The sequence below is a fragment of the Dietzia sp. 2505 genome, assembly GCF_040546785.1.
Taxonomy (GTDB): Bacteria; Actinomycetota; Actinomycetes; order Mycobacteriales; family Mycobacteriaceae; genus Dietzia.
The window spans coordinates 223,904-270,771 of record NZ_JBEPON010000006.1; the positions used below are offsets into that span (position 1 = coordinate 223,904).

Below are 46,868 nucleotides of genomic sequence, written 5' to 3' on the forward strand. Positions count from 1 at the left end.
AAGAAGAGCAGTAGCCGGTCCGGGGTGCGGGCAGCCCCGATGAGAAAGCCCCAGACGCAGAACGCGAGCGACTGCGTCGCGACCGTCGCCCAGGTCGGCCAGCGTTCGGCCAGAAACCCGAAGAGATAACCACGGAAAATGAGCTCCTCCGGGATCGCCTCGTAGAGGAGAACCAACACCAGCACGGTGAGGAGCTGGCCGGCCGCCGCCGGCACCCCGTGGGAGAGGTCGACCCGCGCAAGGCCGAGGGCGAGGATCACTGCCCCGATCCCCGCCATGGGCACCACGTACGCGGCAGCCCCCGCGAGCACGTGCCGCAGGCTGCGGCGGTCTGGGATGAGCCCGTAGCGTCGGGCGGCCGGATGGTGGCGAACCAGAACGGCCAGCGCGAGGAGTACCAGCACGAAGATGCTGACCGCGCGAACGGCGTGGGCCAGCTGGTGTCCGTAACCGGAACCGAAAACCACGTAGGAGAGCTTGAGGACGCTCCACCAGAGTCCTGCTGCGACGAGGAGCAGGGTCAGCGGGAAAAGCCACTCGCGCCGTCGGAAAGGCCTACGTGGATCGGTCATGAGGGTCCTCTGTCGGCAGACGCCGAGGCCGGGCTCAGTCCTTGGAGGTGGTCGCGGACCACGGTCAGGGCGGCGTCGGGGCTGATCAGATGCGGGCCGTGCAACAGGTGTACGGCCAGGCCGTCCAGGAGAGCGTGGAACACCTGAGTCTCCCGCTCCAACCAGGGTGGCGGTGGCAGTTCGGGGCCTGCGGCGAACTCGATCATCTGCCGGCATGCCAGCCGCACCGCGAGGTCTGCCTCGTCCCGGACTCGTCGCAGTTGTTGCTGGGTGAAGGCCAGCGTGACCAGTGAGAGCTGGACCTGCAGTTCGGCCGCGCGGGTGGAGTCCAGGGGGAGGAGCTCTGCGGCGATCCGCAGTGCTCTGTCCAGCCCGGTGACCGAGTTCGGGATCACGAGCACACGCTCGCGAACATTCTCCTGGACGAGTTCGAGCGCGACCTCGAGCAATTCGGCCTGCGTGGGGAAGACGTGGCGGAGCGATCCCGCGGACAACCCGGCTTCCGCTGCGACGGTTCGTACCGACACCGCCGCTACACCGTCGCGCAATACGACCCGCCATACCGCCTCGGAGAGTTCACGCTCACGTCGCGCACGATCAATTAGTTTGGGCACGCCGCTATGGTAGTACAGTCGTGTTAGTAAAGCCGGACTGGTCGAGAGTCGACCGGCGAGGGCGGCCGTGACGCGTAGGGTCGCCGCCATGACGACAGTCGTGTTCCTGCCCGGCCTCCATGGCGACGCGAAAACATGGGAGCCGACCGTGCGTGCCCTGCCTGACGACCTGCCCGCCACTGCCCTGGACCTGCCGGCCGAGCCAGACCTCGACACGCTCGTCGACGAGGTGGCCCGGCAGATCGCGACGGGCAGCGTCGTCGTCGGACATTCCCTCGGCGGCGTGGTGGCCATGCACCTCGCCGAGCGTCACCCGTCACTGTTGGCCGGACTCGTCCTGGTCACCGCGCCCGTGGGCACCGAGGACCCGGAGGCAGCCGCGGCGCGCGCCGCCCGAGCGGCGGACCTGGGTCCAGAGGAGTACGAGGAGATTGCCCTCGACGGCATGGAGGCGGTGTACTTCGGCGATCGCGGCCACGACCCGCAGGTGCGGGCCGAGCGACTGCGCGCGGCGCGCGGGTACGGGCCGGCGCGGTTCGCGGCCCACTCTGTGGCATTGGGTGCGCGACCGGACCGCAGTGCCTTCCCCGCGCAGGCGCCCTGCCCGGTCCTGATCGTGGGAGCGTCCCATGACCAGGTGGTGCCCACCGGGGAACAGCGCAGGTGGGCTGAGGGAAACGGTGCCGGGGGCGACAGCTCGGACGCCCAGCGAGTGACCTACGTGGAGATCCCCGAGACAGGGCACATGCTGCCGGTGGAGACCCCTGAGGAGTTGGCCACCGCGATCAGCGACTGGTGGCGTCGCACCGCGGCCTGATCCGGGTGACGCCCGGGTCGTCGGGCCCGAGTCCCTCGCCGCACTCGCCCGGACGGTCTAGAGTTTGTCCCCAGAAGGCGGGGTGGTCGCCAATGACTTCTCGGAATCGACCGTTGTCCCACAGGTCCGTCGCGCCCGGGGACAGAGCGAATCGCGCGTTGAGGGAACTCGACGACCAGGTCTTCTCGGACGTGGTCCTGAGGGAAGTGCATCGTCGCAGCGCGTTCGGCCGGGTCGCCGGGCAGATCGACAGGGCCGTGAAGTCCGTCCGGGCTCCGGATGCCGACCTGGTTCGGGGCCCCGCGGCACCACGTCCCGCAGGCAGCGCCCCTGCCGCTCGTCGCGCCCGTGCCGGTGCGGTCTCACTCCCGCGGGGTGCCGCGATGCAGGTGCCTCTGATGTGCTCGGTCGAAGCGGCTGAGGCCCTCGCGCGACGCGGGGTGTTGTCCGACTCCACCGCCGCCGACGCACTGCGGGCGTTTGCGCGGGACGGACGCCTGATCGCGCTCCGGGGCGACCGGAGATGGGTGTACCCGCGATTCCAGCTGGACCACTTCGATCCGCGCGACCCGGACAACATCATCTGCGCGATCAACCGGGTGCTGGACGCCGGTCGCCATCCGGACGCTGCGACCGCCTGGTGGACCCTGGCGTCGGTCGGCCTGCCCGGCCAGCGCCCGCCCGTCGACCTCCTGGGAGAGGATCACGACGCACTGCTGCAGTTGGCGTCGGAGTACGCATCCGGAGCTGCTCGGTGACCGGTGCGCGGCCGGTTCAGCGGGGGAGCTGCCCGTCGTCGATCTTGATGACGGTCCCGGTGACCGCCTCCGACGCGTCGGAGACGAGGTAGAGCAGCGTGGAATCGAGCTGTTCGGGGACGCCGAGCCTCCTGCGCGGGAACCCGGGCGCGATGTCGCCGACCCGCGCGAGCATCCCGTCGGTCATCTCCGACTCGAAGACCCCCGGCGCGATGGCGTTGACGTTGATGAGATCGCGCGCCCACTCCACGGCCAGGGCTTCGGTCATCCGACTGAGCGCCGCCTTGGTGGTGGCGTAGAGCGCGGCCCCGTTGCCCGCGTAGTGGTACGCGGCCATGGAGGAGATGTTGACGATCCGGCCCGGCAATTCTGCCGTGATCAAACGGCGGGCCACCCCGGTCGCCATGAGCCACGGTCCACGGATGTTGGTGTCGAGTACCGCGTCCACGAGTTCGAGGGGCATCTTGTGCGCGCGCTGCGCATCGGGGATGCCGGCGTTGTTGACCAGGATCCCGGGAACGCCGAACCGCTCGGTCACCTCGGTGAGACAGGACTCGACGGAGGCCGGATCGGCCACGTCGAGCCGAACGCCGTGCGCAGTGCCTCCGCGTCGGCCGATCTCCTCCACGACCTCCGCGATCCTCTCGGTGCGGCGCCCGGTCACGACGACCGTCGCGCCCGCGTCCGCCAACACGTGAGCGAATCGGGCGCCGAGGCCGGAGGTCGATCCGGTGACGATCGCGACGCGACCGGTGAGGTCGACAGAGGTCATGGGGAGTCCGATCCGTGGTGGGGTGGTGGGGTGATCAGGTGAAGAGGTCGGGCAGGCCGTCCGAGACCCGGTCCGGGAAGACCGGCTCCTCCTTGGCGAGGAACGCGGAGACGCCGGCGCGGACGTCGGCGGAACCGCCGCGGGTGTAGATGCCGATCGACTCAGCGCGGTGGGCCATCTCGGGGTCGGGAGCACCGAGCATCCGCCACATGAGCTGACGCGTCAGTGCCGCCGACACCGGGGCGGTGCCGCGGGTCATCTCGCGGGCGATCTCGATGGCGCGGGGGAGGACCTCGGCGGCCGGCAGCAGCTCACGCACCAGGCTGCGCTCCAGGGCCTCGTCGGCGAGGACGGTCCTACCGCCGACGGTCCACTCGACGCCGGTGGAGATGCCCACCACCCGGGGCAGGAACCACGACGAACACGCCTCCGGCACCAGCCCACGTCGCGTGAACACGAATCCGAACTTCGCGTGGTCCGCCGCGATGCGCACGTCCGTGGGCAGGGTCATGGTCACCCCGACGCCCGCGGCCGAGCCGTTGATCGCCGAGATGATCGGCTTGGTCATCCGGAAGATGCGCAGCGAGACCAGGCCCCCCGTGTCCGGCGGGGCGTGACCGGTGTCCCGGCCCGGATCGACGGCGAACGTGTCGCCCCCGCCGGAGAGGTCGGCCCCTGCGCAGAACGCCCGCCCGGTGCCGGTGAGGACCACGGCACGGATGTCGTCGTCGGCGTCGCAGGCGTCGAGGGCGACGACGAGATCGATGAGGTTCTGCTTTGTCGCCGCGTTGAGCCGATCCGGGCTGTTGAGCCGGATCACGGCGACCTCGTCGTGGCGCTCGAGGACGACTTCGCGCTGGTCGGGTGACGTCTCGGCTGCGGGGTCCGGCGAGGGCTGCATGGTGTCGGACGCTACCCCGGTCCGCACAGGACCGGGCCATCCGAGACGACGTCTCCAGCGAATACGAACATAAGCGGCCGGAGTCGCATGTTGCTGCGCGTTACACCAGTGCGCACGGGTTGCGGAGGCAAAATCCGTGATAATTTCTTCACACACACGCCCGGGGGTTCCAATGTTCCGACCGATACGAGCCAGATGCGGCAGGCTTGCGCCTCCTCTCCAGCCACCAGACACCCGCGCCGAGCAGACGCCCTTCGACCGCGCGTGGGCCGACTACGTGGAGTGGTCGGGTCTGGACGAGGGCGGGTTGCCGGATGCCCTCCGAGGAAACGACCCTCGGTAGCCGGTAGCCGGTAGCCGGGCGCGACTGTTCGCGGGAGAGCGCCGCTGATCAGCGATTCGGGTTGGTGGCCGCCCCGTCGAGCCAGAGCATGTCGGTCGCATCGGCGTGGGAGCCGGTCGAGTCGACGTGCTTCGAGCTGATTTGAGGTCCCTTGGTGATCACGTGGACCAGCGCCATACCGTGTCCGCGGCCGAGGCCGTAGTCGGTCTTCAACCACTCCAGGATCGGTCCGGCCTTGGTCCCGGGGCCGAAGCCGCGGTCGGTGGCCTGGTCGACGAGCTGCCGCGGCGTGAGGCCGGTCTTGGTCTCGATGGTGTCGAGGTACGCCTGGAAGGACATCGGATTCTTCTCTGATCAAAGGGGGCGGGGTGATGAGTCGCGGGTGACGGTCGTGTGGGTCGTGGGGGTCGTGTCAGGCGGCCGTGCTGCCGGGGCGCAGGGCGTAGGTCGCGATGATGTTCCCCGCCCGGGTCTGGATCGAGTTCAGCAAATCCATGCGCGTCGTGGGGACGGAGTCGTCGAAGAGCCTGCGGCCCTCCCCGGTGATCACCGGGTGGATGGTCAGCGTGAGCTCGTCCACCAGGCCGGCCAGCACCAGCCTCCGAGTGGTCTCCACCCCGCCCGCGATCGCGATGTCGCCGCCCGGCTTCTGCCGAAGCCGCTCGAGGTAGCCGGCCGCATCACCGGTGATGATGACGCTGTTCCACGCCAGCTCGCCCGTCAGGGTGGAGGTGAGCACGTGCTTGCGGACCGGGTTGACCCAGTCCGCGAACGGGTCCTGCGCGCCGGGCCAGTATCCGGACCACTCCTGCCAGAGCGTGCGGCCCAGCACCAGGTCCGTGGTCGCGGCCGTCATCTCGGCCATGCCCTGCATCTCGTCGGGGCCGAAGGAGTCGAACTGCCAGCGGTCCGGGTGCTCCACCACACCGTTGAGCGTGGAGAACATGTGTGCCGTGATCTTGCGGGTCATGAGGGTCCCTCCTGCGGGGGCTAGGGGGGCCCGGTCGAGCGGGTGCCCGGGGCCTGAAGGAACGTCCTTCACAGAGGTAGACGGTCCGAGCCGACGAAACTGGTCGGTCCGGCGGGGGAATCTGTGTGCGGCAGGTGTGCGGGCAGCCCGAACTCGGCGAAGTGGCCCGCACCGATGAAGTGGGTGAGGGACGAGATGCGGCCGTCGCGGGACTCCAGGACGTGGATCGCGAACGGCTCCCAGCGGGCCGCGCCGGCCTCGTGGTAGACCGCGACGGCCGGACGCCCGTTGGCGGAGGTGACGATGGTTCGCGAGTTGCGGCACACCTGGCCGGGGCCGCGCCACCAGTGCTCAATCTGCGCGGGGCCGCGGAGCCAGAGGTCGAACGGCGGCATGGTGAACTCCGCGTCCTCGGTGAGCAGGGTGACCAGACGATCCACGTCGTAGGCCTCGAAGGCGTCGACGTACTGCTCGAGTAACCGGGTGTCGTAGACCGGGGTGTCGCTCGTGGTGCCGCTCGTGGTGTCGGTCGGCGGCGTGTCGGTCGGGAGCGTGGCCCCGTGCCGGGCCAAGGTCCTGCGGGCCCGGGCGAGCGCGGAATTGACCGACGCCACGGACATGTCGAGCAGGTCCGCGCACTCGGCCGCCGAGAGGACCAGCACGTCGCGGAGGATCAGCACGACCCGTTGGCGGGGTGGCAGGAACTGCAGCGCGGCCACAAAGGCGAGCCGGACCGATTCGCGGGTCAGGGCGGTGGCGGCCGGGTCGATGCCCGGGTGGGCGTCGCTCGCCGGGCCGATCCACACCTGCTCGGGCCTGGTGGACAACGTGGTGGGGTCCTCGGGCACGCTCCCGGGTGCGCTGAGGTCGGTCGGGAGGCTGCGCCGCTGCGGCGCGCGCGTCATGTCCAGGCAGACGTTGGTGGCGATGGAGTACAGCCACGTCCGCAGCGAGGAGCGTCCATCAAACGCGGCGCCGTCGCGGGCCTTCCAGGCGCGCAGCACCGTCTCCTGCGTCGCGTCCTCGGCCTCCGCGATGCACCCGAAATAGCGGTAGCAGTAGCCGAGGATCTCGCGGCGGTAGGTCTCGGCCTCGATCGTGGTCACGCCGCTATTGTCCGCCCGTGGGCCCGATCCGCAGTGGGCTTCGATGGTCGGATCCGCGAGGCTCGTCGTCGTCATCGATCTGTTCTGCTCAGGGCGTGACCCGTCCCGCCTCTCCCGTCCGGCCCCTCCCGTCCCGCCTCACCCGTCCGACCGCAGCCGCTCGACCTCGGCCCGGGCCGTCTCGACCTCCTGACCGGCGGCGATCGCGGCCGCGAGGTCCCGCACCGCCGCGAGCAGGTGCCTGGCCCGCCGCCGCCCGTTCGGGGTACTGCGCAGGTATCCCCGCCGGGCTCCGCGATCACCGGCCACCGCGGCGACCTCGGCCCCGGTCACCACACCCTGCTCGACCTCGGGGGCCAGCACGTCCCGCAGCCATCCGCGCGGCACGCGCGAGGCCCGGCGGGCGACCACGCGCACCAGCACCAGCGCCACGACGATCACCACCCCCATCACGAGCGCGGCGAAGGCGGTGCTGCCGAACACCGAGTTGCCGATGGCATCGGCGGCGTCCCAGAGGAAGTGGAAGACCATCGCCGTGAGCATCAGCCCCGCCCCGAGCGCGCGATTGCGCTCAGCACGGGGCCGGCCGAGGAACCAGACGAGGCCCGCGCAGAACAGCGCCGAGAACAGGGTGTGGGACACCACGCCCAGCGCGCCGCGGAGCAGGATCGTCTCGATCGCCGAATGGAGCTGCTCGGAGCCGAAGTTCACCGCCGAGGTCTGCGCGGTGTAGAGCATGTCCTCGGCCACCTGGAACCCCAGGCCTGCGAAGGCACCGATTACGAACCCGTCGTAGGGGCTGCGCACCAGGTGCGCGGCCAACCCGATGAGAAGCACCAGCGCGGTGGCCTTGGCGAACTCCTCGATGACAGGCGCGGCGAACGCGGCGCCCCAGGCCGAGGACCACGCGGTGCCGAAGAGCTTGCCGTACAGCGAGAGCAGGGCGTCGTTGGCGTGGACGGCCATCCAGAACGTGCCCGCGGTGCCGCCCCAGACGAACGCCGTGGCCACCAGCGTCACGGGCCGGGGGACGGCACCGTCGTGGAGGCGGAGGAACACCCACCACACCACCCCGTAGAGCGTGAAGGCGAGGACACCGGCCGCGACCGCCACCGGGTAGAGCGCGACGGCCTGCGAGGCGATCTGCGCGGCGGTGGCCACCCCGGCGATCACGCCCAGGAGGAACACCCAGAACGACGGGTTCCGCGGCTGGACCAGACGGAAGTCCCGGCCCCAGCCGGATTCCGCGAGCGCGCGCTCCCGGGCGGCGACCAGGGACGGATCGGGAGCCGTGTCGCTGCCCGGTTGGACTGTGGTGGTGCTCATCGCGGGCCTCCAGAGGTGAGGCTGAGCAGGGCGGCCTCGACATCGGCGGCGTCGGCGGTGAACTGGCCGGCCTGGGAACGGGCGGTGAAGGTGACAGCGGTCGGGGTCGAGGCGGCGGCGTGGTCCGAGCGACCGTCTGCGGGCTTCTCGGCGGCGGGCGGGAGGACGAACGCGGCCAGGACACCGTCCCCCGAGGGCGAGGTGAACGGCTCGCTGGTGCCGACCAGGCCGCTGTCGGTGGTCACGGACTGCCGGGCACCGAACACCCGTACACCCCTCTCGTGGACCGAGAGGTTCTTCTCGGCCTCCGTCAGCAGTGCGTCGACGTCCCCGGCGAACACCCCCTGGGTGGCGGAGATGGTGGTGCCCCCGTCGGTGACGGTGGCCGTGGTCCCCGATCCCGGCGGGCCGCTGGCCGGTTCGTCCCCGACCCTGACCCCCTTGGTGAGGTCCCATCCGACGGGCGGGGTGAAGCGCACGCCCTCGCCCAGGTCGACGATGTCGCCTGCCGCGATCGGGTCGTCCCAGGAGACGGACCTGTCGAGCCAGGGCAGGCCCACGCTCCACACCAGACCGATGGACAGGACGACGGCAGCGGGGAGCAATTGCCGCCGGTCGACGCCCAGCACTCGTTGCTCCACGGGGACATGAGGGGTGGCCGTCCCGCGGCCGGGAGGGGAGGTTGTGTTCACCCGTGAACATTTACTCCCGCGGGCTTTCCCGCGGCGGAAATCGCGACGAACTCGCGAGCCGGCGGGCGCGGATCGGGTCACCGGGAAGGAGTAGGCGCCGTGCATCAGGCGACGTCCGAGTCCCTGCTGACGGACGCTCGGCTGAGGCAACCTATCGGGGTAAACATCGGGTAGGGTCCGGCCCCATGCGAATCCTCGCGGCGTTGGCTCCTGTCCTGTTGACCACAGCGGCATGCATGAACGCAGGCGGCGCCGGAGACGAGGCGGAGTCCACGAGCGCGCCCGGCTCCTCGGAGACGCCCGGGGCCGCGTTGGAGATGGCGGTCTTCGAGACCTGCCCGCGGGACTGGGACTCGCAGTGTGTGTCGATCCACGGCGAGAACGTCCTGGTCGATCCGTCAGGTTTCGACCACGTGGGCGTCGAGGCGGTCGATCAGGACGCGGCCGGCGCGATCGGGGTGACCCTGGACAGCGACGGAGCCGCAGTGGTGCGGAGGCTGACGGCCGACGCCTCCCACGCGGGCGAGAACGCGCGGCTGGTGACCAGGGTCGACACCGAGCTGCTCTCCGCCGTCCGGGTCCGGGGCGAACTCCACGGAGCCCACCTGCTGATCACGGTCCCCCCGGACATCGACGCCGTCGCCGTGGCCGAGAAGCTCGAAGGGGGTGCCGCGTAGGGCACGCGCGCCCCCGCCGGCTCGTGGTGGTCAATGACGTCCACCCCTGTCGCGAGAACCCTGTCGAGAACCCGGATCCGGCTTCGTCCTCCTAGTGCAGCGACCACACTGGGTCGCACAGTACGAGGAGGACCACCATGGCCAAGTACCTGTTGCTCAAGCACTACCGGGGCGCACCGGAACCGCCCAACAATGTGCCCATGACCGAGTGGACGCCCGAGGAGGTCTCCGCCCACATCCAGTACATGAACGACTTCGCCGCCCGGTTGGAGGAGTCCGGCGAGTTCGTCGACGCCAACGCACTGTCGGAGTCGGGGACGTGGGTGCGGTACGACGGCGAGGGTCGCCCGCCGCTGACCGACGGCCCGTTCCCCGAGACCAAGGACCTCATCGCCGGCTGGATGATCATCGAGACCGCCACCTACGAGCGGGCCCTCGAGCTCGCGGGCGAGCTGTCCGCGGCCCCGGGGGCGGGCGGCGAACCGATCCACGAATGGTTGGAGCTGCGGCCGTTCCTGGAGGCGCCGCCGCAGTTCGAGGGCTGAGCGGCGCCGGGCGCCCGGGCGGTGGTCCGGCCCCCGCTCCGGGCGCCACGGCGGTGGTCCGGTCCCCACTCCGGGCGTACCGTGCGGGGATGACCACCCCCCAGCAGGACCCGACCCCCGACACCTCCGAGGAAACCCTCGGCGCACCCGTTCCCGAGACCCCGGGATCCGGTGACACCTCGGTGCAGCGGGACCCCGAGGACTGGGTGACCGGCGACGAACCCATGACGGCCGCGCAGAAGAGCTACCTCGACACCCTCGCGCGAGAGGCCGGCGAGGAGCTCAGCGCGAACCTGACCAAGGCCGAGGCCTCGGAGCACATCGACCGCCTGCAGAAGGGCAACCCGCGGACCACCTGACCAGTCCCTTCAGACGGCCACCGGGTTCTGGTCCGCCTTCTTGAACTCGATGACCGGCTCGGTGTGGTTGTGCTCATACGGCTGCTCGGCTGCACCCTGCGCGCGGGCGGCCTTGATGTCGGCGTACTGCTCGAGCGGGGTGCGCGGATCACCGTAGCGTTCGCGGGCCCACGACGGAGAGTGCGTCCGCGGGCTGTCGGCCGGGATGCCGCGGACCGCGGGCTCGATGTAGCGGACGGCCCGCGGGCAGATCCGCTCGACGATCGACATCATCACATCGGGCTTGCCGTGCGTGGCCTTGTAGAACGCCCGCCACAGGGCGATCGACGCGCTGTCCACCGCCCGGGACTGCTTCACGCCGAGCATCGGGCGCATCCACTGCGGGTAGGTGGCGATGATGCTCGCGCGCAGGAGCGGCCGCCCGGCCTTCTTGACGAACGCCGGCAGATTCGGCTCGATGGTCTCGAAGCCGTTGAGGATGTGGTCGACGTTGGAGATCGCCGCCTCCGACGCCGCAAGCCTGTCCCGCCAGTCGTCGAAGTACTTCTGCACCTCACCCCGGGTGCGGGGCACGTCCTCCTGCCGGATCGGCTGGACCTCGGCGGCGATCGCGCACTGGCGCCAGTACTGGTTCTCCTCGTCGCGGCTGAGCCTGCCGGGCCCGAACACCTCGTAGCAGTAGAGGATCGAGTGCCACGCGGTCATGTGGATCCACAGCTGCGAGTCCGGGTTGTTGGAGTCGTACTCGTTGCCGGTGACCTTGTTGATCCCGTAGGCGCGCGAGTGGACCTTCATGAGGATGTCCGACATCTTGATGACCGTCGGGGTGTCCGCGAAGAGCACGGCGGAGAAGTACTCCATCGTGCGGTCGTAGCGCAGTGGGGTCCGCTGGATCACCTGGCCGGTCTCGTCGACCGCGGCCGTGAGGTCCGGATCCAGGTGCTCGATCGTCACGGCCCGCGCGAAACCCTGCAGCGCGGACGCCGGGAACGTCCAGACCTTCCACGCCACGGAACCCGGGCCGAACAGTCCCTCGTCGATGCGGTTCTTCTCGGTGGTTGCCACGTCGCCCCCTCGTCGGTGCTCTCCATTGAGCGCTCTGCGTGAATCAGCTCACGTCAGCTGCCGGAGAGTATTAGACATATGCTCCTCGTTTGTAAAGTCATTGCGGGTAAATGCAGTTCATCGCCACCGACCGCGCGCCCGGCGTAGGAGGATCGATCCCACCATGGTCGGTCCGGAACTGCGCGAGCTGACCCCGCAGGTGATCGGCGTGCTCGTCCGCCGCGGGGCGGACTTCGCGGCGGCCGAGGACGCGGTGCAGGACGCGCTCCTCGAGGCCGTACGCACCTGGCCGGACGACCCGCCCCGCAACCCCCGCGGCTGGCTGATCGCCGTGGCGTGGCGCAGGTTCCTGGACGCCGCGCGCTCGGAGGCCGCCCGTCGGCGTCGCGAGGAACTGGCGGCGGCCGAGCAGGTGGTGAGCTCGTCGTCGTCGCTCTCCTCCGCTGGTTCGGGCGCCGACCCCGCGGCAGGGGAGGGACCGGGGGGCGAGGTCGACGACACCCTCTGGTTGTACTTCCTGTGCGCCCACCCGTCGCTGCCCATCGCGTCGGCGGTGGCGCTGACGCTGCGCGCGGTGGGTGGACTGACCACGCGGCAGATCGCGCGGGCGTTCCTGGTCCCCGAGGCCACGATGGCGCAGCGCATCAGTCGCGCCAAACGCACGATCGCCGGCGAGCGGCTGGACCGGCCCGGGGACGTGGCCACCGTGCTGCGGGTCCTGTACCTGGTGTTCAACGAGGGCTACACCGGCGAGGTGGACCTGGCCGAGGAGGCCCTTCGGCTGACCCGGCAACTGTCGGCGTCGATCGACCATCCCGAGGTGCGGGGGTTGCTCGCGTTGATGCTGCTGCACCACGCCCGCCGGGCCGCCCGGAGGGACGACGACGGCGAGCTGATCCCGCTGGCCCGGCAGGACCGCAGCCGATGGGATACCCGCGCGATCGCGGAGGGCGTGGAGATCCTGCAGGCGGCGCTGGCCCGCGACCAGCTGGGGGAGTACCAGGCGCAGGCCGCGATCGCCGCCCTCCACGCCGACGCGCCGTCCGCCGCCGGGACCGACTGGGCGCAGGTGGTCGAGTGGTATGACGAGCTGCTCGCGCTGGACGACAGCCCGGTCGCCCGGCTGAACCGCGCGGTGGCGGTGGGGCACGCCGAGGGGCCGCGCGAGGGGTTGGCCGCGCTCGAGCAGGTGCCGCGGTCGCTGCCCCGGCGCACCGCGGCCGAGGCCTACCTGCACCAATTGGCGGGGGACCGGGCCGTGGCCGCCGAGCTCTACGGCCTGGCGGCGCAGGAGGCGACGTCGCTGCCCGAGCGCCGCTACCTGGGCCGGAGGGCGGCAGCCCTCAGGGGACCTGACTGACCACCGAGGTGGGGGCGTTCCGGTCCGCGCCCTGGGAGGACTGGGTGGATTCACTCGACACCGCGAAGAGCGTCACCCCGAGAACCGCCACCGCGGCGAGCGCTGCGCCGACCCCCAACTCGAGGGTCGTCAACTGCATCCGCTGCCCCAGTACCTGGGGCGGCATGGTGGAGGTGGCCATGGAACTCCTCTTCCGGCTCGACTGCATGTCCGCGGTGCTCGACCGCGTTTCCACTGAGGATGCGGATCCGTGGTGGACGCGGATGACCATAGTCCCCGGACGCCCTCGGTGGTAGGGGGGCCACCTGGTTCGCTCATCGCACGGTCACGTCGCCGCGCGGTTCGCGCTCGCGGTCGGGGTCGGGGTCGAGCGCCCCCATCCGTGTGGTGCAGGTCTCCGAATCAGGGGCAGACGCTGAAAGGAGAACGCACATGAGTTCTCTCCCCGGACCGCGCACCTGCCCCGGCCCCGGCCGCAGGCTCAGGCTCGCGGGCATCGCGGTACTCGCCACCGGCGCGGTCTCCGTCGCCCTGGCGCCCGGCATGGTCCCGCTCGGTGCGTCCACGGGCGGAGTCGTGGCGTCAGCGGAGATGGCGGCCGGTGCGGTGCTCCAGGCGCGCAGTGGCTGGATGGCGCCCGCAGTGTTCACCGTGACGGTGTTCGCCCTCATCGTGGCGGTGACCGCCGTGCTCCTGCGGGCCCCGGTGTCGCTGTCCTCTGGCCGCCTTTCCCGACCCGGCCACCGTGCACGCAGTGGCCGCCGCGTCCGGACCGGTCGACAGGGCCGCACGGAGTTCGGATTGAGACAGCCCGAGCGGGCCCTGCGCGTGCGGATCGATCGTCTGCCCGGGATCACGGACTAGAGCCGCGACGGCTCGGCCGCAAACATCGGCCGACCGGCTCATCCACGCAGGCTCGTCCACCCGGCTCTCGGCGCCCGCGACCAGCGCATCTCCCGCCTGATCGGGGGCCGGAAAAAAAAGTTCGGGATCTCTCGTGACGATCCGGCGGCCCGTGACGTCTTAGTTGTGTAGTTGTTCATCGAAGGCCCGGCCCGGTGCCGGACCTTCCCGCGAGGAGGAATCATGTCGAACGCCATTCCCAAGACCGGCCGTGAGCAGACGCGCGAGCAGCAGGCCGCCGAGGCCGCGCAGGCCGCGCAGGCGGAAGCGCAGGACAAGGCCGTCGAGAAGCAGCCCGCGCGCGGACCGCTCCAGACGTCCCGCGGGGTGACCACCCTCGACGACACCGTGGTGGCCAAGATCGCCGGCATGGCCGCGCGTGAGGTCCCGGGCGTCTACGACATGGGCAACGCCGCCCGCCGGGCGTTCTCCGTGGTGACCGATCGCATCCCCAACGCCCAGACCAACGTCACCGGCGGGATCAGCGTCGAGAAGGGTGAGACGCAGACCGCGGTCGACGTCACCGTCGTCGTGGACTACGGCGCCTCGATCGTCGACGTGGGCAACGCCATCCGCCGCAACATCATCGAACAGGTGGAAGCCACCACCGGCCTCGAGGTCGTCGAGGTCAACGTCAACGTCACCGACGTCCACCTGCCCCAGGATGACGACGGCGACGACGTCCGCACCAGCTCCGACAGCGGACGCAGCAGCGAACTGCGCTGATCCACCACCCCATCGACCACTGCTGCACCGCGGGGGCGGGTCTCCCGGCCCGCCCCCGCACACCCTGAGCGAGGAGTTCTCATGAAGACCACCCATCTCACACTTCTGGTGGGGTTGTTCCTCGGCGCCGTCGCCGCGTTCGGCTCGATCGGCCAGTTCCTCATAGTGCTGATCTTCGGCGTGATCGGTGTGGCCGTGGGTCTGGCCATGGAGGGGCGCGTCGAGATCAAGGGCCTCACCGACCGCCGGAGGCGGTGAGCCGTGACCACCGCGCAGACTGACCTCGCCGATCGCGGAGCCGCCGCCGATCCGGTCGAGCAGCGGGGACTCACCACGATCCCCGCCTCCGTCGTGGAACGCATCGCCGAACAGGTCGCCTCCGAGTACACCCACGTGGGCGGCGCCGCCGGAGGGCTGTTGGGGGTGGGTGCCCGCCGGGACTTCGGCTCGCGCCCGTCGGCGACCTGCGACCTCTACGGAACCGTCGCCGCGCTCCGGCTCGACGTGGGCGTCGCGTTCCCGGTCGACCTCGCCGACACCTGCCGCGGCCTTCGCGCGTACGTCCGCGAGCGGGTCGGCGAGCTCACCGGACTCCAGGTGGGCCGGTTGGACATCGAGATCTCGTGGCTCAACCCCGGGATCGCGACGAGAGGAGCACTGCGATGAGTGCACGCAGCGGACTGATCAGACGACCTGCGCGCGCCGTCCCGGTGGGACTGCTCGCCGTGGGACTCCTGGCCTTAGGTGGCCTGGGGACCTGGCTGCTGGTGACCTATCTGGTCGACGGCACCTGGCCCTCGGCGGCGTCCGGGACGGTGGAGACGATCGCGGGGACGGGCATGGAATCGACCACCATGCGCATCGCCGCCGCCGTGGTGGCCGCGGTGGGGCTCGCCCTGCTGCTGCCGGCGCTGGTCCCGGGGCGCCCGTCGCGCGTCCTGGTCCTCGGGGACGACGTCCCCGGTGAGACCGCCATCTCCCGCCGCGACCTCGCCCGCCGCCTCCAGCGGCGCACCGAGAACGTCGACGGTGTGCACAGTGCGAGCGTCGCCGTCCGTGGGCGCCGGGTCGACGTGGCCGTGGAGACCGTGGTCGACGACCCCGCCCCGGTGACCCGTGGCGCGACCGCCGCCGTGGAGCAGGCGCTCGCCGAACTCCGCCCCACCGGCCCGTCACGCCCCCGAGTGCGCACCCATCGCAGAAGCTGAGAGGACGAGACATCATGCGTAGCCTTTCCGGAACCCGCAATCGCATCGCGTTGACGGTGGCGGGTCTGCTGATCCTGGCCGTCGCGGCGTGGCTGGTCGCGGTCTCCTTCGCCCTCATCCCCGCGGGCTCGCCGCTCGCCGGCCTGATGGCGCCGACCGACTCGACGGTGTCCACTCTGGCGCAGGAGCACCGTGGGTGGGCACTGCCGGCCGCCACCGTCGCATCCGTCCTCGCGGTGCTCGCCGGACTGGGGCTGCTGCTCGCTCAGATCCCCAGTGCCCCGGCACACACGACACTGCGACTCCACGACGCCGACGGCACGGTCCTGGCCTCTCTCGAGCCGCAGGTCCTGGAGCGGGCACTCGCCGAGAGGGTGGAGAGCGTCCCCGGCGTCGAGGAGGCGGCCGTACGGGTGTTCGGCTCCACGACCTCCCTGCGGGTCCTGGCCGAGGTGACGGTCTCCGAGGAGGCCCAGGTCGAGTGGGCCGTGGAGGAGGCCCGCCGGGTGCTCGCCACCGACCCGGAGACGGCGCTGGGAACCGCACCGCGGTCGGTCGACCTGCTGGTGCGCGTGAACACCCCGAGGTCGTCGTCCCGATCCGACCGCGTGGCCGTGCGCCAGCAGGGCGCGGGCGGGGAACTGGTCTCCGAGGCGGCATGAACCCCCCGCCCTCCCCGCCGGGGGAGTACCCCGACCGCACCCTGGTGCTCCGCGCCCAGGACGGCGACCCGGACGCCTTCGACGTGCTGATCGACCGCCATCAGGGTCGCCTGTTCCGCATCGCCTACCTGGTCCTGGGGGACCGGCAGGACAGCGAGGACGTGGTCCAGGAGACCCTGCTGACGGCGTGGAAGCGGCTGCACCTCCTGGACGACCCGGACGCGGTGCGAAGCTGGCTGTCCCAGATCTGTTCCCGGCGGGCCACGGACATCGCCCGCCGCCGGGCCCGGCGCTCGACCGACGCCCAGCCGCCCGAGGTCCTGCAGATCCATCGCGACGACGGCCCCCGGTCCGACCCCGCCCGGACCACAGAGGTCAACGCGCAGATGCAGGCGCTGGCCCGGGTGCTCGGCACGATGGACCCGGATCTGCGGTCCTGCTGGACACTGCGCGAGATCGACGGCATGTCCTATCGGGAGGTCGCGGCCGCGCTCGACATCACCGAGTCCACCGCGCGGGGCCGCCTCGCGCGTGCCCGCACGCACGTGATCGAATATATGAAGGAATGGCGGTGAACACCATGGACGGACCCTCCCGACCCGGTGGACCCGACGACGACGTGGCCACCAGGCTGTATCTCGATCAGATCAGCGCCCTCCACCGGGACTGGGACGAGCTCGAGAGCCGGGGCGACGACTCCGTACAGCTGTCCCGACGGGCCAGGTCGGCCCTGGCGGAGGCGGTCAGGGCCGATGCCCGACACGGCGCGCGGGTGCAGATGCCTCCCACTGACATCGGTCCCTACACCCTGACCGAGCTCGCGCTGCGCACCCTGATCCGCGACACCGTGGACGATGTCCCCGGAGTGGTGAGTCTGCGGACCACCGTCGACCACGAACCGGGCGAAGGGTGGGGTACCCGCGGTGCACCCCGCCGCATCGCCTGCCGCGTCTCGCTCGCGATCACGACGCCGGACCTGCCCGCTCGGGCCGACGTCGTCCGAGAGGCGGTACGTGGCGCATGCGCCCGAGAATTCGACATCGTCGACCTGGCGGTCGACATCCACATCGAGGATCTCCATGAGAACTGAGCCGACAGCAGCGGAGTTGATCGACCTGGTGGTGGCCGTGCCCGGGGTCAACGGGATCGAACCCGGGATCGGCACCTCACTCAGGGCGCTCGACGCCCGGATCCGGCGGGCCGACGCCGGGACGAGTCACTTCGGTCTCCACGTCGACCGCGACGGGAGCAGGGTCACCGTGGAGGTGAGCCTGGACCGGTCACGTCCGGTGCGGCAGTGCGTGCGCGATATCCAGTCGATCCTGCGGGACGCGCTGGGTGCCACGGTGCCGGTCGGCACCGAGCTCGAGGTGCGGGTCCAGTCACTCCACCGGTGTTGAGCCGGCGCCGCGTGCGTCCGGCGCGGACACCGTTGGCGATCACCAGGATCTCCGCGAGCTCGTGCACCAGCACGACCGCGGCCAACCCCAGGACGCCGGCCAGAGCCAACGGCACCAGCCCGATGATGATCGCCAGCGAGAGCCCGATGTTCTGCAGCATGATCCGGCGGGAGCGGCGGGCGTGCTGCAGCGCCCGGGGTAGGTGCCGCAGGTCCTCGCCCAGGAGGGCCACGTCGGCTGTCTCGATCGCGACGTCGTTGCCCATCGCCCCCATCGCGATTCCCAGGTCTGCGGTCGCCAGGGCAGGGGCGTCGTTGACGCCGTCGCCGACCATCGCCGTCGGCCTCTCCGCGCGGAGCCGGGCGATGATGCGGGCCTTGTCCTCCGGCCGCAGGTCCGCGTGGACGTCGTCGATCCCCACCTCGGCCGCCAGCGCGCGGGCGGTGCGGCCGTTGTCCCCGGTGAGCATCGCCACCCGGTAGCCGTCGCCGCGCAACGCGGCGACCACCTCAGCGGCCTCGGGCCGCGGTTCGTCGCGGACCGCGATCGCCCCCAGCACCACGCCCTCGCGCTCGACCAGCACGGCCGTCGCGCCGGCGTGCTGCATCCGTTCGACGTCCGACGCCAGGGGGCTGGGCTTGATCCACCCGGGCCGACCCAACCGGACGGTCCGCCCGTCGAGCAGTCCGGTCAGGCCGGCGCCGGTGACGGCGGTGACGTCCCGGGCCGCGGGGACGTCGTGTCCGGCCGCGTCCAGAATCGCCGCGGCCAGCGGGTGTTCGCTGCGGGCCTCCAGCGCGGCCGCCACCGCCAGGACCTCCGCCCCGGAGACCCCGTCCGCGGCCGCGATCTCGACGACGGTCGGACTGTTGCGGGTCAGGGTGCCGGTCTTGTCCAGGGCGATTCCGCGGATGCGGCCGAGGGCCTCCAGAGCGGCGCCCCCCTTGACCAGCACGCCGAACCGGCTGGCCGCACCCACGGCGGCGTACACGGTGACGGGCACAGAGATCGCCAGAGCGCACGGAGAGGCCGCCACCAGGACGACCAGGGCCCGTTCGATCCACACCTGCGGGTCGCCGAGCAGGCCGCCCACCACGGCGATCAGCGCGGCGGCCACGAGGATGCCCGGGACCAGGGGCCTGGCGACGGTGTCGGCCAGCCGCTGGGCCTCGCCCTTGCGGGACTGTTCGGCCTCCACGATCCGGACGATTCTGGCCAGCGAGTTGTCCCGCGCCTCCGCGGTGACCGTGACCTCCAGGGCGCCGCTGCCGTTGATCGACCCCGCGTACACCTCGTCCCCCGGACCGGCCTCGACCGGTACCGACTCGCCGGTGATCGCAGAGTTGTCCAAGGCGGTGCGGCCGGCGCGGATGGTGCCGTCGGTGGCGATCCGCTCGCCCGGTCGGACGATCATCACCTCGTCCAGACGGAGGTCGTCGGGCTCGACGCGGTGCTCGCGCCCGCCGCGTACGACGGTGGCGGTCGACGGCACCAGCGACAACAGAGAGCGCAGGCCGCGGCGGGTGCGCGCGACCGAATACTCCTCGAGTCCCTCACTGATCGCGAAGAGGAACGCCAGCATGGCGGCCTCCTCGACCTGCCCGAGGATCACCGCACCGGCGGCCGCGATGGTCATGAGGGTGCCCACGCCGATCCTGCCGCGCACGAGCCGCCTCAGGGTCGAAGGGACGAAGGTGTAACCGGCCACCAGCAGTGCGAGCACGTACAGCGCGAGCCCGGCCGCGTGAGGGCCGGCCGTCCAGCCGAGGATCAGTCCCGCCAGCAGCAGGAGGCCGGCGATGGCCGCGGCGCGGATCTCGGTGACCTGCCACAGCTTCTCCGGACCGCGGTCCTCGTGCTCCCCGGGTAGCGGTTCATCGGGGCCGCACCCGCACGCGTCGCTCATGAGAAGTGGTTGGGGCACAGCGCGACCGCTGACCCGGTCGCGGCGAGGAGCGTCTCGGCCGAGGCCAGCAGGTCCATCAGCTCTGGACGGGTGAGCGAATAGAACACCTGCCGGCCCTGCGGTCGCCCCTCCACGAGCCCGCAGTCCCGCAGGCAGGCGACGTGGGCGGACACCGTGGACTGAGCCAGCCCGAGCTCGGCCACCAGATCGGCCACGCGGGTCTCACCGCGGGCGAGCCGGCGGATGATGGCCAGCCGGGTTCCGTCGGACAGGCTGTGGAACAGGGCGGCAGCGGCATCGAGCCCGGGTCCCGAGCCGGGGGTCGTTTCTGGCTCCGCCTCTGACCCGCACCCGGTTGTCCCTGCGCGCGCGACTCCGGCATTGATCGTCATTCGGCGATGATAACCGTGTCGGGCGATGTATGACAGCCGGGCTGACCGCCCAGAGCGACGCCTAGGAATTGGCTATCGCGAGCACCGCCCACACCGGGAGCCACAGGCCGAACGTGAGGATGGTCAGGATCAGGTGCAGCACGTGGTTGACGCGCCTGCCGCCGCCGTTGGCGACGAACACGGTCTGCTGCATCGGGTACGGCTGCATCGGGTAAGGCTGCGGCATGAGGTGCTGGGGCAGGTACGGCCGGTACTGCCCGGGACCGTAGGGGCCGTTGCCGAAGGCCGGGGGCGCGGCCAGATGCTGGGGGACGAAGTCCTGCTCCGGGCGGTACGGCGCGGCGGGCGTGGTGCCGTAGGGCAGACCGCCCTCGTGCGCCAGTGGTTCGACGGGCCCGGCGGCCGGGCGGGTGGGGAGCTGCTCGGTGGGGAACCTCTCGGTCGGGAACTGCTCAGGGGGGAACCGCTGGATGGGGGCGAACTGGTCCGTGGGCGCCGGAGGTCGGTCCCGTCCGGCGTCCGAGGACTTGTCGGGCCGGTAGGGGAACTGCTCGTTCATGGCGTCTCAATTCACGGTGTGCGGGCGAGGCGACTCGACTGACGTCGGGGTCAACCTAGCCGCGGCCGTGCGCCAGGCACACGGGGCTGAGCGGAAATCCGGGGAAAGATCGGGGTACCCGTGCAGCGCGCCCGTCCGGGTCGTCAGGGTCTTCCCCTACGCACGACCGCTCTCCCGGCGTCTGTGGACGAGGAACCAGAGGAGCAGCGCCGCGAGGAGGCTCACGAGTGCCACACCGGCCCCCAGGGGGCGGACAGTCGCGGAGGCGGCGCTGGTCGACTCGTCCGAGGCGGCTCCGTTGTCAGGCGGGGAGATAGCGATGTCCTGCGCTCGCGTCTGCTTCTCGGCACCGCTCGCCAGAGCGACGGTCGCATTCCACACACCGGCGGGGACCGGCAGGTCCGCCGACAGCGGGAATCGGACCTCGGCCGTCTCCCCGGGAGCGATCGTGACGGGCTCAGCTGCGATCGGAGGGGACGACAACCCGCCGGGCCCGCCGGTGAGGTCGAGGGTTCCGGCGACGTCCACTGCCCGTTGTCCCGTGTTGGACACGGTCGCGAGGACGGCGGCCACTCCGAGCGCGGTCCAGGCAGGCCGGAGATCGGCGATCTCGAAACCCGACCCGGGGGCGTCCCCCGCGCCGGTGGAGAGGTAGACGCGGACCCCGACGCGGGAGATCTTGTCGAGACCGACCTCGTGCGAGCCCGAACCGCCACCGGAGGACCCGGCCGAGCCGAGCGACCCGACCGCCGAGCCCACCGAGCCCACCGACCCGGCCGAGCCCACCGAACCAGTACCCGGCCCGGTCGCGCTCCCGCCCGGGGCCGCGGAGGTGTGGGACGCCCAGATCACCCCGTACTGCTCGGCATCCGGGGCCTCGGCGGGCACGGAGATCGTGGCGATCACCTCGGCCGACGCCCCGGGCTGCAGGTGCAGGACCGGTCGGTCGACGCGGATCCACCGGGTCAGGGCACTCGTGTGCCCGGGCGCTGCGGGGAGGAAGCTCCCGCCCTGCAGCGCGGCCGGGCCGGGATAGACCTCGATCCGCTGCGGGGAGTCGGTGTTGTTGCTGACCTCGAGACGTCGGGTGGTCGTGGCGCCCGCCCGCAGGTGATCCACGATGTACCGCCGGGCCCTCGGATCGTCTCCAGGCTCCGTCGGTGCTCCCCGCAGGCCTATCGCGATCGTGCCCGGGCTCTCACCGGGTGTCGTCCACGACTGCGCGACCGCGGGCGCGGGCAGGACGGTGACGAGGAACGCGGCGATGAGGGCCATGACCGCGGCGCGACACGTGCTGATGGTCCTCATCGTCGATGCGTCACAACGCCGAGGTGACCAACGCGCTGCGGATCGCGGAGGTCGGACCGATCGACCCGACGCCACCGACCGCACGATCCACCCTGAGGTGTGGCGTCCAGCTCCACGCGGCGGAAGGGCGGCTGATCGCGCCGACCACCACGGCGTCCCGAGGGCCCCTCACCGTCGTCCAGTCGGGCATCCGGTTGGTCACCGTGCCGGTGCCGGGATCGGTGGGGGCGACGACCTTGTAGGAGAGGGTCACCGCGTCGTCGAGACCGGTGGCGGCGACGGACGCGGCCCAGTCGCGGGATCCACCACCCCTGCTGTCGATGACCGCGGCATCGGCCAGTACCGCGTCGGTGGCGCCCCCACCGAGCGGGAGGACCAGGCCCCCGTCCGGGGCCACGGCGATGTGCAGGTCGCCGCTCATCGCGCCGACCACCTCGAAGGACAGGGTGGTGGTGTCCGCCGGGGCGGCGGTCGATGTGACCCCCTGTCCGACGACGACGACGAGGGCCGCCGCCGCGAGAGGCGCCGCAGCGAACGACAGCGCGGCGGGCGGACGGTGTCGAACGGGCAGACCGTGTCGCACGGGCACCTCCTCGACCATCAGTGCTTCTCGACGGGCTGCACGCGGTCCTCCGGGGAGCGGCGGCGGAGGAACACCAGCGCCAGCAGGAGCGCCGCGAGCAGCCCCGCGCCCAGCGCGCCCCACAGAGCGGGCGACCACCCGTCATCGCCGCCGTGCGTCTCACCTACGCCTTGATCGGGGAACGTGATCTCTGAGCTGAAGGAGTGCTGCGACCATCCGCTCTGGAGGTCTGCGGTGGCCTGCCATGGGCCTGCGGGGAACTCGGCGCTGGACGGGATCATGAACAGCACTTCTCCGTCGTCACCGGGGGAGACGGTGAGGGTGCTGGCGGACACCGCCTGCGCTGTCAGGCCCCCCGGCCCGTCGCCGAGTGCGAGGGTGCCCGAGATGTCGACGGCCCGCCCGCCGACGTTCTGCACCCTCACCGCCACGGCGGCGTTCCCCTCTGCGTCGCGCTGCGGGGTGAGCCCGTCGATCCGGAAGTCCGACGGGGGACCGTTGCCCTCGCCGACCGACACGTAGAGCCGCACCCCGACCCGCGACACCTGTTGGATCTGTTGCTCGGCGTCGGCCGCAGCCGGCTTGGTCGACACCCATATCGCTCCGTACTGCTCGACCTCGGGGGCGTCGTCGGGGACCGTGATGGTCACGAGCACCTCGGCGGACTGACCGTTCTCCAGGGTCACCTCGTCCGCGCTCAGCCCCACCCACGAGGTGAGAGGACTGGTCTCACCCCGTGGGGTGGGGACGAAGTTGCCGTCCCGGATCTCGGCCGGTCCCGCGTAGACGTCCAACGTCGCGGGGGCGCCGGTGTCGTTGGTCACCTGCACCCGCCGCGCGATCGACTCCCCCGGGGGGATGTTGTCGACGATGTAGGAGTTCGCCCGCGGGTCATCAACCCGGTCCGCGGGGATGTCCAACAGGGAGATCCTGATGGACCCCGAGGGTTCGCCCGGACCGTCCTGCGGCTGGGCGTGGGCCCACTGGTCGGGCATCGCGATCATGCCGAGCGGAACGCAGAGCAACAGGGCCAGCAACAGCCGTGTAAGAGAACGCATCGTGGTCGGCTCAGAGAGCCGACAGGGTGAGCGTCGCCTTGTACTGGCCGATCGCCACTCCGTCCGAGAGGTCGACCGTCATCGCGTTGAGGTTCGGGATCGTGGCGATCTCGAGCGGCGCCGCGAGCGTCCGCTGGGTGCGGGTCATGAAGAGAGTGTCGTCGTTCTTCAACGGGATGTCCGCGGCCACACGGTTGGCCGTTCCCCCGAAGACCAACCCGGTGGCAGAGGACGGGGGACGGTAGGTCGCCTTGGTGGCCGGGATGATCGCGGTCGCGTCCTGGGTGTGGACGAAGTCGGTGAGCCCCAGGTAGGCGTTCCACCCGTTGGTGGTGCCGCGTGTGTCCGTGATGCTGAAGACCGTCAGCGTGCCCGAGGCCGTCCCGCCGTCCGATGCCAGGCCGAGGGTGCTCACCGGGCCGCCGGTATTCACCGAGAGTCCGCCGTTCTGGGCGGCCGTGACGGTGAAATTCAGCTCCTGCTCATCGGCCTGCGCCGAGGCGGCTCCGGCAGCGGGGAGGGCGACGATCATGGCAGCGCTCAGCGCGACCAGCACAGAATTACGCATGGGTATCCTTCGGCCAGGGGAGTGAATCGAGGGTTCAGCGAGTGTCCTCGATCACACTTATGAAGACCTTTTTAAAACTAGACATATGCGCGCTATTCCGTCAAATCCTGCGGCGTGTCGCGTGTGTGAACCGGATCGCGGGTCGCCTCATGGGGCAGCTGAGTCGGTGTGACGGGCGCGCCGGCTACGCCACCCGCATCGTGGTCAGACAGGTCAGGTCGTCGTCGCCGGTGGAGACGGGCGAGGTCGTCGAGTCGCCGTCGTGCGCGATCGTCAGGGTGCCGGTGAGGTCGCGCGGGAGCCACAGGCCCACGAAGCCGTTGTCGTAGGTCGTGCGGGTCTCGTCGAGCACGGTCTGCCCTGTCGCCTCGTCCGTCACGGTCACCTGGACGGTCTCACCACCGAGCTCACCGAGGCACGTGGTGAGGCTGTGGAAGAAGCAGTCGTGCGTGAAGGTCCGGTACGGGGCCACGGAGAGGTAGAACTCGTCGGCCGGCATCGGCAGCGCCGTCTCATCGAGGTCACCGGTGGGGTCGCTCAGTATCAGCTGGTCCGGTTCGACGGAGGCCCACAGGTCGTCGGGCCGCTCGGCCACGGGCATGGTGTCGAGCCGCTCGATGACCTGCCGGGCGTCCAACCCCTCCAGGTCGTGCTGCTCGACGAGGGTGGCCGCGGCCCGGCCGGGCGTGTCCGGCTCCGGCTCGGCCGAGGTGCAGGCGGCCAGCGCCAACGACCCCGCGGCCACGGCCGCGAGCAGGGCGCGACGGGGCGCGGGCAGGCGGGGAACAGTCGTCAGCGCAGTCGTCACGGTCACAGGCCGGCGAGCATCTCGCGCATCTGATCGATCTCCCGCTGCTGGGTGTCGATGATGGTCTGGGCCAGCTCGACCGCCTGCGGGTGGGTGCCGCCGGCCACCTGGTCCTCGGCCATGTCGATCGCGCCCTCGTGGTGAACGATCATCTGCTCCAGGAACAACCGCGCGGCGTCAGTGCCCTCGGCGTCGGCCAACTCCTGCATCTCCTCCGGCGAGAGCATCCCGTCCATCATGCGCATCTCGTCGGCATCACCCATGTGGTCGCCCATGTGGTCACCCGTGCCCGTGCCGCCGTGGTCGCCATGATCCCCGTGGCCCGTGCCGGGCTCGCCCCACTCCTCGAGCCAGTCGTTCAACTGCTCGATCTCCGGGCCCTGAGCGGCCTTGATCTCCTCGGCCAGCTCGCGGACGTCGTCGGGGACGTCGTCCTTGGCCAGGACGAGGTCGCTCATCTCGACGGCCTGCTCGTGGTGCGGGATCATCATCCGCGCGAACCGCACGTCGGCTGCGGAGTGCTCGGAGTCGGCGCCCTCCTGGGCCGTGGCGGGGGCGCCGTTCTCGGTGGTGGCTGTGGCCGGCGGCGGGGCGGCCGTGGTGTCGTCGCCGTCGTTTGCGCAAGCGGAGAGCGTGAGGACGGCCACGGCTGCGGCGGCGAGGAAGATCCTGCTGGTCATCGTCGAGGTCCTTTCGAACGTTGCGGCCGAGCGTCCGGATTGCTGGGTTCCATCCTGCCCGCCGGGTCCGGGGGCCGGATGGAGGTCGTGTGAAGGTTTGGTCAAGGCTGTCGCGGGGGCGGCGGATACCCCGGCGGGGCGCGATGATGGGACCCATGACCTCCAGCCCCGGCGACCACGGACAGGCCGGTGCCCCCGGTTCCGGGCCGCGACCACCCACGGGGTTGCGCGCGATGGTCGTCGACGACGAGCAGTCGCTCGCGGACCTGGTCGCCTCGTATCTCCGTCGAGACGGATTCGAGGTCACCGTCACCGGCGACGGGGCGGAGGCGGTCACGCTCGCCCGCTCGGTGGACCCCGATGTGATCGTCCTGGATCTGGGGTTGCCGGGCCTGGACGGGGTCGAGGTGTGTCGGCGGGTCCGGGTTCACTCCGACGCGTACGTGGTGATGCTCACCGCCCGGACCGACGAGGTCGACACGCTGATCGGGTTGTCCGTCGGCGCGGACGATTACATGACCAAGCCGTTCAGCCCCCGTGAGCTCATGGCCAGGATCCAGGCGATGTTGCGCAGACCGCGGGGGCCCGGGACCGGGTACGACGACGAGGTGGCGGCCGCCGGGTCCGCGGGCGGCGGCGTGGTGGAGGCGCGTCTGCGGAGGATCGGGGGCTTGACCATCGACGTGGCGGGTCGCGAGGTGAGCGTCGACGGGGAGGCCGTCGCCCTGACCCGAACCGAGTTCGACGTGCTTGCCGCCCTGTCCCGCGACCCGGGTGTCGTGTTCACCCGATCCCAGTTGATCGAGAGGGTGTGGGGCCCGAACTGGGTGGGCGACGACCACCTGGTGGACGTCCACGTCGCGCACCTGCGCCGCAAGCTCGGTGACGAGGCCGCGCGGGGTCGCTACGTCCGCACCGTCCGCGGCGTGGGCTACCGGATGGGGGCCGGGCGGTGACCGGCGCTGTCGGCGAGGTGCGGCGCGGTCGGCTCGCCGGGGCGAGTTTCGGGACGCGTCTGCTGGTGGTCATGGCCGGGGTGGTGGTGGGCTGCGCGGGGAGCGCGTGGCTCGTCGCCTCGGTGCTGGCGCCCGAGATCTTCCACGACCACCTCGGGCAGGCCGGGATCGAGCACGACTCCACGGAGGCCGCCCACGTCGAGGAGGCGTTCACCGATTCGATCGTCCTGGCCTGGGGCCTGGCGGTGGGAGTCGCGGTGCTCCTGTCGCTGCTGGCGAGTTGGTACCTCACCCGCAGGGTCCAGCGTTCGGTCGCAGTGGTGACGGCGTCGACGGCCGAGATCGCCGGCGGACGCTACGACACGCGGGTCGCGAGCCCCGAGCTGGGGCGGGAGTTCGACGACCTGGCGACGAGCGTCAACGAACTCGCCCGGCGACTCGACGCCACCGACACCTCGCGACGCCGGATGCTCGCCGACCTCGGTCACGAGATGCGCACCCCGCTGGCCACGATCGACTCCTACCTCGAGGCCGTCGACGATGGTGTGAGGGACTACGACGACGACACCAGGGAGGTGCTGTGGACGGCCACCCGAAGGCTCGAACGCCTGGCGGCGGACATCGTGGCCGTCTCCGCCGTCGAGGAGCACCTGACCCGCCTCCATCCGGTCCCCACCACCATCGCCGAGTTGGTGGGGACCGCCCTCGACGCCGCCCGGGAGCGGTTCGCGGACAAGGGGGTGGAGCTCGCCGCCCGTGACCTCGTCGACGCCGAGGTCACCGTGGACATCGACCGCATGGGCCAGGTGCTGGGGAACCTGCTGGACAACGCGCTGCGGCACACGCCTGCCGGTGGCTCCGTCACCGTCAGCACCAGCCTCCTCACCACGGACACCTCCGGGGCCGAGGCGGGGGCACCGGGACGGGTGTCCGTCACAGTCACCGACACCGGCGAGGGCGTCGCCGCGCACCACCTGGATCACCTCTTCGACCGCTTCTACCGCGTGGACACCGCCCGCGGCCGACACGGCGGGGGCAGCGGCATCGGGCTGGCGATCACCCGGGCACTCGTGGAGGCCCACGGCGGTCGCGTCAGCGCGGCCAGCGACGGCCCCGGGCACGGCGCACGCTTCAGCGTCACGATCCCCCGAACAGCCCGGTGGCCCTGATCACCCGATCGCGCTGAGCAACTCCGCGCACGCCGTCTCGCAGCGTCGGCAGGCCTCGGCGCAGATCGCGCAGTGGGCGTGGAGGTCCGCGTGGGCCCCGCAGTCGTCGGCGCACGTCGCGCACGCGACGCGGCACGCGTTGAGCACCTCCTTGACCGCCGCGGAGATCGTCCCGGTCCGGCGACTCAACACCGACGCGGTGGCCGCGCACACGTCCGCGCAGTCGAGATCGGTGCGGATGCAGTCGCGCATCTGCGCGACCGACTCCTCGGCCAGGCACGCGTCCGCGCAGGCGGTGCAGATGACGGCGCACGCGGACGCCGCGTCGATCGCCTCCGCCAGCAACTCCACGGGCAGACCGCCGGTCGGGTGGGGATGGGACGTGATCATGTCGATGGTGCTCATGGTTCCTCCTGAGACGCGTTCCGATGATGTCGAGGCGGGGGTCAGCGGGTGGCCAGGACAATCCGCTGCAGGTCGTGGCCCACGATCACATCCCCGCCGTAGCCTGCCTGGGCCCAGTCGTGCCACTGCCGCACGTCCACGACGCCGGAGTAGTCGCCCAGGTGCGTGAGGACCAGCCGCCGGGCACCGGCGCGTTCGGCGACCTGCCCCACCACCTGGACCTCGACGTGGGACTCCAGGTTGTGCTCGATCATGGCCGGCGGCAGGTTCCCGCCACGCACGTTGATCGCCTCGTGCACGAGGGTGTCGGTGCCGAGCGCCAGACGGTCCAGGTTCTCGCTGAGGCTGGTGTCCCCGGAGAACGTCACCGATCCGTGCGCGGTGTCGAAGCGGAAGGCGAATGCGGGGAAGACCGGCCCGTGCGGGACCAGGGTGGCGGTGACCCGGACGTTCTCGTCCTCCATGACGAAGAACGGCTCCATCGGCGGGGAGGTGTCGGTGTAGCTGGCGCCGACGTCCGGGATCACGATCTCGTGGACGTCGAACAGCGTGCGCGGGTCGGGCGGTCCACCGGAGGGGCCGTTGTCCCGGAGGAAAATGTTCGACGTGTAGGCGTAGGCCTCGTCCAGCCGCTGCGTCATCTCCGCGGTGCCCGGGGTCGGGCTCTGTGGGGCGACCACCGGGAAGTTCGGGTAGTCGACGTTGGGCGGTCGCAGCCCGCCCGCGGACCCCGGGCCGTAGACGCCGACGGGGGCCGTGAGCTTGTCCCCGGCGGCGTTGGCGACCACCCCGCCGATGAGTGCGAAGTTGTAGTAGTCCGCGATGTGGTCGGCGTGCAGGTGGGTGAGGAAGATGTCGCTGATCGCGGCCAGTTCCAGGCCCGTCAGCCCGTACTGCGTGACCGCGGACCGGCCGCAGTCGATCACGTAGGCGGCCCCGTTGACCACGAGGACGGACGCGATCCCCACCCGCGTCCTCTCGACCATCGGGCCGGCGAGTGTCCCCAGGAGCAGCAGTTCGAGTGGTTCACGCTGCGCCGAGGGGATCCCGTCCGGCGGGGTGCCGCCCGAGGATCCGAGGGAGCCGGAACCCAGCGACCCCGTGAGGCTCTGGGCTCCGGCGGAGCCGGTCCCGAGGCCCACGAAGCCGGTCGCCGCGACCGCCCCGCCGAGGGCGGACAGGACCGAGCGGCGACTGACGCGGGCCGCGGTCGGGTGCGGTGGGCGTGGATCCGACGTGGGTCGGGGTTCTGACGGGGGCATGGCGGCGTCCTTCTTCCGGGGTCGAGTGAAAGGCGGCGACGGCCGGAGAAGTGCGCGCTACCAGCGCGTTGTGCCCGGAATGTAATCTACCTCACACTCGTTCGGATAAGGGCGCATCCACGATCCGGGTCAGAAGGGCACCTGGGTCCGGAGCAACCCCTCGGCCGGGGCCCGGCCGCTGAGTGCGCGGCAGAACTCGAACGCGTCCATGGTGAGGTTCTCGCCCGCGCCCGAGTGTCCGCCGTGCTGCCAGTGTCCGCCCGCGGGGCCGGTGAGCTCCAGGTCGTAGGCCTGCCCGTGCCGGCCGGCCCACTCGGTCACCACGTCGTCGACGATCACCCCCTCGTGTTGCGCGGTCGCCGTCATGGTTACTCCCGTCGCGGAGGCGATGTCGATGCGGTGCATGAACGGATCGCGGGTCAGGATCACGTCGAAGAGGTAGCCCATGGACCACCACTCGCCGTTGTCCTCCATGGCCTGCTTCCTCATCACGCCCGGCGCGCGCCGCCTGTTCCTGGCGGCCCTGGGGGCCAGTCGGCGCACTTCGGCGATCAGTTCCTCTGTCGTCAGGCCGGCGTTCTTCTCCACCTGCAGTGCGGTCATCGCGTCGATCGCGGGGCAGCCCTCGCGCTTGGCGCGCCTGCCGGACGCCACCTGCTGTCGGACCATCTCCGGCCAGCTGGCGAGCATCTGGATCATGCCCAGCATGTGCCCGGCCATCGCGCGCACGTCCCACTCGGTGCAGTCGGTCTGGGTGCCCCACTGCTCGGTGGTGAGGCGGTCGAGCATGTCGGCCACCCGCTCGTACTCGGTCTCGGCCAGGCGGGCGGCGGTGTCCCGGTCCAGCCGGGGCGGTCGCGGGTCGTTCTTCGAGCGGTGGTGCCCGGTTGTCGTTGTCATGGCGGCGTGCCTTCCTGTGTGGTGGTGACCGGGACGTCGGTCGGGATGCCGACGTCGTGCAGGTACATGTCGACCGCGCGGTCGACCAGGCGGGCCCAGCGATCGCCGCCGGGGTCGTTGGCGAGTTGGGCGTCCGCCATGCCGCCGACCACCGCCACGTAGAGGTCGATGTCCTCCCGGTCGGTGATCCCGATCGCCGCGAACCGCTGACGCAGCCCGTCGAGCACGAGCACCGCGGGCGCGTAGGCCTCGGGGCTGGGGTCGAAGCCGGGGATGGTGCGCTGGTTCATCAGCTGGAACCGGGCGAGGTCGCTCACGCAGAAGTCGAAGTACGCCCGCGCGTACATCCGGACCGTCCCCCGGGCATCGGACGGGCGTCGCTCGTCCAGGGCCAGCATGATGTCGAGGCACTCGGTCCAGGCCTGGGCGAACATCGCGTCGTAGATGGCGTTCTTGGAATCCACGTGGGAGTACAGCGAGGGCGCCTTCATGCCGACGCGGGCCGCGACGTCGCGGAGGGTGAGTTGGGCCAGGCCCTGTTCGCGGGCCACCTCCCACGCGGCGTCGATGATCTCCCGACGCGTCGCCTCACGGCGTTCGGCTGACCTATCGCGATTCGGAGTGCCTAACATGGTTAGGATTGTGCGCCGGTGGCCTGCTGTTGTCCAGAGTCGGTCTGGTTGCGTTCGGGTCTCGGTGCCGTCACGGCACGTGGGCCCCGAGTGTCACCACCTCATCGGCCCAGCGCTCGGCCAGTCGGAGATCGTGGGTGATCGCCAGGACACCCAGGCCTCCCTCGGCCCGCCGGCGGAGTGTGCGGGCGATCGCGGCCGTGCTCAGAGGGTCCAGGTGGGCGGTGGCCTCGTCGGCGATCAGGTACCGGGGTCCCTGTGCCAGCGCGCGGGCCAGGCAGGCGCGCTGGAGCTGTCCGCCGGAGACCTCCGCGGGGCGGCGGTCCAGCAGCGCCGGGTCCAGGCCGACCTCGACCGCCAGGGCGACCGGGTCCACGGGGACGCCGCGCACCGACGCCGACAGGGTGAGGGCGCGGCGCAGCGTCAGGTGCGGGTCGGAGGCGGACACCGGATCCTGATCCAGCAGGGCCGTGTGGCCGGGCAGCCGACCCCGACGTCGGCGCACCCCCACGCCCTCCGCGGTCACCGAACCGGAGCCGGGGACGAGCAGGCCCGCGAGCAGGTGGGCCACCGTGGTCTTGCCACACCCGGAGGGCCCGACGAGCGCGGTGATGAGCCCTGGTCGAACGGTCAGGTCGGTCGGCGGAAGGACGAATCCGCCGTCCGGACGGCGGTAGGTGACCCGGTCGGCGACGAGGGTCATGACGACGACGACCCCACCACCGCGCCGAGTACCGCCGCAGACCCGGGGTGCAGCGCGGCGGCCAGGAGCTCGCGGGTGTACGGGGTGTCGGGTGCGACGAGCACCCGCGAGGCCGGGCCCAGGTCGCAGAGGCGCCCGGCCCGGAGCACGGCGACCTCGTCGGCGGCGTCCGCGGCGGCCAGCGTGGCCAGGTCGTGGGTGATCACCACGACGCCGATGCCGCGCTCGTCGGCCAGGCGGCGTAGCAGCCGCACGGTCGCCAGGGCGGGCCCGGCGTCGAGGCCCGCGGTCGGCTCGTCCGCCACGAGCACCACGGGAGCGGTGGCCAGCGCGGCCGCGATCGCCGCGCGGCGGAGTTGCCCCCCGGACAACTGGTGTGGGTAGCGGTCAGCCAGCGCGGGGTCGAGACCCACCTCGAGGCACACCTCGGCGACCGAGCGGGGGCCTTCCCGCCACCGCCCGGCCACGGCGAGCGCTTCCTCGAGCTGCCCGCGCACGTGCCGGGTGGGCGTGAACGCGGCGGCCGCCGACTGCGGCACGTGGCCCACCTGACGATCGGGACCTGAGCTCCCGAGCACCGTGATGCGCCCCCGCACGTGGGCCTGTTCCGGGAGCAGCCCGCAGCACGCGTCGGCGAGCGTCGACTTGCCGGCGCCCGACTCGCCCACCACGGCCAGGACCCGCGCCGGTGGAACACGCAGCGTGACGTCGTCGAGGATGCGGACAGGGTGGCCCTCCGGGCCGGGCAGCGACACCGTGAGCCCGGCGATGTCCAGCGCGGGGGTCGAGGGCACAGGTGTCGAAGGAACAGGTGTCGAGGGAACAGGTGTCGGCGGCATCGGCTCGCCGGAGGAACCGGCCCCGTTGTCGTCGTCGTCACGGTGGATCGCGGGCGACGCCCCCCGACGTGCCCGGCGACGCCCGGCGGGGGCGAGCAGCGCCACCGCCACGGTCACCACGATCAGCGCGGCGGCGGGGAAGGCCAGGGCCCACCATCTGCCCAGCAGCAGATCCGCCCGGGACAGGGCGATGAGCGTGCCGAGGCTCGCCTGCTCGGGCGGCAGTCCGATGCCCAGGAACGACAGCGTGGACTCGTGCCAGACGGCGTGGGGGAGCATCACCACCACCGCCAACCCCGCCTGCCCGGCGACGGCCGGGAGCACGTGGTGGCGCACCAGCCCGGCGGGCGAGGCCCCGGCCACCCGCGAGGCGGCGACGTACCCGGAGGCCATGACCTTCTGCGTCTCGGCGCGCACGATCCGCGCCACCGGGGGCCAGTGGGTCAGCGCGAGGGCCAGGACCAGGGCGGTGATCGACCCTCGGAACATCGCCACCACCACGACCGTCGCCAGCAGGTGCGGCACCGCGGCCACGGCGTCGGTCAGGCGCATGAGCAGCGCATCGACCCGCGCCCCACCCGCGGAGGCGGCGGCGCCCACCGCCACCCCGATCGCCGTGGCCGCCACGGCCGACCCGGCGGCCACCGCCAGGGAGACCTGCAGCGCCTGCGCCACTCGCACGGAGGTGTCGTGGCCCAGGGTGTCGGTGCCCATGAGGTGCGGCCAACCCGGTGCCAGCCCGGCGCGCAGATAGTCGGTGTCCGCCCACGACGGCGGGGCGAGCAGCGGCCAGGCGACCGCGTACGCGACGACGAGGGCCAGGAGCAGTGTCGAGGCGACTCGCCGGGTGGCTTGACGTCGGGGGGCCTGTCGCCGGGTGGACTGTCGCTGTGGGGCCGGGTGGTCACGCATCGATCCGCACCCGCGGGTCGGCCAGCAGGAGCAGGCAGTCGGCGAGCCAGGTGCCCGCCAGGACGGTCGCCGAGGCGCCCAGGGTGACGGCGGCCAGCAGCGCGAAGTCGGCCTCCAGGGCGGCGTCCACGGTTGCGGCGGCGAGGCCGGGCCAGGCGAAGACGCTCTCCACCACCAGCGACCCTGCGATGAGTTCAGGCAGCCTCGCGCCGAGCAGCGCGATGAGCGGAGTCCACGAGACGGCCGCGATGTGCCCGGTGAGCACCGTGCGCTCGTCCAGCCCCCGGGCGCGGGCCTCGGCCACCGGGGCGGACGACTCGGCGTCGAGGACCGCGCGGCGCAGGGCCAGCAGCATCCACGGGACCTGCCCCGCGGCCAGCGCCACCGCGGGCAACACCAGGTGGCGGGCGACCGTCGCGACCGAGGGGTCCTGCCCGGGCGGGGCCGCCCCGGTGACGGGCAGCCACCCCAGTGCGACCGCGAACACCGCCACCGAGCCCATCGCCAGCACGAACGGGGGCACCGCGCTGAGCGACACGGCCGTCGCCGCCAGGGCCCGGTCGAGGGCGCCGTGCGGGCGGCGGGCGGCGGCGACCCCGGCCAGCAGTGTCACCGCCAGCGCCAGGGCGAGCGCGGTGGCGGAGAGCAGGATCGTCCACGGCAGCCGCTCTGTCAGAACCTCGAGCACCGGCTGCCGGTAGGCATGCGAAAACCCGGCGTCGCCGGTGGCCAGACCGGCCACCCAGCTCCACCACGCCTGCCACCACGACAGGTCCGTACCCAGTGCGTCGGCGGCTGCGGACCGGTCGGCCTCGGTGGTGCGCTCGTACCCGGCGCCGAAGTGGGCGGCCAACGGGTTCAGCGGAGACGCCGCCGCCAGCACGAACGCGCCGAGGGTCACGGCCAGCAGGACCAGAGGCGCCGCGGCGGCGCGGCGGGCCGTGAGGTGGACCAGGTCGGCGCGGCGTTCGCGCAGGCGGCGGGTCAGACCGCGGGTGGGGGAGCTCACTCGCGGGCCCAGGAGGCCAGCGACCACCACGGGCCCCAGGTCACCCCGTGCGCGTGCGGCTCGAGGATCGGGGCGGGCCGGGCGTGGCCGGTGTCGCGCAGGACGTAGGTGTGGTCGAGCGTGGCCAGGAAGACGTGGCCGGGCGCGTCTGCATAAGCCCGCTGCGCCTGGCGGTAGTACCCGGTCCGCTCCCGGGGGTCGGCGGTGGTGCGGGCCGCGTCCAGGGCGGCGTCCACCCGGGGATCGCGGTAGTCACCGGGGTTGTCCAGCGGGCCGGACGCCGAGGTGCGCGAGTGCAGGGTCCGGTACGCCTGGGTGTCCACCGTGTAGGGGTTGTCGCCACCGCCCAACAGGATCGCCACCTCGCCGATGCGCTGCTCGATCTGGTCCCAGCTGCCGCCCCACACGGTCACCGCCACGCCGAGCCCGCGCAGCTGGTCGGCGAACGCCGAGGCCAGCTCGCGGCGGACCGGATCGGCGGCCGGGTAGGCCAGGGTGAACTCGGCGCGCGCACCGTCCCGGGCCAGGACGCCGTCCTCGCCGGGCCGCCACCCCGCCTCGCGCAGCAGTTCGGTGGCCTCGGCGATCCGCTCCTCGGCGGCGCGGGCCTCGGTGAACGGTGAGGGCTCGTACTCCGGGTAGGCGTCGCTGATCGGCGAGGCCACCGGCCGGCCGTGCCCGGACAGGACGCGCTCGACCAGGCCGTCGCGGTCCACGGCCAGGTTCAGCGCCCGCCGGGCCGCGGGATCGCCGGCGAAGGGATGTGACATGGGCAGCGCCACCGCGCGCCAGTCGGCCGACGCCACCGAGACAAGCTCGAGGCCGCCCCGTCCGGCCAGGCCCTCCGCTAGCCGGGGAGGCAGCGCGGCGCCGTCGACCTCCCCGGCCATCAGCATCTGGGCCCGGGCGTCGGCGTCCGGCACCGACCGCAGCACCACGCGGGTGACCTCGGGTGGGCCGTCGCGATACCCGGGATCGGCCTCCAGCACGGCCTCGCCGGCGGTCAGACTGGCCAGTCGGTACGGGCCGGTGCCGACGGGCGCGGTGTTGAGCACCGACTCCGACGCCGGACCCGGGGTCAGCGATTCGGTGGGCGCGATGCCCAGCAGGAGCCGAGCCGGCATCCCCGGGTCGGGGGCGCCCAGGTGAAACTCCACCGTCAGCTCGTCCGGGGTCTCGACGCGCTCGATGGTGGCGTAGTCCGAGGCGATGGGGGAGGCCGAGCCCGGGTCTGACACGGCGCGGTAGGTGGCGGCCACGTCGCCGGAGTCAAGCAGTGAGCCGTCGTGGAAGCGCACCTCATCGCGCAGCCGGACCGTCCAGGTGAGCCCGTCCGCGCTGACCTCCGGCTCCTGCGCGGCCAGGGCGGGCTCGAGCCGGGGCAACGTGGAATCATCGGCGGCGGCCGGGCGCAGGAGCCCCTCGTAGAGCGGGGAGACGCCGGTCGATCCGTATCCGGACACCGGGTTGAACTCGCCGGGGTCCCCGGCGTCGGCCAACACGATCTGGTCGGCGCCCTCCGACGCCGGGGCGGGGCTCGCGCAACCCGAGGCGGCGAGGGCCGACGCGAGTCCCACGCAGACGACGGCGTACAACGGTCTCACAGACGCACTCCTGCCAGGGTCAGGGTAGGTGTCCGGTCGGACACATAGTTCGCAGAGCGTAGCGAGCGGATGTGTCGCTGCTGTTACACCGGAGAGCGTCTGAACACACCTGCTGTTACGTCTGTTGTCCAACCAGGGGGAGCGATGGATCTGGCCGACTGGGCTGAGCGCTTCGAACTGCTCGGCGACCCCACCAGGCTGGGGCTCCTCGCGCACATGCACCACGTCGGCCCCGGGGTCGCGACCGTCTCCGACCTGGCCGAGGCCGCCGGGATCACCCGTAACGCCGCCTCCCAGGCGCTGCGGATCCTCCGGGACAAGGGCTGGGTGCGCTCGGCCCGGGACGCCGACGACGGCAGGGTGGTCCGCTACTCGCTGGCCGACGACACCGTGCACCGCATCCTGCACCTCATGGGCGCCCGCCACCACTGAGCGCACGCCCCTCCCACCCCGCGAACGTCGCGCGTAACGAGCAGCGCGATCCCGCGAAACACCGGCGCAATCTCACCCCGCCACGATGTCCTTATGGAGACCGTGGCCGAGACCGTGAGCCGGTGGCGCGCCGAGGGAATCCCCTGCGCGCTCGCCCGCGTCGTGGCCACCGGCGGGTCGGCTCCGCTGGCCGCCGGCACCGCGATGGCCGTGTCCGCGACCGGAGAAGTGATCGGCGGCGTCTCCGGCGGCTGCGTGGACGGGGCGGTGTACACGCTGTGCCTGGAGGTCATGGCCGGCGAGCAGCCGGCCACCGCGGTCTTCGGCCCCGACGGCGACGAGTTGCTGGCGGTCGGCCCGACCTGCGGCGGGAGCCTCGAGGTGCTCGTGGAGTACGTCCCGGCCCACGGCGGGCACCCCGTCGACCGCGTCACCGCTGCCCTGCGCGAGGGCCGACCGGTGGTGATCGCCACCGCCCTGGACGGCCCGCACGCGGGGGAATGGACGGTACTGGCGGGGACGACACAGGTGGGGAACGACGACGAGGACTCGCGGCAAACCGGCGAGCCCCGCGGCGGTCCGATCCGCGCCCGCGCCGCCGAGATGCTGGGCCGGCCGGCGACCGCCGTCGTGGCGAGCCCCGCCGGGCGAGTGTTCGTCCAGTCCCTGGCCCCGCCGCGGCTGCTGGTGTTCGGCGCCACCGCGTTCGCCGAGGCGCTGGTGCGGATCGGGGGCCTGCTCGGTTACCGCGTGACGGTGTGCGACGCCCGCCCCGTCTTCGTCGCGCCGGAGCGGTTCCCCGCCGCCGCCGAGGTGGTGCGGTGCTGGCCCCACGAGTTCCTGCGGCGGACCCACGTGGGCCCGAGCACCGCGATCTGCGTCCTCACCCACGATCCCCGGTTCGACATCCCGCTTCTCACCGAGGCCCTGCGCACCGGCGCCGGGTACATCGGCGCGATGGGCAGCAGGCGCACCCACACCGAGCGCCTGACGTCGCTCCGCGAGGCGGGCGTGGGGGAGTCCGAGCTGCGGCGCCTCCGCTCGCCGATCGGACTGGACCTGGGTGCCCGCACCGCCGCCGAGACCGCCGTCTCGATCACCGCGGAGCTGGTCGCCCACCACCGCGGCGGAACGGGCGCGCCCCTGACCGGCCTCGAGATGGCCATCCACCGGTGACCGACGTGTCGGGAGCCGCAGACGGTGCACGTCCCGCGTCGGTGGGGCTCGTGTTGGCGGCCGGAGCGGGGCGGCGCTTCGGCGGGCCCAAGGCGCTGGTCGAGTACCGGGGAGTGCGCCTGGTCGATCGCGCGGTGGGGCTGCTGCGCGACGGCGGGTGTGGGCTCGTCGTCGTCGTCACCGGGGCCGCCCCTCTCGAGGTGGCCGGCGCGCGGGTGGCGCACAACGAGGGGTGGGACACGGGCATGGGGTCCTCGCTGCGGGTGGGATTGGAGGCGGCGGCCGGGCGGGACGTGGTGGTGGTGCCCGTGGACATGCCGTGGCTCGGCGCGGGCGCGGTGCGGCGGGTGCGCGAGGCGGGACCGGGCGACATCGACGGCGACATCGACGGCGACATCGCCGGGGCTGGCCTGGCGGTGGCCACCTACGGCGGGCGGTGGGGCCACCCGGTGCTGCTCTGCGGGCGGCACCACCCCGGGGTGATCGCGTCGGCGGTCGGCGACGTCGGTGCCCGCCGATACCTGCGCGCGCACGCGGCATCGGTGGTCGAGGTGCCGTGCGACGACACCGGGTCCCCGCGCGATGTGGACGTGCCCGGGGATCTCGGTGCCGTAACACCGGCGACACACGGGGTATCCGGCCGGTAATCGCGCGCGGATAGAACAAGGTCATCGGCTCGGCCACCCTCGCGGACAGGCCGCGCCCCGGTACCCCGGCCCCCGTCACCTCGGCCGGCCCCCAGCCCCGGGAGCGGACATGACCACAGCACCATCGACCAGCGCGCCGACCGGGTTCAGCGTCCCGGTGATCGACCTGAGCCCCTACACCGCCGGCGACGACCCCGCCGCCCGCGAGCGCGTCGCGCGCGAGATCGACGCCGCGTGCTCCTCCGTCGGGTTCATGCAGATCGTCGGGCACGGCATCGACGACGCGGTGATCGAGGGGCTGGCGGGCGCGATCGACGATTTCTTCGCCCTGCCGCCCGAGACCAAGAACGGCTACCGCGTGGCCGGCGCCAACCGCGGGTACAGCCCGCCGAAGAGCGAGACGCTCAGCCTGAGCCTGGGGGTCGAGTCCGCGGGAAGGATGAACGACTTCTTCGAGGCGTTCAACGTGGGCGTCGAGGCGCGCTCCTTCCCTGACCTGGCGCTGGACGAGGCCGACTACGGGATCAACCTGTGGCCGTACCTCCCCGACTTCCGGCCCCGGATCGACGCCTACTTCGCCGAGGCCTCGCGGGTCGCGCGGACCCTCACCCGGGCGTTCGCCGACGCGCTCGGGGTGCCGCCCGAGGTGTTCACCGGGATCACCGGGCACTCGATCGACGTGCTGCGGCTCAACAACTACGCCCTGCCCCCGGGCCCGGTGACCCTCGACGGCGAGCTCACCGGAATGGGCGAGCACACCGATTTCGGCCTGGTCACCGTGCTGTGGGCCGACCGCGTGGCGGGACTGCAGGTCCTGTCCGCCGACGGGGTGTGGCACGACGTCCACCCGGTCGAGGGCGGACTCCTGGTCAACCTCGGTGACCTCACCGCACGACTGACCGGCGACCGATGGATGTCCACGCTCCACCGGGTCAGGCCCCCGATCGTCGACGGCGGGATCGTGCGCCGGCGCTCGGCCGCGTTCTTCCACGACGGCGACGTGGACGCGATCGTGGCCACCCTGCCGGATCTGCCGGGGGCGGAGCTGTCCGCGTACGAGCCGATCACCGTGCGCGACCACATCGCCGCCAAGCTCGCCGGCTCCCGCCAGGGCAGGGCCAACACCGGGGCCGTCCGCGAGGCCGCTCGCGTCCTGGCGGCAGCGCGGCAGGACCGCGGGTGAGGGCACGGTCCTCGGGGTTGTCCGGGGCCCTGGCTGATGCATTTACGGTCTCACTGGCCGACGCCCTGGACGCCGACCTCGCCGCGGCCGACGCCGACCTCGCCGAGCGGTACCCCGGCCCGCCCGCCACGCGCCACCCCGTCCACACCCTGTATCTGCCCGCCGAGCGCGTCCACGCCGGCGTGGTGGCCGAGGTGGGCGCGGCCGCGGTGGACGCGTTCGACACCCACCTGCCGGACGCTGCCGCGCTGGCGAGAGTGTTCGGAGACGTGGTACCCGGGGGACCAGGCCCCGGGGGCGACGACGACGAGGCGCGCGCCCACTCCGAGGCCGCAGCCCTCCACGCGCTCGTGCGGAACAAACTCGAGCGGGAACCCGTCGAGGACCTGCGCATCGACTTCGAGGACGGCTTCACCCAGCGCGGCGTGCCCGCCGGTGACCGCGACCGCGACGAGGATGCGCACGTGGACCGGGTGCTGGCCGAGCTGTCTGCGGCGCGCACCGCGGCAGTGGGGCGGGGGCCGACCTCGTCGTCGTCGCTTCCACCGTTCTGGGGGCTGCGGTTCAGTTCCCTCGACCCGGCCACCCGCCGGCGGGGGATCCGCACCTTCACGCGATTCGTCAGCGGGCTCGCGGCGGAGGGCGGGGTGCCGTGCCACCTGCCGAGTGGCTTCCGACCGACCCTGCCCAAGGTCACCTCGGTCGACCAGGTCCACGCCATGGTCCGGATGTGCCGTGAGCTCGAGCAGGCCTGCGGAGTGGCGGAGCGGAGCATCGGGTTCGAGATCCAGATCGAGACCCCGCAGTCGATCTGTGGGCCCGACGGATCCGCGTTGGTGGCGCGGCTGGTGCACGCGTCCGACCGACGCTGCATCGGTCTGCACTATGGCACTTACGACTACTCGGCCGCCTGCGGGATCGCCGCCGAATACCAGGCCATGGACCACCCCGCGGCCGACCACGCCAAGGCCGTCATGCAGGTCGCCGCCGCCGGGACCGGGGTGGCTCTCTCCGACGGCTCCACCAACCGACTGCCCGTGGGCGAGCCGGACACGGTCCTCACCGCCTGGCGGCTGCACGCACGGCTTGTCGACCGTTCCCTGCGGCGAGGCTTCTATCAGGGCTGGGACCTGCACCCCGCGCAACTGGTCTCCCGTTACGTGGCCACCTACGCCTTCTACCGCCGCTCGCTGCCCACCGCCTGCGCGCGACTCTCGGCCTACCTCGGCACCACTCCCGACGGAGCCCCGGTGTCGGCGGGGTACCTCGACGAGCCGGCCACCGCCCGCGCACTGGCCGACTTCTGCGTGCGCGCGCTGGACTGTGGGGCCGCCACCGCCGGGGAGGTGGCCGAGCTGACCGGGGTCGACAGGGCCACGCTCGACCGGCTCCGGCGCCCGGGCACCGAACCGGCCCAGTACCCCGACCACCCGGAGACCAGGACATGAGCGCGCGCGGCGTCCCCGATATCGTGTTCCGCGCGCACCGGGCAGTGGTCGGCACCGAGGTCGTGCCTGCCGCCGTGACGGTGTCCGACGGGTTTATCCTGGCCGTCGAGACCGGTCCCGCGGCCCCGACCTCTCCGACGCCGGCCGGCACGGACGTCGTGGACCTGGGTGACGATGTGGTGCTGCTGCCCGGACTGGTCGACACCCACGTCCATGTCAACGAACCCGGCCGCACCGACTGGGAGGGATTCGACAGCGCCACCCGCGCCGCCGCGTGCGGCGGCGTGACCACCCTGATCGACATGCCGCTCAATTCCAGTCCGGTCACCACCAGTCCCGCCGCGCTCGACGCCAAACTGGCCAGCTCTACCGGGAAACTGCACGTCGACGCCGGGTTCTGGGGTGGTGCCGTGCCGGAGAACCTGGGCCGGCTGCGCGAGCTCTGGGATCGCGGGGTGTTCGGGTTCAAGTGCTTCCTGCTCCACTCCGGGATCGACGAGTTCCCGCCGCTCGATGGCGCGCAGATGTTGGCGGCCATGAAGGAGATCGCCGGGTTCGGCGGACTGCTCATCGTCCATGCGGAGGACGCCGGGACGATCGACGCGCAACCCCCGCCGTCCGGACCCGCCTACTCGGGGTTCCTGGAGTCCCGACCGGTCGCCGCAGAGGTCCGCGCGGTGGCGCAGGTCATCGACGGAGTCCGCCGCACCGGGTGTCGGACCCACATCCTGCACCTGTCGGCCGAGAACGCCCTGCCACTGATCCGGGCGGCCAAGGCCGAGGGCCTGCCCCTGACGGTAGAGACGTGCCCGCACTATCTGTCGCTGTTCGCCGAGGAGATCCAACCGGGAGCCACCCACTACAAGTGTTGCCCCCCGATCCGCGAGGCCGGCAACCGTGAGCTTCTGTGGGAGGGGCTGCGCGACGGGACCATCGACCTGGTGGTCTCGGACCATTCGCCGTGTGTTCCCGAACTCAAGCGGTTCGACAGCGGCGACTTCGGCCAGGCGTGGGGCGGGATCGCCTCGGTGCAGTTGGGCCTGCCAATCATCTGGTCGGAGGCGAGGCTGCGTGGACTGGGGTTGCCCGATGTCGTGCGGTGGATGTCCTCCGGCCCCGCAGAGTTCGCCGGACTGATCGACCGCGGCGGGATACGCCCCGGAGCCCGCGCCGACCTGGTGGTCCTGGCCCCCGACGAGGCGTTCGTGGTCCTGCCCGAGCGGCTGCAGCACAAGAACCCCGTCACCGCCTACGCCCAGCGGGTACTCGGCGGGGTGGTGCGCGACGTCTACCTCGCCGGCCGGCGCGTTGACCTCGACGGTGCCGCCGCCGGCACCGCACTGTCCCGATCAGACCCGCCCGCCCAGCCTGCCCAGTCCGCCCAGTCCGCCCTGTCCGCCCCGCTCGCCGCGCACGACGCCTTCTCACGAACGGAGCCTCTCGGATGATCGAGCCCGAGTTCCTCGCCCTGCCCGACCTCGCCTCCCGCGAGCTGTGCGGCAGTGTGGTGCACGCCGATGACGAGTTCTTCGCCGAGAAGGAGAACCTGATCCTGCCCTCCGAGCCGGTGTTCGACCCTGCCCTGTTCGGACACAAGGGCAAGGTCTACGACGGCTGGGAGACCCGTCGGCGGCGCTCGCCCGGAGAGGACGCGGCGATCGTCCGCCTGGGGGTGCCGGGCGTGGTGCGCGGGGTCGTGGTGGACACCGCCTTCTTCCGGGGTAACTTCCCCCCGCAGGTCGCCGTGGACGGTGCGTGGATCGACGGCTACCCGGGAGCCGAAGAGCTCCCCGGGGCCCACTGGCGGCCGTTGGTGCCGGCCGCAGCAGCACAGGGGGACACCCGCAACCACTACGAGGTGTCCGATCCGCTGGCCGTGACCCACGTCCGCCTGAGGATGATCCCCGACGGCGGTGTCGCGCGGCTGCGGGTCCACGGTGAGCCGACACCCGACCCCGCGTTCCTTCGGGGCACCGTCGACCTGGCGGCCGCCGAGAACGGGGGACGGGTGGTCGACTGCTCGGACCTCTTCTACTCCTCGCCTGCCAACATCATCGCCCCCGGTCGCTCCCGCATCATGGGCGAGGGCTGGGAGAACGCCCGGCGGCGCGACGGGGGCAACGACCACGTCACAGTGGCGCTCGCCGGTCAGGGGACCGTCGACCACGTGGAGATCGACACCTCCTACTACATCGGCAATGCCCCGGGGATGGCGTCGCTTCGTGGGGTCGCTCGCGAGGAAGATATCGAACACCCCGAACGGTGGGTGGACCTCGTCCCGCGTACGCCGCTGCAGCCGGACTGCCGGCACCGATTCCTGGTGGGACCTGGGTCGGGACCTGCCCCGGGAGAGGAGTCGGGTGCGGCGGACCCGGTGCGGTTCGTCCGACTCGACGTGTTCCCGGACGGTGGTATCGCCCGTCTGCGCGTCCACGGCAGGCTGACTTCCGAGGCGCTCGACCTGTTCGCCGCACGGGTCGCCCGAGCCCGGCACGCCCATGCCCGGCACACCGGGCTCATGCACTCGTAACACGGTCGAAAAGCCGTGCTGCCAGACTCGGCCTGGACACCACGATGGTGCGGTCGGCCCCGCCGATCCGACCGCCGAGTCCCACGGCACGGCGGTCGAGTCATCAGTCAGGCATCGCCGTGGTGTCCGCCCGGGCACAGGACCCGGGTGGGCCCGCGACTTCGACCCGGGCCCGCTGAACCCGGGAGATCCACCGCCATGACCTCCGCGACCACCGACTCCGTCACCAGCAACCCCGTGACCACCAACCCCGTGACCACCGGACCCGGGACCGAGGCCCTGACCTCCCGCCGACTCCCGGACGCGGACGCACGCCTGGCGATACTCCGGGCCCGCGTACACGAGGACATCGCCGCCACCAGCCATGCCCGCGACTGGATCCCCCGCGCCCCCGGTTCCACCGAACTCGACGTCCTGGTGATCGGCGGCGGGCAGGCCGGCCTGGGATCGGCGTTCGCACTGCAGCGCCAGCGGATCGACCGCGTCCTGGTGGTGGATGACGGTCCGGAGCACGAGGTGGGCTGCTGGAACCGCTACGCCCGCATGCACACCCTGCGCAGCCCCAAACACATGAGGGGCATCGAGTTCGACGTGCCCTCCCTCCACGTCCGGCGCTGGTTCGAGGCCGTCTACGGAGAGGCCGCCTGGGCGGCCGTCGAACTCATTCCGCGCCTGGACTGGAACGACTACCTGCGCTGGTACCGCGAGGTCACGGGGGTCCGCGTCCACCATCGGACCCGGGTGGCGGCGATCCACCGCCCCGTCACCCCGGACGGACCGTTCTCCGTGGAGTTGCACGGTCCGGAGGGACAGGAGACCACGTTGACCGCCAGGCGCATCGTCTGCGCGCTCGGGCTCGCGGGCGGGGGCGGGGCGCGCGTGCCGGAGTTCATCTCCTCCTCGCTGCCGCGCGAGCGCTGGTTCCACACGGAGGACCAGATCGACTTCACCGCGTTGCGGGGGCAGCGGGTGGCGGTGCTGGGTGGCGGCGCCTCCGGGTTCGACAACGCGGCCACCGCGCTGGACCACGGCGCCGTCCGGGCACACGTGTTCGTGCGACGGGCGACGGTGCCGGCCTCCAACCCGCTCCGGTGGATGGAGTTCCCGGGTATGCAGGAACGCTTCTACGACCTGGACGACCAGAGCAAGTGGGACTTCGGGGTGATGTCCGGAGGTCTGCCGCAGCCCCCCACTCAGCACTCGGTGTGGCGGTGCTTCACCCACTCCGGTTTCGCCCTGCACACAGGCTGCGGATGGAGCGCCGTCTCGATGGTGCACACCGACAGCGGTGGGCAGGAGATCGCGATCGACACCACCAGGGGGCGGTTCCACGCTGATGTGGTGCTGGCGGCGACCGGATATCAGGTGGACCTCCGCGTGCGTCCGGAGTTGGCCGAGTTCGTCGACGACATCGCGCTGTGGTCCCACCGCCACCCACCCGCTGTCGACCACCCGGCCGGACGCAGTCCCTACCTGGGTCCGGGGTTCGAGTTCACCGAGCGCGACCCGGGCACCGCCCCGTGGCTCTCCCGCCTGCACCACTTCTCGACCGGAGCGCGGGCGTCCATGGGCGTGACCGGGAACCAGCTCTCCGGGATCTACGGGGGAATCGGGCGGATCGCCTCGGCGATCACCACTGCGATCACCCGCGAGAACTGGGATCGTCTCGCCGGCGACTTCGCGTCCTTCGAACACATCGAGGTCCGGTCGATCGGTCCCCACGACGCTGCCGACGGGTGGTACCCCACGCGCTCGCGCTTCTGACGTCGAGAGTCGCCCGCCGCCCATCAGAACGGGGGCTCGTCGTCCGCTGCCGGAGACGTTGCCGTCTGCGGAGGCGCCGCGCCGGTCGGTGGGGCCTGTCGCCGGAGTCGAGCCTGCGCTCGGAGTCTGCGTCGTTCGATGTCGCGACGGTGGCGCTGGTGGGGTCGCCTCCGCGACTCTGCCGATCCGGAGCCGGTCTCGCCTGCTTCGGCTGCCTCCCTCTGAAGTCGACTCGCCTCGGGGCGTCGCGGTGCGGCGTGGCCGGCGAGAGGACCCGCGGGGAACGTCATGATGCGGGTTCCGGGGTCATAGTCCGGGTGATGGGGGCCGTGGATCCACACCTTGAGTTCAGGTGGTCAGTGCAACGCCTATTGAGGTGTTGAGGATATCGGTCGGGGTCTTCCATCCCAGGGTCTTTCGGATCCGGGCGTTGAGGTTGTCCTGGGCGTAGCGGATCTCCTCGTCGGTGACCTCGGAGAAGTCGGTGCCTTTGGGGAAGAAATCCCGGATGAGCCCGTTGGTGTTCTCGTTCGAACCGCGCTGCCAGGGTGAGTACGGGTCGCAGAAGTAGACCTTGGTGTCGGTGGCCAGGGTGAAGGTGGCGTGCTCGCTCATCTCGCTGCCGCGGTCCCAGGTCATCGTGCGGCGCAACTGCTCGGGCAGGTCCTTGATCATCTCCACCAGGGCGTCGGCCACGGTGGTGCCGTCGTGGCGCTCGGGCAGTCGCCGGATCAGCACGAACCGGCTGGTGCGCTCCACAAGGGTGATCAGGGCGGTCCGGTTGGCCTTGCCCAGTACCAGGTCGCCTTCCCAGTGACCGGGCACCGCCCGGTCGGCCACCTCGGCCGGCCGGTCGGAGATCGTCGCGTCGGCGCCGATCCAGCTCTTGTTTCCGCGCCTGGGCAGCTTGGAGGTCGGCCGCCGGCTGGTCCGGCCCGAACGAAGCGCCTTCTCCACAGTCAGCTCGTGCCGCAGTGCCCCTTTACCCTGCACATACAGGGCCTGGTAGATCGTTTCGTGACTGACGTTCATGCCTTCATCATCCGGGAACAGCAGCCTCATCCGGGCACTGATCTGTTCCGGGGAATCCCGACGATTAAGCCGCCCGGCCACCTGACAGCGAAGCGGCGTGCCCTCCGCGAGCTTGGACACCTTGGGGCGAGCAGCCATCCGTGCGGCACGCTGCTGGGCCTGCTGCGGCAGATAGGAGTCCCGGCCCCCGTTGCGAGCGATCTCCCGACCGATAGTGCCGCGGTGGGTGCCCAGAACTCGCGCGATCTGCGCATCCTTCTTGCCCTTGAGCAGCAAGTGGAACAGCACCCCCCGCCCGTGCGAGTTGAGCTGGCCACGAGCGTCGACATAGCTGCGCTGATCTGCGCTTTCCAGGCGGGGGTCCACGCCGCACAGTCTCTCCAGCAAGACCCGCGCACGCTCACGAGACTCGCTGGTCAACCCCGCATCCGGGCCCATCGAGCACATCAAACCGCGCGAGCGGGTCCACCCCTTCACCCAAGTCCGCGACACCCCCAACTCACGGGCGACCTGAACCTTGTTCTTGCCCTCCAGCAGCAACCTCACGCACCTGGCATGCACCAACACCGACAACGTCACAACACGACCTCCACGATCCGTGTTGCACCGACCACTGGAATTCACCCA

Annotated in this window: 53 protein-coding genes (1 of these 53 cut by a window edge); 24 read left to right on the forward strand and 29 right to left on the reverse strand. The window is 71.8% G+C overall.

Features of this window, described 5'->3' with window-relative positions:
* Positions 1-572, reverse strand: the 5' portion of a protein-coding gene (locus ABIE38_RS13105) for a CPBP family intramembrane glutamic endopeptidase (protein WP_354056936.1). 244 nt of this gene lie to the left of the window's left edge; only the first 572 of its 816 coding nucleotides appear in the window; its start codon is at positions 570-572; its stop codon lies off the left edge, out of view.
* Entirely contained in the window at positions 569-1,276 is a 708-nt protein-coding gene (locus tag ABIE38_RS13110) for a TetR/AcrR family transcriptional regulator (RefSeq protein ID WP_354056938.1), read from the reverse strand. The genes ABIE38_RS13105 and ABIE38_RS13110 overlap by 4 nt, the downstream gene beginning before the upstream one ends.
* Here ABIE38_RS13110 and ABIE38_RS13115 point away from each other — a divergent pair.
* Both ABIE38_RS13115 and ABIE38_RS13120 read left to right on the forward strand, forming a co-directional pair.
* A complete protein-coding gene (locus ABIE38_RS13115; protein WP_354056940.1) occupies positions 1,275-2,003 on the forward strand; it encodes an alpha/beta fold hydrolase in 729 nt (242 codons plus the stop codon). The genes ABIE38_RS13110 and ABIE38_RS13115 overlap by 2 nt on opposite strands.
* A gap of 383 nt (positions 2,004-2,386) precedes the next feature.
* Positions 2,387-2,761 (forward strand): hypothetical protein, encoded by a 375-nt coding sequence (locus ABIE38_RS13120; protein WP_354056942.1) that lies wholly within the window; start codon positions 2,387-2,389, stop codon positions 2,759-2,761.
* Between the two features lie 16 nt (positions 2,762-2,777).
* Here ABIE38_RS13120 and ABIE38_RS13125 read toward each other — a convergent pair whose 3' ends face one another.
* The 7 genes from ABIE38_RS13125 to ABIE38_RS13155 all read right to left on the reverse strand — a co-directional run bounded on the left by ABIE38_RS13125 (position 2,778) and on the right by ABIE38_RS13155 (position 8,871).
* On the reverse strand, positions 2,778-3,533 hold the full coding sequence (locus tag ABIE38_RS13125) for an SDR family NAD(P)-dependent oxidoreductase (RefSeq protein WP_354056944.1): 756 nt from the start codon (positions 3,531-3,533) through the stop codon (positions 2,778-2,780).
* 34 nt (positions 3,534-3,567) lie between these two features.
* Positions 3,568-4,434 carry an enoyl-CoA hydratase-related protein gene (locus tag ABIE38_RS13130; protein ID WP_354056946.1) on the reverse strand — a complete coding sequence of 289 codons (867 nt, stop codon included), beginning with the start codon at positions 4,432-4,434 and terminating at the stop codon, positions 3,568-3,570.
* A gap of 391 nt (positions 4,435-4,825) precedes the next feature.
* Complete coding sequence (locus tag ABIE38_RS13135; protein WP_354056948.1) at positions 4,826-5,116, reverse strand: DUF4287 domain-containing protein; 291 nt, start codon at positions 5,114-5,116, stop codon at positions 4,826-4,828.
* Between the two features lie 73 nt (positions 5,117-5,189).
* A complete protein-coding gene (locus tag ABIE38_RS13140) occupies positions 5,190-5,747 on the reverse strand; it encodes a dihydrofolate reductase family protein (protein WP_354056950.1) in 558 nt (185 codons plus the stop codon).
* 68 nt (positions 5,748-5,815) lie between these two features.
* A complete protein-coding gene (locus tag ABIE38_RS13145; RefSeq protein ID WP_354056952.1) occupies positions 5,816-6,853 on the reverse strand; it encodes a sigma-70 family RNA polymerase sigma factor in 1,038 nt (345 codons plus the stop codon).
* Positions 6,854-6,991: 138 nt separating this feature from the next.
* Positions 6,992-8,179: a PrsW family intramembrane metalloprotease gene (locus ABIE38_RS13150; RefSeq protein WP_354056954.1), complete on the reverse strand. Its 1,188-nt coding sequence runs from the start codon at positions 8,177-8,179 to the stop codon at positions 6,992-6,994.
* A complete protein-coding gene (locus ABIE38_RS13155; RefSeq protein ID WP_354056956.1) occupies positions 8,176-8,871 on the reverse strand; it encodes a hypothetical protein in 696 nt (231 codons plus the stop codon). The genes ABIE38_RS13150 and ABIE38_RS13155 overlap by 4 nt, the downstream gene beginning before the upstream one ends.
* Before the next feature lie 185 nt (positions 8,872-9,056).
* On the opposite strand from ABIE38_RS13155, the gene ABIE38_RS13160 reads away from it, so the two are divergent.
* From ABIE38_RS13160 to ABIE38_RS13170, 3 genes are all read left to right on the forward strand, one after another.
* Positions 9,057-9,548 (forward strand): hypothetical protein, encoded by a 492-nt coding sequence (locus ABIE38_RS13160; protein ID WP_354056958.1) that lies wholly within the window; start codon positions 9,057-9,059, stop codon positions 9,546-9,548.
* A 137-nt stretch (positions 9,549-9,685) separates the two neighbouring features.
* Complete coding sequence (locus ABIE38_RS13165) at positions 9,686-10,093, forward strand: YciI family protein (protein ID WP_354056960.1); 408 nt, start codon at positions 9,686-9,688, stop codon at positions 10,091-10,093.
* Positions 10,094-10,182: 89 nt separating this feature from the next.
* Positions 10,183-10,452, forward strand: coding sequence for a DUF3072 domain-containing protein (locus tag ABIE38_RS13170; protein WP_354056962.1), 270 nt, complete (start codon positions 10,183-10,185; stop codon positions 10,450-10,452).
* A 9-nt stretch (positions 10,453-10,461) separates the two neighbouring features.
* On the opposite strand, the gene ABIE38_RS13175 is transcribed toward ABIE38_RS13170, so the two are convergent.
* Positions 10,462-11,517 (reverse strand): oxygenase MpaB family protein, encoded by a 1,056-nt coding sequence (locus tag ABIE38_RS13175; RefSeq protein ID WP_354056964.1) that lies wholly within the window; start codon positions 11,515-11,517, stop codon positions 10,462-10,464.
* A 163-nt stretch (positions 11,518-11,680) separates the two neighbouring features.
* Between ABIE38_RS13175 and ABIE38_RS13180 the strand changes: the two genes are divergently transcribed.
* The gene (locus tag ABIE38_RS13180; protein ID WP_354056966.1) at positions 11,681-12,877 is read left to right on the forward strand and encodes an RNA polymerase sigma factor; all 1,197 of its coding nucleotides are present in this window, start codon (positions 11,681-11,683) and stop codon (positions 12,875-12,877) included.
* Here the strand turns inward: ABIE38_RS13180 and ABIE38_RS13185 are convergent.
* Positions 12,861-13,058, reverse strand: coding sequence for a hypothetical protein (locus ABIE38_RS13185; protein ID WP_354056968.1), 198 nt, complete (start codon positions 13,056-13,058; stop codon positions 12,861-12,863). The genes ABIE38_RS13180 and ABIE38_RS13185 overlap by 17 nt on opposite strands.
* A gap of 251 nt (positions 13,059-13,309) precedes the next feature.
* Here ABIE38_RS13185 and ABIE38_RS13190 point away from each other — a divergent pair, with 251 nt between their 5' ends.
* From ABIE38_RS13190 to ABIE38_RS13225, 8 genes are all read left to right on the forward strand, one after another.
* Complete coding sequence (locus ABIE38_RS13190) at positions 13,310-13,741, forward strand: hypothetical protein (protein WP_354056970.1); 432 nt, start codon at positions 13,310-13,312, stop codon at positions 13,739-13,741.
* Positions 13,742-13,963: 222 nt separating this feature from the next.
* The gene (locus tag ABIE38_RS13195; RefSeq protein ID WP_354056972.1) at positions 13,964-14,506 is read left to right on the forward strand and encodes an Asp23/Gls24 family envelope stress response protein; all 543 of its coding nucleotides are present in this window, start codon (positions 13,964-13,966) and stop codon (positions 14,504-14,506) included.
* An 81-nt stretch (positions 14,507-14,587) separates the two neighbouring features.
* The gene (locus ABIE38_RS13200; protein WP_162845654.1) at positions 14,588-14,764 is read left to right on the forward strand and encodes a hypothetical protein; all 177 of its coding nucleotides are present in this window, start codon (positions 14,588-14,590) and stop codon (positions 14,762-14,764) included.
* Positions 14,765-14,767: 3 nt separating this feature from the next.
* On the forward strand, positions 14,768-15,172 hold the full coding sequence (locus ABIE38_RS13205; protein ID WP_354056974.1) for an Asp23/Gls24 family envelope stress response protein: 405 nt from the start codon (positions 14,768-14,770) through the stop codon (positions 15,170-15,172).
* Positions 15,169-15,714 (forward strand): DUF6286 domain-containing protein, encoded by a 546-nt coding sequence (locus ABIE38_RS13210; RefSeq protein WP_354056976.1) that lies wholly within the window; start codon positions 15,169-15,171, stop codon positions 15,712-15,714. Before ABIE38_RS13205 ends, ABIE38_RS13210 begins: the two co-directional genes overlap by 4 nt.
* Positions 15,715-15,728: 14 nt before the next feature.
* Positions 15,729-16,376, forward strand: coding sequence for a hypothetical protein (locus ABIE38_RS13215; protein WP_354056978.1), 648 nt, complete (start codon positions 15,729-15,731; stop codon positions 16,374-16,376).
* The gene (locus ABIE38_RS13220; protein WP_354056980.1) at positions 16,373-16,951 is read left to right on the forward strand and encodes an RNA polymerase sigma factor; all 579 of its coding nucleotides are present in this window, start codon (positions 16,373-16,375) and stop codon (positions 16,949-16,951) included. Before ABIE38_RS13215 ends, ABIE38_RS13220 begins: the two co-directional genes overlap by 4 nt.
* Entirely contained in the window at positions 16,942-17,466 is a 525-nt protein-coding gene (locus tag ABIE38_RS13225; RefSeq protein WP_354056982.1) for a hypothetical protein, read from the forward strand. Before ABIE38_RS13220 ends, ABIE38_RS13225 begins: the two co-directional genes overlap by 10 nt.
* Positions 17,467-17,630: 164 nt before the next feature.
* Here ABIE38_RS13225 and ABIE38_RS13230 read toward each other — a convergent pair whose 3' ends face one another.
* The 9 genes from ABIE38_RS13230 to ABIE38_RS13270 form a co-directional block, all read right to left on the reverse strand.
* Positions 17,631-19,682, reverse strand: a complete 2,052-nt coding sequence (locus ABIE38_RS13230; RefSeq protein WP_354056984.1) for a heavy metal translocating P-type ATPase — start codon at positions 19,680-19,682, stop codon at positions 17,631-17,633.
* Positions 19,679-20,074: an ArsR/SmtB family transcription factor gene (locus ABIE38_RS13235; protein WP_354056986.1), complete on the reverse strand. Its 396-nt coding sequence runs from the start codon at positions 20,072-20,074 to the stop codon at positions 19,679-19,681. The genes ABIE38_RS13230 and ABIE38_RS13235 overlap by 4 nt, the downstream gene beginning before the upstream one ends.
* 61 nt (positions 20,075-20,135) lie before the next feature.
* Positions 20,136-20,633: a hypothetical protein gene (locus tag ABIE38_RS13240; protein WP_354056988.1), complete on the reverse strand. Its 498-nt coding sequence runs from the start codon at positions 20,631-20,633 to the stop codon at positions 20,136-20,138.
* 156 nt (positions 20,634-20,789) lie between these two features.
* The gene (locus ABIE38_RS13245; RefSeq protein ID WP_354056990.1) at positions 20,790-21,941 is read right to left on the reverse strand and encodes a hypothetical protein; all 1,152 of its coding nucleotides are present in this window, start codon (positions 21,939-21,941) and stop codon (positions 20,790-20,792) included.
* A gap of 10 nt (positions 21,942-21,951) precedes the next feature.
* Positions 21,952-22,542: a hypothetical protein gene (locus ABIE38_RS13250; RefSeq protein ID WP_354056992.1), complete on the reverse strand. Its 591-nt coding sequence runs from the start codon at positions 22,540-22,542 to the stop codon at positions 21,952-21,954.
* Positions 22,542-23,582, reverse strand: a complete 1,041-nt coding sequence (locus tag ABIE38_RS13255) for a hypothetical protein (protein WP_354056994.1) — start codon at positions 23,580-23,582, stop codon at positions 22,542-22,544. Before ABIE38_RS13255 ends, ABIE38_RS13250 begins: the two co-directional genes overlap by 1 nt.
* Positions 23,583-23,592: 10 nt before the next feature.
* Complete coding sequence (locus ABIE38_RS13260) at positions 23,593-24,150, reverse strand: hypothetical protein (protein ID WP_354056996.1); 558 nt, start codon at positions 24,148-24,150, stop codon at positions 23,593-23,595.
* 184 nt (positions 24,151-24,334) lie between these two features.
* Positions 24,335-24,964 carry a CueP family metal-binding protein gene (locus tag ABIE38_RS13265; protein WP_354056998.1) on the reverse strand — a complete coding sequence of 210 codons (630 nt, stop codon included), beginning with the start codon at positions 24,962-24,964 and terminating at the stop codon, positions 24,335-24,337.
* Positions 24,961-25,638 carry a DUF305 domain-containing protein gene (locus ABIE38_RS13270; protein WP_354057000.1) on the reverse strand — a complete coding sequence of 226 codons (678 nt, stop codon included), beginning with the start codon at positions 25,636-25,638 and terminating at the stop codon, positions 24,961-24,963. Before ABIE38_RS13270 ends, ABIE38_RS13265 begins: the two co-directional genes overlap by 4 nt.
* 233 nt (positions 25,639-25,871) lie before the next feature.
* Here ABIE38_RS13270 and ABIE38_RS13275 point away from each other — a divergent pair, with 233 nt between their 5' ends.
* Together ABIE38_RS13275 and ABIE38_RS13280 are read left to right on the forward strand one after the other, a co-directional pair.
* A complete protein-coding gene (locus ABIE38_RS13275; protein WP_354057043.1) occupies positions 25,872-26,594 on the forward strand; it encodes a response regulator in 723 nt (240 codons plus the stop codon).
* Between the two features lie 71 nt (positions 26,595-26,665).
* A complete protein-coding gene (locus ABIE38_RS13280) occupies positions 26,666-27,763 on the forward strand; it encodes a sensor histidine kinase (protein ID WP_354057045.1) in 1,098 nt (365 codons plus the stop codon).
* Here ABIE38_RS13280 and ABIE38_RS13285 read toward each other — a convergent pair whose 3' ends face one another.
* The 8 genes from ABIE38_RS13285 to ABIE38_RS13320 all read right to left on the reverse strand — a co-directional run bounded on the left by ABIE38_RS13285 (position 27,764) and on the right by ABIE38_RS13320 (position 36,029).
* The gene (locus ABIE38_RS13285) at positions 27,764-28,168 is read right to left on the reverse strand and encodes a four-helix bundle copper-binding protein (protein WP_354057002.1); all 405 of its coding nucleotides are present in this window, start codon (positions 28,166-28,168) and stop codon (positions 27,764-27,766) included. It abuts the gene before it with no gap.
* 41 nt (positions 28,169-28,209) lie between these two features.
* Positions 28,210-29,430: an MBL fold metallo-hydrolase gene (locus ABIE38_RS13290; RefSeq protein ID WP_354057003.1), complete on the reverse strand. Its 1,221-nt coding sequence runs from the start codon at positions 29,428-29,430 to the stop codon at positions 28,210-28,212.
* 129 nt (positions 29,431-29,559) lie between these two features.
* Complete coding sequence (locus tag ABIE38_RS13295; RefSeq protein WP_354057005.1) at positions 29,560-30,330, reverse strand: maleylpyruvate isomerase family mycothiol-dependent enzyme; 771 nt, start codon at positions 30,328-30,330, stop codon at positions 29,560-29,562.
* Positions 30,327-30,962 carry a TetR/AcrR family transcriptional regulator gene (locus tag ABIE38_RS13300; protein WP_354057007.1) on the reverse strand — a complete coding sequence of 212 codons (636 nt, stop codon included), beginning with the start codon at positions 30,960-30,962 and terminating at the stop codon, positions 30,327-30,329. Before ABIE38_RS13300 ends, ABIE38_RS13295 begins: the two co-directional genes overlap by 4 nt.
* A gap of 70 nt (positions 30,963-31,032) precedes the next feature.
* Entirely contained in the window at positions 31,033-31,665 is a 633-nt protein-coding gene (locus tag ABIE38_RS13305; protein ID WP_354057009.1) for an ABC transporter ATP-binding protein, read from the reverse strand.
* Positions 31,662-33,416: an ATP-binding cassette domain-containing protein gene (locus ABIE38_RS13310; RefSeq protein ID WP_354057011.1), complete on the reverse strand. Its 1,755-nt coding sequence runs from the start codon at positions 33,414-33,416 to the stop codon at positions 31,662-31,664. Before ABIE38_RS13310 ends, ABIE38_RS13305 begins: the two co-directional genes overlap by 4 nt.
* Positions 33,409-34,425 carry an ABC transporter permease gene (locus tag ABIE38_RS13315; RefSeq protein ID WP_354057013.1) on the reverse strand — a complete coding sequence of 339 codons (1,017 nt, stop codon included), beginning with the start codon at positions 34,423-34,425 and terminating at the stop codon, positions 33,409-33,411. The genes ABIE38_RS13310 and ABIE38_RS13315 overlap by 8 nt, the downstream gene beginning before the upstream one ends.
* On the reverse strand, positions 34,422-36,029 hold the full coding sequence (locus ABIE38_RS13320; protein ID WP_354057015.1) for an ABC transporter substrate-binding protein: 1,608 nt from the start codon (positions 36,027-36,029) through the stop codon (positions 34,422-34,424). Before ABIE38_RS13320 ends, ABIE38_RS13315 begins: the two co-directional genes overlap by 4 nt.
* A 144-nt stretch (positions 36,030-36,173) precedes the next feature.
* On the opposite strand from ABIE38_RS13320, the gene ABIE38_RS13325 reads away from it, so the two are divergent.
* The 8 genes from ABIE38_RS13325 (at position 36,174) to ABIE38_RS13360 (ending at position 45,209) form a co-directional block, all read left to right on the forward strand.
* Positions 36,174-36,461, forward strand: coding sequence for an ArsR/SmtB family transcription factor (locus ABIE38_RS13325; protein WP_107745896.1), 288 nt, complete (start codon positions 36,174-36,176; stop codon positions 36,459-36,461).
* A gap of 93 nt (positions 36,462-36,554) precedes the next feature.
* Positions 36,555-37,637, forward strand: coding sequence for an XdhC family protein (locus ABIE38_RS13330; protein WP_354057016.1), 1,083 nt, complete (start codon positions 36,555-36,557; stop codon positions 37,635-37,637).
* Positions 37,634-38,284, forward strand: a complete 651-nt coding sequence (locus ABIE38_RS13335) for a nucleotidyltransferase family protein (protein WP_354057018.1) — start codon at positions 37,634-37,636, stop codon at positions 38,282-38,284. The genes ABIE38_RS13330 and ABIE38_RS13335 overlap by 4 nt, the downstream gene beginning before the upstream one ends.
* A 109-nt stretch (positions 38,285-38,393) precedes the next feature.
* Positions 38,394-39,467 carry an isopenicillin N synthase family dioxygenase gene (locus ABIE38_RS13340; protein WP_354057020.1) on the forward strand — a complete coding sequence of 358 codons (1,074 nt, stop codon included), beginning with the start codon at positions 38,394-38,396 and terminating at the stop codon, positions 39,465-39,467.
* Positions 39,464-40,915: a DUF6986 family protein gene (locus ABIE38_RS13345; RefSeq protein WP_354057022.1), complete on the forward strand. Its 1,452-nt coding sequence runs from the start codon at positions 39,464-39,466 to the stop codon at positions 40,913-40,915. Before ABIE38_RS13340 ends, ABIE38_RS13345 begins: the two co-directional genes overlap by 4 nt.
* Positions 40,912-42,363 carry an allantoinase AllB gene (allB, locus tag ABIE38_RS13350; RefSeq protein WP_354057023.1) on the forward strand — a complete coding sequence of 484 codons (1,452 nt, stop codon included), beginning with the start codon at positions 40,912-40,914 and terminating at the stop codon, positions 42,361-42,363. The genes ABIE38_RS13345 and allB overlap by 4 nt, the downstream gene beginning before the upstream one ends.
* Positions 42,360-43,445: an allantoicase gene (alc, locus tag ABIE38_RS13355; protein WP_354057025.1), complete on the forward strand. Its 1,086-nt coding sequence runs from the start codon at positions 42,360-42,362 to the stop codon at positions 43,443-43,445. The genes allB and alc overlap by 4 nt, the downstream gene beginning before the upstream one ends.
* A gap of 198 nt (positions 43,446-43,643) precedes the next feature.
* A complete protein-coding gene (locus ABIE38_RS13360; protein ID WP_354057027.1) occupies positions 43,644-45,209 on the forward strand; it encodes an NAD(P)-binding domain-containing protein in 1,566 nt (521 codons plus the stop codon).
* 348 nt (positions 45,210-45,557) lie between these two features.
* Here the strand turns inward: ABIE38_RS13360 and ABIE38_RS13365 are convergent, their stop codons facing one another.
* The gene (locus ABIE38_RS13365; protein WP_354056560.1) at positions 45,558-46,781 is read right to left on the reverse strand and encodes an IS30 family transposase; all 1,224 of its coding nucleotides are present in this window, start codon (positions 46,779-46,781) and stop codon (positions 45,558-45,560) included.
* Positions 46,782-46,868 lie beyond the last annotated feature (87 nt).

Coding starts and splice junctions, on each gene's coding strand:
- ABIE38_RS13115 (WP_354056940.1), top strand. CDS start 1,275: ATGACGACAGTCGTGTTCCTGCCCGGCCTCCATGGCGACGCGAAAACA.
- ABIE38_RS13110 (WP_354056938.1), bottom strand. CDS start 1,276: ATGGCGGCGACCCTACGCGTCACGGCCGCCCTCGCCGGTCGACTCTCG.
- ABIE38_RS13120 (WP_354056942.1), top strand. CDS start 2,387: ATGCAGGTGCCTCTGATGTGCTCGGTCGAAGCGGCTGAGGCCCTCGCG.
- ABIE38_RS13125 (WP_354056944.1), bottom strand. CDS start 3,533: ATGACCTCTGTCGACCTCACCGGTCGCGTCGCGATCGTCACCGGATCG.
- ABIE38_RS13130 (WP_354056946.1), bottom strand. CDS start 4,434: ATGCAGCCCTCGCCGGACCCCGCAGCCGAGACGTCACCCGACCAGCGC.
- ABIE38_RS13135 (WP_354056948.1), bottom strand. CDS start 5,116: ATGTCCTTCCAGGCGTACCTCGACACCATCGAGACCAAGACCGGCCTC.
- ABIE38_RS13140 (WP_354056950.1), bottom strand. CDS start 5,747: ATGACCCGCAAGATCACGGCACACATGTTCTCCACGCTCAACGGTGTG.
- ABIE38_RS13150 (WP_354056954.1), bottom strand. CDS start 8,179: ATGAGCACCACCACAGTCCAACCGGGCAGCGACACGGCTCCCGATCCG.
- ABIE38_RS13160 (WP_354056958.1), top strand. CDS start 9,057: ATGCGAATCCTCGCGGCGTTGGCTCCTGTCCTGTTGACCACAGCGGCA.
- ABIE38_RS13165 (WP_354056960.1), top strand. CDS start 9,686: ATGGCCAAGTACCTGTTGCTCAAGCACTACCGGGGCGCACCGGAACCG.
- ABIE38_RS13170 (WP_354056962.1), top strand. CDS start 10,183: ATGACCACCCCCCAGCAGGACCCGACCCCCGACACCTCCGAGGAAACC.
- ABIE38_RS13180 (WP_354056966.1), top strand. CDS start 11,681: ATGGTCGGTCCGGAACTGCGCGAGCTGACCCCGCAGGTGATCGGCGTG.
- ABIE38_RS13185 (WP_354056968.1), bottom strand. CDS start 13,058: ATGGCCACCTCCACCATGCCGCCCCAGGTACTGGGGCAGCGGATGCAG.
- ABIE38_RS13190 (WP_354056970.1), top strand. CDS start 13,310: ATGAGTTCTCTCCCCGGACCGCGCACCTGCCCCGGCCCCGGCCGCAGG.
- ABIE38_RS13195 (WP_354056972.1), top strand. CDS start 13,964: ATGTCGAACGCCATTCCCAAGACCGGCCGTGAGCAGACGCGCGAGCAG.
- ABIE38_RS13200 (WP_162845654.1), top strand. CDS start 14,588: ATGAAGACCACCCATCTCACACTTCTGGTGGGGTTGTTCCTCGGCGCC.
- ABIE38_RS13210 (WP_354056976.1), top strand. CDS start 15,169: ATGAGTGCACGCAGCGGACTGATCAGACGACCTGCGCGCGCCGTCCCG.
- ABIE38_RS13215 (WP_354056978.1), top strand. CDS start 15,729: ATGCGTAGCCTTTCCGGAACCCGCAATCGCATCGCGTTGACGGTGGCG.
- ABIE38_RS13220 (WP_354056980.1), top strand. CDS start 16,373: ATGAACCCCCCGCCCTCCCCGCCGGGGGAGTACCCCGACCGCACCCTG.
- ABIE38_RS13225 (WP_354056982.1), top strand. CDS start 16,942: ATGGCGGTGAACACCATGGACGGACCCTCCCGACCCGGTGGACCCGAC.
- ABIE38_RS13230 (WP_354056984.1), bottom strand. CDS start 19,682: ATGAGCGACGCGTGCGGGTGCGGCCCCGATGAACCGCTACCCGGGGAG.
- ABIE38_RS13235 (WP_354056986.1), bottom strand. CDS start 20,074: ATGACGATCAATGCCGGAGTCGCGCGCGCAGGGACAACCGGGTGCGGG.
- ABIE38_RS13240 (WP_354056988.1), bottom strand. CDS start 20,633: ATGAACGAGCAGTTCCCCTACCGGCCCGACAAGTCCTCGGACGCCGGA.
- ABIE38_RS13245 (WP_354056990.1), bottom strand. CDS start 21,941: ATGAGGACCATCAGCACGTGTCGCGCCGCGGTCATGGCCCTCATCGCC.
- ABIE38_RS13250 (WP_354056992.1), bottom strand. CDS start 22,542: ATGGTCGAGGAGGTGCCCGTGCGACACGGTCTGCCCGTTCGACACCGT.
- ABIE38_RS13255 (WP_354056994.1), bottom strand. CDS start 23,582: ATGCGTTCTCTTACACGGCTGTTGCTGGCCCTGTTGCTCTGCGTTCCG.
- ABIE38_RS13260 (WP_354056996.1), bottom strand. CDS start 24,150: ATGCGTAATTCTGTGCTGGTCGCGCTGAGCGCTGCCATGATCGTCGCC.
- ABIE38_RS13270 (WP_354057000.1), bottom strand. CDS start 25,638: ATGACCAGCAGGATCTTCCTCGCCGCCGCAGCCGTGGCCGTCCTCACG.
- ABIE38_RS13275 (WP_354057043.1), top strand. CDS start 25,872: ATGGTCGTCGACGACGAGCAGTCGCTCGCGGACCTGGTCGCCTCGTAT.
- ABIE38_RS13280 (WP_354057045.1), top strand. CDS start 26,666: ATGGCCGGGGTGGTGGTGGGCTGCGCGGGGAGCGCGTGGCTCGTCGCC.
- ABIE38_RS13285 (WP_354057002.1), bottom strand. CDS start 28,168: ATGAGCACCATCGACATGATCACGTCCCATCCCCACCCGACCGGCGGT.
- ABIE38_RS13290 (WP_354057003.1), bottom strand. CDS start 29,430: ATGCCCCCGTCAGAACCCCGACCCACGTCGGATCCACGCCCACCGCAC.
- ABIE38_RS13295 (WP_354057005.1), bottom strand. CDS start 30,330: ATGACAACGACAACCGGGCACCACCGCTCGAAGAACGACCCGCGACCG.
- ABIE38_RS13300 (WP_354057007.1), bottom strand. CDS start 30,962: ATGTTAGGCACTCCGAATCGCGATAGGTCAGCCGAACGCCGTGAGGCG.
- ABIE38_RS13305 (WP_354057009.1), bottom strand. CDS start 31,665: ATGACCCTCGTCGCCGACCGGGTCACCTACCGCCGTCCGGACGGCGGA.
- ABIE38_RS13310 (WP_354057011.1), bottom strand. CDS start 33,416: ATGCGTGACCACCCGGCCCCACAGCGACAGTCCACCCGGCGACAGGCC.
- ABIE38_RS13325 (WP_107745896.1), top strand. CDS start 36,174: ATGGATCTGGCCGACTGGGCTGAGCGCTTCGAACTGCTCGGCGACCCC.
- ABIE38_RS13330 (WP_354057016.1), top strand. CDS start 36,555: ATGGAGACCGTGGCCGAGACCGTGAGCCGGTGGCGCGCCGAGGGAATC.
- ABIE38_RS13340 (WP_354057020.1), top strand. CDS start 38,394: ATGACCACAGCACCATCGACCAGCGCGCCGACCGGGTTCAGCGTCCCG.
- allB (WP_354057023.1), top strand. CDS start 40,912: ATGAGCGCGCGCGGCGTCCCCGATATCGTGTTCCGCGCGCACCGGGCA.
- alc (WP_354057025.1), top strand. CDS start 42,360: ATGATCGAGCCCGAGTTCCTCGCCCTGCCCGACCTCGCCTCCCGCGAG.
- ABIE38_RS13360 (WP_354057027.1), top strand. CDS start 43,644: ATGACCTCCGCGACCACCGACTCCGTCACCAGCAACCCCGTGACCACC.